Source organism: Staphylococcus agnetis (assembly GCF_002901865.1).
Lineage (GTDB): Bacteria > Bacillota > Bacilli > Staphylococcales > Staphylococcaceae > Staphylococcus > Staphylococcus agnetis.
This window is the reverse complement of the sequence record NZ_PPQF01000009.1, coordinates 57,672-112,672: the sequence shown is the minus strand read 5'-3', so window position 1 is coordinate 112,672 and position 55,001 is coordinate 57,672. Positions and strand designations below refer to the sequence as shown.

At 35.4% G+C, this 55,001-nt stretch carries 47 protein-coding genes, 1 riboswitch and 1 other annotated feature (1 of these 49 only partly in view); of the genes, 44 read left to right on the top strand and 3 right to left on the bottom strand.

The genetic code is table 11. The annotated features are described in order from the left end of the window. The first annotated feature begins 53 nt into the window (after positions 1-53). From ezrA to CD172_RS02010, 9 genes are all read left to right on the top strand, one after another. Positions 54-1,757, top strand: coding sequence for a septation ring formation regulator EzrA (gene ezrA / locus CD172_RS02050; protein ID WP_103345314.1), 1,704 nt, complete (start codon positions 54-56; stop codon positions 1,755-1,757). A 170-nt stretch (positions 1,758-1,927) separates the two neighbouring features. Then, positions 1,928-3,064 carry a cysteine desulfurase family protein gene (locus CD172_RS02045; protein ID WP_103345315.1) on the top strand — a complete coding sequence of 379 codons (1,137 nt, stop codon included), beginning with the start codon at positions 1,928-1,930 and terminating at the stop codon, positions 3,062-3,064. After that, complete coding sequence (gene thiI / locus CD172_RS02040; RefSeq protein ID WP_103345313.1) at positions 3,061-4,281, top strand: tRNA uracil 4-sulfurtransferase ThiI; 1,221 nt, start codon at positions 3,061-3,063, stop codon at positions 4,279-4,281. The genes CD172_RS02045 and thiI overlap by 4 nt, the downstream gene beginning before the upstream one ends. Before the next feature lie 21 nt (positions 4,282-4,302). Next, positions 4,303-5,076: a sulfite exporter TauE/SafE family protein gene (locus CD172_RS02035; RefSeq protein WP_103345312.1), complete on the top strand. Its 774-nt coding sequence runs from the start codon at positions 4,303-4,305 to the stop codon at positions 5,074-5,076. A 175-nt stretch (positions 5,077-5,251) separates the two neighbouring features. Continuing rightward, positions 5,252-6,241 carry a signal peptide peptidase SppA gene (gene sppA / locus CD172_RS02030; protein WP_103345311.1) on the top strand — a complete coding sequence of 330 codons (990 nt, stop codon included), beginning with the start codon at positions 5,252-5,254 and terminating at the stop codon, positions 6,239-6,241. Between the two features lie 9 nt (positions 6,242-6,250). Beyond that, entirely contained in the window at positions 6,251-6,805 is a 555-nt protein-coding gene (locus tag CD172_RS02025; protein WP_060551242.1) for an RDD family protein, read from the top strand. A gap of 68 nt (positions 6,806-6,873) precedes the next feature. Beyond that, complete coding sequence (gene tpx, locus CD172_RS02020; protein ID WP_037565535.1) at positions 6,874-7,371, top strand: thiol peroxidase; 498 nt, start codon at positions 6,874-6,876, stop codon at positions 7,369-7,371. Positions 7,372-7,505: 134 nt separating this feature from the next. After that, positions 7,506-8,453 carry a class I SAM-dependent methyltransferase gene (locus CD172_RS02015; protein WP_060551241.1) on the top strand — a complete coding sequence of 316 codons (948 nt, stop codon included), beginning with the start codon at positions 7,506-7,508 and terminating at the stop codon, positions 8,451-8,453. Positions 8,454-8,536: 83 nt separating this feature from the next. Next, positions 8,537-9,733, top strand: coding sequence for an acetate kinase (locus tag CD172_RS02010; protein WP_037565532.1), 1,197 nt, complete (start codon positions 8,537-8,539; stop codon positions 9,731-9,733). A 90-nt stretch (positions 9,734-9,823) separates the two neighbouring features. Here CD172_RS02010 and CD172_RS02005 read toward each other — a convergent pair whose 3' ends face one another. Then, on the bottom strand, positions 9,824-10,324 hold the full coding sequence (locus CD172_RS02005) for a universal stress protein (RefSeq protein ID WP_037565531.1): 501 nt from the start codon (positions 10,322-10,324) through the stop codon (positions 9,824-9,826). A gap of 147 nt (positions 10,325-10,471) precedes the next feature. On the opposite strand from CD172_RS02005, the gene ald reads away from it, so the two are divergent. Beyond that, positions 10,472-11,587 (top strand): alanine dehydrogenase, encoded by a 1,116-nt coding sequence (ald, locus tag CD172_RS02000; RefSeq protein ID WP_103345310.1) that lies wholly within the window; start codon positions 10,472-10,474, stop codon positions 11,585-11,587. Positions 11,588-11,912: 325 nt separating this feature from the next. Here the strand turns inward: ald and CD172_RS01995 are convergent, their stop codons facing one another. Beyond that, complete coding sequence (locus tag CD172_RS01995) at positions 11,913-12,968, bottom strand: M24 family metallopeptidase (protein ID WP_060551239.1); 1,056 nt, start codon at positions 12,966-12,968, stop codon at positions 11,913-11,915. Between the two features lie 119 nt (positions 12,969-13,087). On the opposite strand from CD172_RS01995, the gene CD172_RS01990 reads away from it, so the two are divergent. Then, positions 13,088-13,780 carry a metal-dependent hydrolase gene (locus tag CD172_RS01990; protein ID WP_103345309.1) on the top strand — a complete coding sequence of 231 codons (693 nt, stop codon included), beginning with the start codon at positions 13,088-13,090 and terminating at the stop codon, positions 13,778-13,780. Positions 13,781-13,904: 124 nt separating this feature from the next. Here CD172_RS01990 and CD172_RS01985 read toward each other — a convergent pair whose 3' ends face one another. Next, a complete protein-coding gene (locus CD172_RS01985; RefSeq protein ID WP_060551237.1) occupies positions 13,905-14,318 on the bottom strand; it encodes a universal stress protein in 414 nt (137 codons plus the stop codon). A gap of 186 nt (positions 14,319-14,504) precedes the next feature. On the opposite strand from CD172_RS01985, the gene CD172_RS01980 reads away from it, so the two are divergent. The 33 genes from CD172_RS01980 to CD172_RS01820 all read left to right on the top strand — a co-directional run. Next, on the top strand, positions 14,505-15,800 hold the full coding sequence (locus tag CD172_RS01980; RefSeq protein ID WP_060551236.1) for a DRTGG domain-containing protein: 1,296 nt from the start codon (positions 14,505-14,507) through the stop codon (positions 15,798-15,800). 12 nt (positions 15,801-15,812) lie between these two features. Continuing rightward, positions 15,813-16,748 (top strand): DHH family phosphoesterase, encoded by a 936-nt coding sequence (locus CD172_RS01975; RefSeq protein WP_060551235.1) that lies wholly within the window; start codon positions 15,813-15,815, stop codon positions 16,746-16,748. Positions 16,749-16,762: 14 nt separating this feature from the next. Then, positions 16,763-19,954, top strand: a complete 3,192-nt coding sequence (locus tag CD172_RS01970) for a DNA polymerase III subunit alpha (RefSeq protein WP_103345308.1) — start codon at positions 16,763-16,765, stop codon at positions 19,952-19,954. A gap of 117 nt (positions 19,955-20,071) precedes the next feature. Further along, positions 20,072-21,301, top strand: a complete 1,230-nt coding sequence (gene ystJ, locus CD172_RS01965; protein ID WP_103345307.1) for an NADP-dependent malic enzyme — start codon at positions 20,072-20,074, stop codon at positions 21,299-21,301. A gap of 32 nt (positions 21,302-21,333) precedes the next feature. Then, entirely contained in the window at positions 21,334-22,194 is an 861-nt protein-coding gene (gene accD / locus CD172_RS01960; protein ID WP_060551232.1) for an acetyl-CoA carboxylase, carboxyltransferase subunit beta, read from the top strand. After that, complete coding sequence (locus CD172_RS01955; protein WP_060551231.1) at positions 22,194-23,141, top strand: acetyl-CoA carboxylase carboxyltransferase subunit alpha; 948 nt, start codon at positions 22,194-22,196, stop codon at positions 23,139-23,141. The genes accD and CD172_RS01955 overlap by 1 nt, the downstream gene beginning before the upstream one ends. A 391-nt stretch (positions 23,142-23,532) precedes the next feature. Beyond that, positions 23,533-24,504 (top strand): 6-phosphofructokinase, encoded by a 972-nt coding sequence (gene pfkA, locus CD172_RS01950; RefSeq protein WP_037565520.1) that lies wholly within the window; start codon positions 23,533-23,535, stop codon positions 24,502-24,504. 16 nt (positions 24,505-24,520) lie between these two features. Then, positions 24,521-26,281, top strand: a complete 1,761-nt coding sequence (gene pyk / locus CD172_RS01945) for a pyruvate kinase (protein WP_103345306.1) — start codon at positions 24,521-24,523, stop codon at positions 26,279-26,281. A 397-nt stretch (positions 26,282-26,678) separates the two neighbouring features. Further along, positions 26,679-27,797, top strand: coding sequence for a citrate synthase (locus CD172_RS01940; protein ID WP_103345305.1), 1,119 nt, complete (start codon positions 26,679-26,681; stop codon positions 27,795-27,797). Between the two features lie 46 nt (positions 27,798-27,843). Further along, on the top strand, positions 27,844-29,109 hold the full coding sequence (gene icd, locus CD172_RS01935; protein ID WP_103345304.1) for an NADP-dependent isocitrate dehydrogenase: 1,266 nt from the start codon (positions 27,844-27,846) through the stop codon (positions 29,107-29,109). Between the two features lie 302 nt (positions 29,110-29,411). Further along, positions 29,412-30,116, top strand: coding sequence for a response regulator transcription factor (locus CD172_RS01930; protein ID WP_037565516.1), 705 nt, complete (start codon positions 29,412-29,414; stop codon positions 30,114-30,116). After that, the gene (pnpS, locus tag CD172_RS01925) at positions 30,117-31,817 is read left to right on the top strand and encodes a two-component system histidine kinase PnpS (RefSeq protein ID WP_103345303.1); all 1,701 of its coding nucleotides are present in this window, start codon (positions 30,117-30,119) and stop codon (positions 31,815-31,817) included. A gap of 120 nt (positions 31,818-31,937) precedes the next feature. Beyond that, positions 31,938-34,565: a DNA polymerase I gene (gene polA / locus CD172_RS01920; protein WP_103345302.1), complete on the top strand. Its 2,628-nt coding sequence runs from the start codon at positions 31,938-31,940 to the stop codon at positions 34,563-34,565. Positions 34,566-34,580: 15 nt separating this feature from the next. After that, positions 34,581-35,453 carry a bifunctional DNA-formamidopyrimidine glycosylase/DNA-(apurinic or apyrimidinic site) lyase gene (gene mutM / locus CD172_RS01915; RefSeq protein WP_103345301.1) on the top strand — a complete coding sequence of 291 codons (873 nt, stop codon included), beginning with the start codon at positions 34,581-34,583 and terminating at the stop codon, positions 35,451-35,453. Positions 35,454-35,469: 16 nt separating this feature from the next. Continuing rightward, the gene (gene coaE / locus CD172_RS01910) at positions 35,470-36,078 is read left to right on the top strand and encodes a dephospho-CoA kinase (RefSeq protein ID WP_060551224.1); all 609 of its coding nucleotides are present in this window, start codon (positions 35,470-35,472) and stop codon (positions 36,076-36,078) included. A gap of 317 nt (positions 36,079-36,395) precedes the next feature. Then, positions 36,396-37,406: a glyceraldehyde-3-phosphate dehydrogenase gene (locus CD172_RS01905; RefSeq protein WP_060551223.1), complete on the top strand. Its 1,011-nt coding sequence runs from the start codon at positions 36,396-36,398 to the stop codon at positions 37,404-37,406. Positions 37,407-37,572: 166 nt separating this feature from the next. Next, positions 37,573-38,040 (top strand): transcriptional regulator NrdR, encoded by a 468-nt coding sequence (nrdR, locus tag CD172_RS01900; protein WP_037565510.1) that lies wholly within the window; start codon positions 37,573-37,575, stop codon positions 38,038-38,040. 1 nt (position 38,041) lies between these two features. Then, entirely contained in the window at positions 38,042-39,409 is a 1,368-nt protein-coding gene (locus tag CD172_RS01895; protein WP_167701410.1) for a replication initiation and membrane attachment family protein, read from the top strand. Then, the gene (gene dnaI, locus CD172_RS01890) at positions 39,406-40,329 is read left to right on the top strand and encodes a primosomal protein DnaI (protein WP_103345299.1); all 924 of its coding nucleotides are present in this window, start codon (positions 39,406-39,408) and stop codon (positions 40,327-40,329) included. The genes CD172_RS01895 and dnaI overlap by 4 nt, the downstream gene beginning before the upstream one ends. A 292-nt stretch (positions 40,330-40,621) precedes the next feature. Then, positions 40,622-42,559, top strand: coding sequence for a threonine--tRNA ligase (gene thrS / locus CD172_RS01885; protein WP_103345298.1), 1,938 nt, complete (start codon positions 40,622-40,624; stop codon positions 42,557-42,559). A 54-nt stretch (positions 42,560-42,613) separates the two neighbouring features. Further along, a riboswitch (Lysine riboswitch) is annotated at positions 42,614-42,788 on the top strand. Positions 42,789-42,908: 120 nt separating this feature from the next. Next, entirely contained in the window at positions 42,909-44,417 is a 1,509-nt protein-coding gene (locus tag CD172_RS01880; protein WP_060551219.1) for an amino acid permease, read from the top strand. Between the two features lie 41 nt (positions 44,418-44,458). Beyond that, positions 44,459-44,592 (top strand) — a sequence feature (ribosomal protein L20 leader region). 26 nt (positions 44,593-44,618) lie between these two features. Further along, positions 44,619-45,146 (top strand): translation initiation factor IF-3, encoded by a 528-nt coding sequence (gene infC, locus CD172_RS01875; protein ID WP_082021572.1) that lies wholly within the window; start codon positions 44,619-44,621, stop codon positions 45,144-45,146. Between the two features lie 27 nt (positions 45,147-45,173). Further along, positions 45,174-45,374: a 50S ribosomal protein L35 gene (gene rpmI, locus CD172_RS01870; protein WP_037565503.1), complete on the top strand. Its 201-nt coding sequence runs from the start codon at positions 45,174-45,176 to the stop codon at positions 45,372-45,374. A gap of 59 nt (positions 45,375-45,433) precedes the next feature. Beyond that, positions 45,434-45,790, top strand: coding sequence for a 50S ribosomal protein L20 (gene rplT / locus CD172_RS01865; protein ID WP_037565502.1), 357 nt, complete (start codon positions 45,434-45,436; stop codon positions 45,788-45,790). 219 nt (positions 45,791-46,009) lie between these two features. Next, entirely contained in the window at positions 46,010-46,621 is a 612-nt protein-coding gene (locus CD172_RS01860; protein ID WP_103345297.1) for an NUDIX domain-containing protein, read from the top strand. Positions 46,622-46,630: 9 nt separating this feature from the next. Further along, positions 46,631-47,554, top strand: a complete 924-nt coding sequence (locus tag CD172_RS01855) for a hypothetical protein (protein ID WP_103345296.1) — start codon at positions 46,631-46,633, stop codon at positions 47,552-47,554. An 84-nt stretch (positions 47,555-47,638) separates the two neighbouring features. Continuing rightward, the gene (gene tig, locus CD172_RS01850) at positions 47,639-48,952 is read left to right on the top strand and encodes a trigger factor (RefSeq protein WP_060551216.1); all 1,314 of its coding nucleotides are present in this window, start codon (positions 47,639-47,641) and stop codon (positions 48,950-48,952) included. Between the two features lie 212 nt (positions 48,953-49,164). Next, positions 49,165-50,427 carry an ATP-dependent Clp protease ATP-binding subunit ClpX gene (gene clpX, locus CD172_RS01845; protein ID WP_060551215.1) on the top strand — a complete coding sequence of 421 codons (1,263 nt, stop codon included), beginning with the start codon at positions 49,165-49,167 and terminating at the stop codon, positions 50,425-50,427. A gap of 69 nt (positions 50,428-50,496) precedes the next feature. Further along, complete coding sequence (gene yihA / locus CD172_RS01840) at positions 50,497-51,084, top strand: ribosome biogenesis GTP-binding protein YihA/YsxC (protein ID WP_060551214.1); 588 nt, start codon at positions 50,497-50,499, stop codon at positions 51,082-51,084. Between the two features lie 122 nt (positions 51,085-51,206). Then, positions 51,207-52,547, top strand: coding sequence for a glutamyl-tRNA reductase (gene hemA / locus CD172_RS01835; protein ID WP_103345295.1), 1,341 nt, complete (start codon positions 51,207-51,209; stop codon positions 52,545-52,547). 14 nt (positions 52,548-52,561) lie between these two features. Continuing rightward, the gene (ccsA, locus tag CD172_RS01830) at positions 52,562-53,398 is read left to right on the top strand and encodes a cytochrome c biogenesis protein CcsA (RefSeq protein WP_103345294.1); all 837 of its coding nucleotides are present in this window, start codon (positions 52,562-52,564) and stop codon (positions 53,396-53,398) included. Positions 53,399-53,418: 20 nt separating this feature from the next. After that, a complete protein-coding gene (hemC, locus tag CD172_RS01825; RefSeq protein ID WP_103345293.1) occupies positions 53,419-54,345 on the top strand; it encodes a hydroxymethylbilane synthase in 927 nt (308 codons plus the stop codon). A gap of 10 nt (positions 54,346-54,355) precedes the next feature. After that, a protein-coding gene (locus CD172_RS01820; protein ID WP_103345292.1) for a uroporphyrinogen-III synthase crosses the window boundary here: on the top strand, positions 54,356-55,001 show its 5' portion. 35 nt of this gene lie beyond the right edge of the window; the window shows 646 of its 681 coding nt (coding positions 1-646); it begins with the start codon at positions 54,356-54,358; its stop codon lies off the right edge, out of view.

Below are 55,001 nucleotides of genomic sequence, written 5' to 3'. Positions count from 1 at the left end.
GTTTAAGAATTACGTTATAATGAACTTATGTTTGTAGGAGGAGACGAAAGGACATGGCATTATATATTATATTAGCTATTATTATCATTATATTGGTCGGCATCGGTATCCTTTTTATGATGCGATCAAATAAAAGAACAATGATTCAAACTGCGGAAGATCGTAAAGTTAAATTGAACGACCTTACATATGATGAAAGCTTGCACAAATTAGAACGCTTAAATATGACAGGTCAAACAAAAGCTGAATACGATGCATTAAATGATTCTTGGAAATCATCTCTTAATGACTATTTAATGCCAGTTGATGAAAAAATCCATGAAGCGGAAGTGAATTTGGATAAATTTAAATTTTCACAGGCCGAAACGGATATCAAAGATGCACACGAAATGATGGATGCATATGAATCTAAACATCTTGAATTAACTGAAAAAGCGGACAAAGTACTTCAAATTCATAATGAAAGCAGTCAATTGTACGACCAAACGAAAGAAGAGCATCGTAAATTAAAACGAGAAGTATTAGCAAACCGCCATCAGTATGGTGAGGCAGCGGCGCCATTAGAAAAAGAAATTGAACAAGTGGAACCTGAACTTGCGCTATACGAAGAATTAAGAGAAGACGGTAATTATCGACAAGCACATCAACATATTAAAAATTTAAATGAAGATTTAACCTATTTAAATGAAGATATGAAAGAAATACCGGAACTTATCCGTGAAGCACAAAAAGAATTACCAGGACAATTCCAAGATCTCAAATACGGTGTGCGTGATTTAAAGGTAGAAGGTTATGACCTCGATCATGTAAAAGTGGATAGTCAACTGCAGTCATTAAAAACGGAATTAAGTTTTGTAGAACCAATGATTAGTCGTCTAGAGTTAGATGAGGCGAATAAAAAGTTGGAAGATATTAATGCGCAATTAGACGAAATGTATGACTTGATTGAACATGAAGTGAAAGCGAAGAACGCTGTAGAAGAATCTAAAGAACGTATTACTGATGATTTATTCCATGCTAAAGATATGAATTACACATTGCAAACTGAAATAGAATATGGTCGCGAAAATTATTATATCAACGAAAGTGATATTCAAAGTGTACGCCAATTTGAAAATGAAATTCAAAATTTAATTTCAGTATACGATGAAATTTTAATGGAAATGGCCAAATCATCAGTACGATATAGTGAAGTTCAAGATAATTTAAAATATATTGAAGATCATGTCGACGTGATTAATGAAAAACAACAAAAACTGCAAAATCATTTAGTCTCGTTACGAGAAGATGAAGCAGAAGCGGAAGAACATATTTTACGTGTACAAAGTAAAAAAGAAGAAATTTATCGTCGCCTTCTCGCGTCAAACCTTACTAGCGTTCCAGAACGTTTTATCATATTAAAGAATGAAATTGATTATGAAGTGCGAGAAGTAAATGAACGCTTTAGTGAACGACCAATTAATGTTCAACATTTAAAAGATAAAGTGAATAAAGTAGTGCTTCAAATGAACAAGTTCGAAGATGAAGCGAATGATGTCTTAATCAATGCAGTGTATGCAGAAAAATTAATTCAATATGGTAACCGTTATCGCAAAGATTATCATGATTTAGATAAGAGTTTAAATGAAGCTGAACGCTTATTTAAAAACAATCGTTACAAACGTTCTAGTGAAATTTCAGCACAAGCTTTGGAACGTGTGGAGCCAGGAATTTCAGATACAATTGAACAAGAAGTTATGAAACAACAAACAACATAACATATGAGGTTAGAGGTGAAGCCCAAGGTTTCACCTCTACTTTATTGTTGAAAAATTTTTATTGACCTTCTAGGGTAATTTTAAGAAAATAGCTCTTGTGTGTATCATGTTAGTTGTAAAAGTGTAGTACAATAAAACTATTCAAATTTCAATCAAGGAGTTCTTGTATGATGTTATATTTTGACAATGCTGCGACAACCGCACCAGAAGCAGACGTGTTAAATAGCTATATGAAAGTTAATCAAAAATTTTTTTATAATCCTAATAGTCCACATGCAAAAGGTATTGAGGCTGCACGCCTTTTAGATGAAGCGCGTGCCCAAATTAAACAATCTTTACAATTGAATGATGAAACCATTTTATTCACTAGTGGAGCAACAGAATCTAATAATATGGCATTAAAAGGGGCAGCATATCAAAAAAGGCCTTTTGGTAAAACAATCATAACATCTGTATTAGAGCACCCTTCAGTTTTAGAGGTGATGCGCCAACTAGAAGTAGAAGGTTTTACGTTGAAATATGTCAATGTGACAAAGCAGGGGCAAATAGATCTTGCTCATCTCAAATCACTTCTAGATAGTGACGTCATTTTAGTAACATGTATGCAAGTCAACAATATAATGGGTCAAACGCAACCCATCCAGGACATTGGACAATTGTTAGCAGACTATCCGAAAGTGCATTTTCATGTAGATGCTGTTCAAGCATTAGGTAAACAACCCATTTCAATGAGTGGAATAGATAGTTTAGCAATTAGTGGCCATAAATTTAATGGATTAAAAGGTCAAGGTTTATTAATTTTAAAAAACGCACATGCACTTCAACCTACTATACATGGTGGTGGGCAAGAATTAGGGTTACGTAGTGGAACGGTTAATCTTCCCAACAATGTCGCGCTAGCAAAAGCAGTGCGTTTAGCGATAAACAACCAAGAACAATTAGTGGCACATTTAAATCATATTAATCACAGTATTCGAACACGCCTTGAAAACTATCCTGGCATTGTGGTCAACTCACCTAAGAATGCGTCACCTCATATATTAAATATTAGTTTTCCGGGTGTACGTGGTGAGGTACTTGTTAATGCATTCTCAAAACGTGATGTTATGATTTCAACGACAAGTGCATGTTCTTCTAAACATGCAAAAATAAATGAAGTTTTAAATGCAATGCAGATAGACAAAACGAATATTTTAGGGAGTATTCGATTGTCATTTGATCATCACACGACTAATGAAGATGTGACATTGTTTTTTGAAAAGTTAAAAGAAGTATATCAAGAAGTAGAGGAGTTGCTAAGAAAATGATTTATGATCATCTTCTAGTTAGATATGGAGAATTAACATTAAAAGGGGCAAATCGTAAAACATTTGTCAGTCAATTACGTTCCAATGTAAAACGTGCGTTAATGCCTTTAAAAGGATATGAGGTTAAAGCAAATCGAGATCGTATGTATATAGAGCTTGATGAACAAGCAGATATCGATGAAATGATTTCACGTATCTCAAAAGTATACGGTGTCCATTCAATTAGTCCGGTTCTTAAAATTGAAAAAACAATGGATGCGATGTATGAACATGCACGTATATTTGCAAATGAATATCAACCAGGTGAAAGTTTTAAAATTGAAGTGAAACGTTCTGATAAACAATTCGAATATGAAACATTTGCGATTCAGCGAATGGTAGGTGGTGCGATTTTAAAACATAACGACGCGATACATGTAAATGTACGTCAGCCAGATCATGAAATTAAAATTGAAGTACGTTTAGATGCTGTTTATATGTATGATAAAGTGATTCCTGCCATAGGAGGCTTACCTGTAGGAACAGGGGGTAAAACGTTACTGATGTTGTCCGGAGGTATTGATTCTCCTGTGGCTGGCATGGAAGTTATGCGTCGTGGTGTGACAATTGAAGCAATTCATTTTCATAGCCCACCTTTTACAAGTGAAAAAGCTAAAGAAAAAGTCATTGAATTAACACGTATTATGGCCGAACGTGTAGGGACGATTAAATTGCATATCGTACCGTTTACAGAAGTACAAAAGCAAGTTCATAAAGTAGTTCATGAACGCTATACGATGACGTCAACACGTCGAATGATGATGCGTATAGCCGATAAAGTTGTACATCAAATTGGTGCCGATGCGATTGTGAATGGTGAAAATTTAGGACAAGTCGCAAGCCAAACGTTAAAGAGTATGTATGCAATTAATGCTGTCACTTCTACGCCAGTATTACGTCCCTTATTATCATTAGATAAAGAGGAAATCATTAACAAGGCAAAAGCGTTAGGCACTTTTGAAACATCTATACAACCATTTGAAGATTGTTGTACAATATTTACACCTAAAAATCCAGTAACGGAACCTCAGTTTGATAAAGTTATTAAATATGAATCAGGTTTTGATTTTGAACCGATGATTGATGAAGCTGTAAAAAATATTGAAACATTAATTATCGATAAAAATTATCGCCTTCATGATGATAAACAAAATGAATGGGATGATGATTTATTTTAGTTTGAATAAGGGGTGAAGGGGATGGAGTTAGATTTAACATTAATTTTGATTGCAATCGGTTTAGCATTTCTAGCCGCTTTTATAGATGCTGTTGTTGGCGGTGGTGGTTTAATCTTAATTCCCGGTCTACTTGCATTAGGCCTTAATCCAGCGACAGCGCTCGGAACGAATAAAATGGCAAGTACATTTGGTTCATTAACTAGTGCTTTTCGTTTTGTGCGTGCGAAGAAAGTAGATTTACCACTCGTTGGAAAACTATTTCCATTATCTTTTTTAGCAGCAGTCGGTGGTACGTCTTTAGCTGTTTTCTTACCCTCACATGTGCTCAAACCGCTTGTCATTATCATACTTACTGGCGTTTTAATATATACGTTGCTGAAAAAAGAGTGGGGGTCTGAACGTACGGTTTTAACGTTCACGCTCTTGAAATCAATCATCTTTATCCTATTAATTATGATAATAGGGTTTTATGATGGTTTTCTAGGAGGCGGCACGGGGTCATTTTTAATGTTTGCCCTACTTATCATGGGCTTTGACTTTTTAAGTGCAGCAGGAAATGCAAAAGTATTAAACTTCGCCTCAAACATAGGTTCGCTCTTCATGTTCATGTTTTTAGGACACGTCGATTACGTGCTCGGTTTAATTCTAGCGATAAGTTCGATACTAGGTTCTTATGCAGGAGCGCAATTTGCCATTCGTAAGGGCGTAAGTTATGTAAAGCTATTATTTGTCGTAGTTACATTAGTGCTCATCCTAAAAAATGCTTATGATTATGTGAACTTGTGGCTTTTCTAAATCTAGCAACTACCTTATGACAAGGTCTAAAGAATTGAGTGGTTTAGTCTACTCAATTCTTTTTGTTATATAAAATGTGCGACAACAAGGTTTTTTAATAATGTTTTTCAAAACTATGAAATAAATGATAAAATAATTGGAAAGCATTATTGATTAAAATGAAAGGGAGTTTAGTATGTCTAAAAGAATTGTAGCAATCATATTAGCTGCGGTGATTGTATTTGGTGGTATTGTCATGAGTGTAGTGACAACATTGGTTTCAAATGTTTTTAATGGCAGTTTGAATGATCTCGATCAAGCACCTACATCCGTAGTTAAAAACGGAGATCCATCTCATCAAATTGCTGAGATTGTGGTTAAAGGTGAAATCTCGGGTGAATCATCAGGTGGTTTATTTGGTGGAGGTGAAGGTTATAATCATAAATCGGCGTTGAAACAACTTGAAACAATTAAAAAAGATGATTCTATTAAAGGGGTCTTATTAGTAGTCAATTCTCCGGGTGGAAGTACATATGAAAGTGATGAATTTTATCAAAAATTAAAAGAAGTTAAAGATAAGGGTAAAAAAATCTATGTTCAAATGGAAACACTTGCCGCTTCAGGGGGGTATTATATTTCCATGCCAGCGGATAAAATTTACGCAGGTCCACAAACATTAACAGGTTCTATCGGTGTCATTATGAAAGCAAAGGATTATTCAGAGTTATTAAATAACCTTGGTATTAAAACCAATACGATTAAATCTGGCAATCATAAAGATATTTTGAGTCCAGAACGTGAAATGACCAATGAAGAACGTGAAATACTACAGTCTATAAATAAAGATAGTTTTGATCAATTTGTGAAAGTAATCAAAGAAGGACGTCATATGTCTGAAGAAAAAGTACGTAAACTTGCTGATGGCCGTATTTATAGCGCGCAACAAGCGAAAGCGAATCATTTAATTGATGAAATTGGATATAAAGAAGATGCGATAAAAGCGATGGGAAAAGAAATGAAAGTTAAAAACCCTCAAGTGATTACGTTTGATGAATCTCAACAAGGACTTGGCTCTATATTCGGAATGAAAGCGACATTAGAAAATATTCAAGCGAATTTCACTGAAATCAAACAAATTTTAAATAATAACTCGGACACGCGTCCAATGTATTTATATGAGGGGTAGGTGGTAAGCATGACAATCAATGAATACCATCATAATACATCAAATAATGTATATCATGCACACCCGCCGGCATCTACATTTTTGACGAAACATCAATATGAGTTAAATGCATTTTTCTATGCAGGATTTGGCCGTCGTTTTTTGAGTTATATCATAGACTTACTTATTTTGTGGTCAGTGTTTAATATCATTTTGAACCCTATTTTAGTGTTTACAGGGGCAGATGAATTTAAATTGTGGATATCTTATTTTAGCCTTACACATATACTGAATGCATTATTATATTTCTTATATTTCGTCTTAATGACGAAATACTTCCAACAAACACTTGGAAAAATGATTTTAGGCATCAAGGTTTATCGTAAGGACTTAAAAAAGCCACTATGGTCTGACGTTATATTTAGAGAATGGATTGGTCGCATTATATCTAACATTCTACTCGGATTACCATATTTAGCAGTGTTTTTCACACCTAAACACATTGGTGTACATGATTATTTTGCAGATACAGTTGTGATTAAGAATAAATATTTAAAATATATTCAAGAAAACGAAGGTCTATGACGTGCGAAGTCATTACATAACTCGTATAATAAAATTGACTCGGATTTATTTAAGGAGGCAATACAGTTATGGCACAAATTACATTTAAACAAAATCCTGTTACATTGTTAGGTAACGAGGTGAATGTAGGGGATCAAGCTCCAGATTTCAAAGTCGTTGATCAAGCGCTACAACAAGTTACGTTATCTCAATTTGATGGGAAGAAAAAATTATTAAATGTGGTACCATCTCTTGACACAGGTGTTTGTGATCAACAAACACGTCAATTTAATGAACAAGCGAATGATGAAGATGGCTATGTTTTAACATTATCTCTAGATTTACCATTTGCTCAAAAAAGATGGTGTGCATCAAACGGTTTAGATAATGTCATCACGTTAAGTGACTACCAATCACATTCTTTTGGTAAGGCTTATGGCGTTTTAATGGATGAACTTCAATTACTTGCACGCTCAGTTTTTGTTTTAGATGAAAACAATAAAGTAGTATATAAAGAAATTGTATCTGAAGGTACAGATTTTCCAAATTTTGAAGCAGCATTAGACGCATATCGAAAATTATCATAGTCATTAAAAACGGGTATATTTGAAGTATCTGTTTTTGAAATATTAACAACTATTAATGTAATGCATTAAGGTTGATGTATTCGGGGCGAGGACGTTCAAGTCCCACCCCTTTATTTTTTGAAAGGAAGTAAACAATGACACAACCAACTTCAATTATGGAACAACTTTTTAAAAAGTTGGATGAGACTACGAAGCAACTGAACGATGAAAATGGTCAAAGTTTTATAGAGAATTTAGGTCTTTCGATGGAACAGTTGTATACTAAAGAACGTGATGTCTTAGAACAATCTACATTACAAGATCGACGCAAAGCATTTCAATTTGCTTATTTGAGCCAATTACAAAAAGAAGAGGTGCAAGCGAACCATCAAATTACACCAGATTCAATTGGTTTGATTTTAGGATATTTAATTTCTCAATTTGAAACTGATAGTGAGGCACTTCACATCGCAGACTTAGGTAGTGGAGCAGGGCACTTAAGTGCTACTGTAAACGAAGTCATGTCTGAGAAAACATTAATGCATCATTTGGTTGAAGTGGATCCAGTTTTATCGCGCTTAAGTATACATTTAGCTAATTTTCTTGAAATTCCTTTCGATGTCTATCCTCAAGATGCACTTATGCCATTACCTTTTGAGGAGGCAGATGTAGTGATTGGAGACCTACCAATCGGGTATTACCCAGTTGATGAACGTAGTCATGAAATGAAATTAGGTTTTAAAGAAGGTCACAGCTACGCGCATCATTTGTTTATTGAACAAGCGATAACAGCACTTAAACCATCAGGTTTTGCATTTTTAGTCGTACCACGTGCACTATTTGAAGATGCCAAAGTGAAACAGTTGCAAAATTTCATTGCAACAGAAACTGAAATGCAAGCTTTCCTTCATTTACCTAAAAATTTATTTAAAAATGAACGTGCACAAAAATCATTGCTCGTTTTACAAAAGAAAGCACAGGGTATTACCCATCCTGTCGAAGTTTTACTTGCAAATATTCCAGATTTAAAACAGCCACAAAACTTTCAAAATTTCTTAAGTGAATTAAATGAATGGATGCAAAAAAATCATCCAAAAAAATAATCTGTGTCACTCTTGAAATCAAACTGTGATAATGTTTAAATAGATTTTGGATATAAAACTTATAAATATTGGAGGACGTTTACATGTCTAAGTTAATTTTAGCGATTAACGCTGGTAGCTCATCATTAAAGTTTCAATTAATTGAAATGCCTGAAGAAAAAATGATTACAAAAGGTTTAATCGAGCGCATAGGATTAAAAGATTCTATTTTCACTATCGAAGTGAACGGAGAGAAAGTAAAAGAAGTTAAAGACATTAAAGACCATGAAGAAGCTGTAAATATGATGTTAGATAGTTTACAAGCACATGGTATTATTAACGATATCAATGATATTGATGGTACAGGTCATCGTGTTGTACATGGTGGTGAACGTTTCCCTGAATCAGAGCTTGTAACAGATGATGTAGTTGCTGATATCAAAAAATTAACAGACTTAGCACCACTTCATAACCCAGCGAATTTAATGGGTATCGAAGCGTTTAGAAAACTATTACCAAACATCCCTCACGTAGCAGTTTTCGATACGTCATTCCACCAAACTATGCCTGAATCTGCATTTCTTTATAGCTTACCTTACAATTACTATAAAGATTATGGTATTCGTAAATATGGTTTCCATGGTACAAGTCATAAATATGTTTCACAACGTGCAGCAGAAATGTTAGGTAAACCTGTTGAGGAATTACGTATTATTTCTTGCCATATTGGTAATGGTGCGTCAATTGCAGCTATTGATGGTGGCGAATCTGTGGATACATCTATGGGCTTCACGCCTTTAGCAGGTGTAACAATGGGTACACGTTCAGGTAATATTGACCCTGCCCTTATTCCATTCATTATGGAAAAAACAGGTAAAACTGCAGACGAAGTATTAAATACATTGAATAAAGAGTCTGGTTTGTTAGGTATTACAGGTACATCAAGTGATTTACGTGATATTGAGGACGATGCTAGCAATGGTAATGCACGTGCGGAATTAGCACTTGAAGTCTTCGCATCTCGTATTCACAAGTATATGGGTTCATATGCGACACGTATGCATGGGGTAGATGTCATCGTCTTCACAGCAGGTGTAGGTGAGAACTCAGATGTGATTCGTGCGCGTGTATTAGAAGGATTAGAATTTATGGGCGTTTATTGGGATCCTCGTAAAAACGATGGGTTACGTGGTAAAGAAGCTGAATTGAATTACCCACATTCACCTGTAAAAGTTTTAGTAATTCCAACTAATGAAGAAGTGATGATTGCACGTGACGTTATGACTTTCGGTAATCTTTAATATATAAGTAGTGCTGCCTACCTTTAAGTAGGCAGTTTTACTATTAAAAAAGGGTGGGCATAAGCCCAACCCTTTTTTTAACATTTTGTATTAAATATTATGATCTTGTAGGAGTTCTTTTGTAGCAACTCGAGGCTCGAATGTTTCTGGAATTTGTTCTGTACGGACAACTAATACATCACATTCAGCATGACGAACAATTGCTTCTGATACAGAACCTACAATAAAGCGCTCTACAGCATTTAATCCAGAAGTACCACACATGATTAAATCAATACTGCCTTCTTCACTCGCTTTTTTAGGAATAATTGATTTAGGTGAACCGAATTCGAGTTTCGTTTCAACATGTGCCACGCCTTCTTCTTCAGCAATCTTACGATACCCATCTAATAGTTTCTCCGCAAATGATTTTGATTTCTCTGTGAAATTAGAATCATAAACTTCAAAAGAAGTATACGTACGAGAATCAATGACATTCATGATAGTAAGTTTGGCATCGTTACGTTTAGCCACTGCTACTGCTTTGTTGAAAGCCCATTCTGCTTCGTGTGAACCATCTACAGCGATTAGAATATTTTTGTACATTAACATGGCAAAAACTCCTTTCTTATTTCACTTTAATTATATCATATTTTTTGTAAATTCTGCCAATTATCATATGTTACAAAAAGAAACCAATCTTATGATTGCGCTTACATTCTACATGCGTTATCATTAGTCTTGGGAGGTGCAGGGAGAATGAAAATTGGTATTCCTAAGGAAATAAAAAATAATGAAAATCGAGTGGGGTTATCACCAAGTGGTGTCCACGCATTAGTTGAGGCTGGTCATACAGTTCTCGTCGAAAAATCAGCTGGTATGGGGTCTTTTTTTGAAGATGCTGATTATATCGAAGCTGGTGCAGAAATCATTGAAAGTCAAGCGCAAGTATGGGACGTAGATATGGTGATTAAAGTGAAGGAGCCTTTAAAAGAAGAATACGGCTTCTTTAAAGAGGGGCTTATTTTATTCACTTATTTACATTTAGCAAATGAGCCAGAATTAACTGAAGCGCTTATCGAAAAGAAAGTGGTAGCAATTGCTTATGAAACAGTTCAACTCGCTGATCGTTCATTACCACTTTTAACACCAATGAGTGAAGTTGCTGGACGTATGTCAGCTCAAATTGGTGCGCAGTTCTTACAAAAATTTAACGGTGGCATGGGCATTCTATTAGGTGGTATACCTGGTGTTCAAAAAGGTAAAGTTACAATTATTGGTGGTGGACAAGCAGGTACTAATGCAGCACGCATTGCTTTAGGATTAGGTGCAGATGTAACGATTTTAGATGTAAATCCTAAACGTTTACAACAACTTGAAGAGTTATTTGATGGCCGTGTACATACGATTATGTCTAACCCACTTAATATTGAAGAACATGTCAAAGCAAGTGATTTAGTGATTGGTGCTGTGCTGATTCCTGGCGCTAAAGCACCTAAACTTGTTACTGAAGATATGATTAAACAAATGAAAGCGGGTTCTGTTGTAGTTGATATTGCAATCGACCAAGGTGGCATTTTTGAAACTACTGACCGTATTACTACACACGATGACCCAACTTATATTAAACATGGGGTTGTGCATTATGCGGTTGCCAATATGCCAGGAGCTGTACCACGTACATCAACGATTGGTTTAAACAATGCAACACTACCATATGCTTTACAATTAGCAAATAAAGGATACAAACAAGCACTTACGGACAACGTACCTTTATCACAAGGATTAAACACGTTTAATGGCTTAGTGACGAACAAAGCTATTGCAGAGGCGTTTAATAAATCATTTACGCCAGTTGCAGAAGTGCTAAAATAATAAATAAAATCTTACGAACACTTAATAGGGTGGGGAACTGATGTCAGTGCCCACCCTATTCATCGTTACGGTAGTTTTCACCAATAATAGTGAGAATGCATAAAAATTAGATAAGCTCCACATCGTACATCAATGTGTTCACACAATAAATGCCTTCAACACGTATTTAAAGATGACGAGTGAAGGCATAATCTATGTTCCGTTTGAGCTCAAAGTGTAAGTATTGACGAGTAAATCTAAAAGTAAATGCTATTCAATGAGAATCACATCGATATGAAAGCCATCTGTACTTCACATGAACAACGCAATGTGTCTGACGGAGGTGTTATTTCTGATATGAAGATAAAGATTGATAGCCATTTTTGGTCACAAGTATATCGTCTTCAATACGGACACCAACGATACCCGGAACGTATATACCAGGTTCTATAGTAATGACCATACCTTCTTCTAAAACATTATCATTAGTTTCAGATATATCTTGATATTCATGCGCTTCTAGTCCTAGGCCATGTCCTAGGCGATGTGGGAAATATTCACCATACCCAGCGTCTGAAATGATTTGACGCGCAGTTTTATCGATGTCACTAATTTTAACACCAGGCTTTATTTTATTAATAGCTTCTTGTTCTGCTTTTTTAACGATGTCATATACTTTTTGTGCTTCATCGCTAGGGTGGCCAAAAGCGATTGTTCGTGTGATGTCACTGCAATAATTCTGATAAATAACACCTAGATCAAACAGTACAAATTCATTGTTTTTTAATTGACGTTCACCAGGTGTACCATGAGGCGCTGCAGCGTGATCTCCAAATAGTACCATCGTATCAAAGCTCATCTCGTTGACACCGAATGCTTTAATTTCATTTTCAATATGATTAACAACTTCTCTTTCAGTGACACCTTCTTTTAAGAAAGCTTCTCCGATTCTCATACATTCGTCTGCTAGTTGTGCGGCTTTAGATAAGATGTTGATTTCGTGTTCCGTTTTTATATTTCTCATTTCTTGTATGATAGGATCAACAGGATATACTGCGTTAATATGAAATGCTTTAGTAAGTTCTTGATAACGACGATATGTAAGATGATTTTCTTCAATAAACATTGTCTTAATGGATGCATCATACTTTTGATAAGGGTTTTCGGTATCTAAATACCCTATGATAGTTCCTTCAAATGGAGATGCTTTTACTTCTTCGACTTCTAATTGTGGGCAAAATAAAACGCATTCACCTGTCGCTTTGACTAACAATGCGAACAAGCGCTCATGGGGCTCACTTTTATATCCAGTGAAATAAAAAATATTAATTGGATGACTTATCCAAGCTGCATCCACTTGTGCTTCATTTAATTTAGAAACCAATTGTTCAATTTGATTCATTTATAACGCCTCCTTAATACTTTTATTCTAAATAAGAATGAACAACAATTCAATTTGTAAGAATGTGTGTTGGGGGTAAAGACGTGGTATAGTGAAAGTAACAAAAAGGAGGATGCATAATGAAACTATCTTTTCACGGACAATCAACAGTGTATTTTGAGGCAAATGGCAAATCAGGCATCATTGATCCATTTATAACAGGTAATGAATTATCAGACTTAGATGCCTCAAACCTTGATGTGGATTATATCATATTAACGCACGGTCACGAGGATCATTTTGGAGATACGATTGACATTGCCAAACGTACGAATGCCACAGTCATTGGTACGGCAGAAGTAGCGAATTATCTAAGTTCAGCACATGGGATTGAAAATGTGCATGGCATGAATATTGGCGGACAATGGACTTTTGATTTTGGTACATTAAAATTTGTCCAAGCGTTTCATAGTTCAAGCTTAATGGATGATGATGGCAAACCAATTTATTTGGGTATGCCTATGGGTGTTCTTCTAAAACTTGAAGGTAAAATGATTTATCATACAGGAGATACAGGTTTATTCAGCGATATGAAGTTAATCGCCGAACGTCACCCAGTAGATGTGTGTTTTGTTCCAATTGGTGATAATTTTACGATGGGTATAGAAGATGCAAGCTATGCGGTGAATCACTTCATTAAGCCTAAAATTAGTGTGCCGATTCACTTTGATACATTCCCAGTTATTAAACAAGATCCTGAAGCATTTAAAAATGCTGTGACACATGGAGAGGTGCAAATATTAAAACCAGGTGAAGCAGTTCAATTGGTGTAAATAATTACTACTGTTATTGCAAGTAAGACGTTATTCAAACTTAAAAACCTTCAAAGTTGATTCGTATCACTTTGAAGGTTTTCACGTTCTAAAGTATTAAATTGTGTTTTGTTTAGTCCTTCTTTTACTTAACAATAAGGACTGGTATTTTCGCACGTTTTGCGACTTTGTGACTTACACTACCTAAAACAAATTTTTTATTTTCTTCAGCTTTACGGTTACTTAAAACGACAATATCATAGCGACCGCTATTCGCGTAAGCAACGATTTTCTCTTTAGGGTTTCCGCGTTCAATAATTTCTTCATATTGAATATTGGCAGCGTCAAGTCGTTGTTTGGTTTCCGACATTTTTTCACTTCGTAAATGTTTCAGTTCATTTACATGTGTTCCTAGTCGTACAGAGGCTTGAACATCTTGTTCGCCGATGACGTGTAATAAAGTTACAATCGTGGAGGGACCTGACAGTTTTTGAACTTCTTCGATTGCTTTGACATTTTCTAAATCAGGATCAACGGCGAGTAAAATATGTGTATGCATCATACATTCCTCCTTTTTATTTTATTTTAAACAAATAATTTACAAAAATCCATTAAACTTCTGCTTGTAATATAATATTTCTCTTTCACATTAAGGTATAAAAAAATGTATAATAATGAAGACAATGACATCAAGGAAGCGGGTCTACTTAAAATTTTATCCCTATAATTGTTGAGGTAGTATAAGATGACAAAACATGAACAAATTATTAAACATATTGAAAAGCTATCAATCGGTCAAAAGATTTCGGTTCGAAAAATAGCAAAAGATTTAGATGTTTCAGAAGGGACAGCATATCGAGCTATAAAAGACGCTGGACAACGTGGTCTAGTGGCTACAATTGATCGAGTGGGTACAGTGCGCATAGAAAAGAAGACACGTGAACAGTTAGATGTGCTTACATTTGGTGAAATCGCCAAAATTGTGGATGGCCAGTTAATTGCTGGTCGAGGTGGTCAATTCAATTCGCTTACTAAATTTGCCATTGGTGCGATGGAAAAAGACAACGTTGTCAATTATGTTTCAAAAAATACATTGTTGATAGTTGGGAATAGAGAAGATGTTCAAAAAGCAGCATTAAATAAAGGAAGCGCCGTCTTAATTACAGGCGGCTTTGAAACATCTCAAGAAATTAAACAATATGCTGATGAACATGATCTGCCAATTATTTCATCTAATTATGATACATTTATGGTTGCAAATATCATTAATCGTGCCATGTACAATCAAATGATTAAGAAAGAGATATTATTAGTAGAAGATATTGTCATTCCAATAGAAGAAACGTCTTATTTATTTGATACGATGCCCGTCAAAGAAGTACGTAAAAAAGCGCAAGAAACAGGACATTCTAGGTTTCCTATCGTTGACGAAGAAATGAAATTAACGGGTATCATTACTAGTAAAGATATTTTAAGTCAATCACCTAAAGCTCCTTTAAGCCGTGTGATGACAAAACCACCAATGAGTGCGCAATTAAGTACGACAGTAGCGAGTTGTGCCCATTCAATGATATGGGAAGGCATAGAATTACTCCCCGTAACCGCAGCGGATAAAAAACTCATTGGTGTTATATCTCGTGAAGATGTTTTAAAGGCGATGCAGATTGCAGGACGACAACCTCAAGTTGGCGAAACCATTAATGATCAAGTGGCGAAGCATATTGATATTCGTAATAATCAAATTCATGTTCAAATTACACCACAGCTAACGAATCAATTCGGAACATTAAGTAAATCAGTTTCGGTCGCAATTATTGAAGAAACAATCAAATATGTCATGCGTAAACAAAAGAAACTAGAAGTTATGATAGAAAGCTTGAATATTTTTTACATTAAAACAGTACAAATAGAAAATGAAATCGAAGTACTATACAATATATTGGATATGGGAAGAAATTTCGCAAAACTAGAAGTGACGATGCAAAGTGGTCAACAACCTGTAGCGACTGCTTTACTCATGTGTCAATTATTGGACAATTAAGGAAGTGTTAACATGAATCAGTTTGAAGAAATTCAATTAAAAATAAAAGAATATGAAACGATAATTATTCATCGACATGTCAGACCTGACCCTGATGCATTAGGGTCTCAAACAGGTTTACAAAAATATATTCAAGCAAAGTATCCGGAAAAACAAGTGTATTGTGTAGGGGCTAATGAACCAACATTAACTTTATTTGGAGAAATGGATACAATCGCAGATGAAGTGTATGCACATGCCTTAGTGATTGTTTGTGATACGGCTAATGCCCCTAGAATCGATGATGACCGATATCATTTTGGAGATTATCTTATTAAAATAGACCATCATCCACCTGTTGACCAATATGGTATGGTAAATTATGTTGATACAAACGCTTCGTCTACAAGTGAAATTATCTATTCATTGATAGAAGAATCGGGTGATTTACACTATATCAATAGTGCAATCGCAAGTGCATTATATTTAGGTATTGTAGGAGATACTGGACGATTTTTATTCAATAATACGAAGCCTAAAACGATGCAGGCGGCAGCTTCATTGTTGGAACATAACATTGATCACCATGCGCTATTAAATGCAATGGCTGAGAAAGAGCCATATTTATTAGCATTTCAAGGATACGTGTTACAGCATTTTGAATTAGATAACGATGGTTTTTGTAAAGTTAAAATAACGAAAGATGTTCTAGAATCACATCAAATTGCACCGAATGAAGCATCGTTATTCGTGAATAGCATAGCTGAGATCAAAGGTTTAAAAATTTGGGTGTTTGCTGTGGATGAAGGTAATGAAATTCGTTGTCGTATTCGTTCTAAACAAATAGTAATTAATGATATAGCCGAGAAGTTTGGCGGTGGCGGACATCCAAATGCTTCGGGCGTTTCGGTTAGTGATTGGGAGACTTTTGAATCTCTAACACAAGCTTTAAAAATGAAATTAAACTAAAAGGAGGTATTGCAATGGTTGCGCATTTAAATATACATTCCTCATATGATTTGCTCAATTCAAGTATTCGGATTGAGCGTATTGTAGTTAAAGCCAAACAAGAAGGTTACACAGCCATTGCACTTACTGACCTTAATGTCATGTATGGTATTCCCCAGTTTTACGATATGTGTGTAAAAGTTGGTATTCATCCTATTTTAGGGCTTACGATACATGTGACTGATGGATTAATAGAAAAAGAGGTTGTCTTGCTCGCTAAAAATAATGAAGGATTAAAAGGATTATATCGCTTATCTTCAGAAATAAACTTACATGAAACTTTACAAGTTAATATCCATGATTTACCTCAATATAGCGCGCATACAGTGGCAATATTTAAAGATGTTAATCAAGAGGTGGCTTCTTGGTTTGATGCTCTACCTCAAACGACTTCTGTTTACACGGATCACCGTTCGACCCTTGATAACGTCTCAAAAACTTGGATAGAAGCGACATATTATGAAACACCGGACGATAAAGACACTGTAGCAGTACTAGGTGCCATTCGAGACAACACTAAATTGAACCTCATGGATATGGAACAAGCATCTGAATGCCACTTTAAAACGATAGAATCATTACAAGCTATGAATTTACCTCCTGAATGGTTGACGACAACTGATGAAATTGCGAATCTTTGTAAGGCCGAACTTGTCTATCATCAACCTTTATTACCAGAATTTAAAACACCGCAAGGGATGGATGCAGATACTTTCTTATGGGAGCAATTACAAAATGCATTAACACGCCGACATTTAACTTCTCGAATGTATCAAGAGCGCCTAGCTCACGAATTTCAAACGATAAAAACCATGGGGTATAGTGATTATTTCTTAATTGTGAGTGATCTTATTAATTATGCCAAAAATAATGGAGTTATGGTCGGGCCTGGTCGGGGTTCTTCTGCAGGCTCCTTAGTCAGTTATTTATTAAATATCACAACGATTGACCCCTTAAAATATGATTTACTATTTGAACGTTTTTTAAATCCTGAACGTGTAACAATGCCAGATATTGATATTGATTTTGAAGATACGCAACGTGAAAAAGTCATTCATTATGTTCAAGAAAAGTATGGTGCATTCAAAGTGGCAGGAATCGTTACATTTGGTCATCTTTTAGCAAAAGCAGTAGCGCGAGATGTAGGTCGTGTCATGGGATTTGATGAAGCAACGTTAAGTGAAGCTTCTAAACTTATCCCAAGTAAACTTGGTATCACTTTGGATGAAGCTTATACCTCAGAAGCATTTCAACAATTTGTGCACCGTAATCATCGTCACGAACAATGGTTTGAGTTATGTAAAAAATTAGAAGGTTTACCGCGAAACACCTCCACACATGCCGCAGGGGTTATCGTTAATGACCAACCATTATATGAAACGATTCCTTTAGTGCAAGGGGAAACAGGTCTACTTACCCAATGGACAATGACAGAAGCTGAACGTCTAGGTCTTTTGAAAATTGATTTTTTAGGCTTAAGAAACTTAACCATTATTCATCAAGTAGTCAAACAAGTGCATCAAAATTTGGGTGTTCACATTGATATTGAAGCCATTCCTTTCAATGATAAAGCAGTTTTTCAGTTGCTTTCTAAGGGAGAGAGTACGGGAATATTTCAACTCGAATCTGAAGGCGTACGTCGGGTACTTCAAAAATTAAAGCCACAACATTTTGAAGATATCGTTGCCGTAACCTCTTTATATAGACCTGGTCCAATGGAAGAAATCCCAACATATATTAAACGTCGTCATGAACCTACTACAGTTACGTACTTGCATCCTGATTTAGAACCTATTTTAAAAAAGACCTATGGCGTTATTATTTATCAAGAACAAATCATGCAAATCGCGAGCCAATTTGCTGGGTTTAGTTACGGAGAAGCAGATATTTTAAGACGTGCAATGAGTAAGAAAAATAGAGCAGTTCTAGAAAATGAACGGCAACATTTTATCGAAGGCGCATCAAAAAAAGGTTATCAGAAAGCCCTAAGTGAAGAAATTTTTGACCTGATTTTAAAGTTTGCAGATTACGGGTTCCCAAGAGCACATGCTGTAAGTTACTCTAAAATTGCCTACATTATGACTTATTTAAAAGTACACTATGCACCATTTTTCTATGCAAATATTTTAAGCAATGTGATTGGTAATGAAGTTAAAACTTCACAAATGATTTATGAAGCAAAACATCAAAATATAGAAATTAATGGGCCGCATATTAATTATAGCCATTGGCGGTATCGCACTTATAAAAATCAAATCTATATTTCATTAGGATCCATTAAAGGCGTGGGTTATCAAAGTGTGCAAACGATTGTGAAAGAGCGTCAAGAGAATGGGCCGTACAAAGACCTGTTTGATTTTTGTCAGAGAATACCTGGAAGAGTGCGTTCAAGACGCTTATTAGAAGCTTTGATATTATCAGGGGCGATGGATTGTTTTAATAAAAATCGGGCAACACTTTTACAATCTATTGATAAAGTCAGTGATATTCAGTCTGACTTAGATCAAACATTTTTAGAAGCATTTTCTACTACAAAACAAGAATATGATGAAACTGAGGAAATGCCTGATCAACAAAAATCGAATTACGAAAAACATTATTTAGGGTTTTACGTGTCAAAACACCCCGCAGAAAAAGCTTTTGAACGCAAACAATATCTTGGAGTCTTTCCATTGACCATGAAAGCGCATAACGAACCTATACTCGTTATGCTTGAAGATTTAAAAGTTATCCGCACTAAAAAAGGACAGCAAATGGCCTTTGTAGTTTTAAATGACGGTGTACGACAATTGGATGGTGTTATATTCCCGAATTTGTATCAAACGATAGTTTCTCGTATTGATAAACATCAATTTTATGTTGTGGAGGGAAAGTTTGAACGTCGCAACAATAAGGTTCAAATTGTTATCAATAGTTTTAAAGGTTTAGAACAATTTGAAAAAGACAAGCTGGCTGCTACACGAAAAATTGTTATTAGAGAAAAATTAAGCGATGACTTAAAACAATACATCTATCAAAGTGATGTACCATCGGGCCTAAAGGATGGCGTACATGTTGTGTTTTTTGATAATGATGCTAAACAAACATTTAATCTAGGGATTATAGAGAAACGTCACATACAAACGCTCATTCAATCTATGAGCCCGAAAAATATAAGATTATTATAAGAGTGTTGAAAATGTAATTTGTATATCAATTTTTTATGACGTATAGTATAATGACGTTTAAGTTCGACTGTTCGGCAGTCTAGAAGATGTGACAGTAAATACGGGAGTTGATAATGAATGTCTTTAAGAGACGATGCTTTACATATGCATAAAGAAAACCAAGGGAAATTAGGTGTGGCACCAAAAGTAAAAGTAACTAACAAAGAAGAACTAAGTTTAGCTTATTCTCCTGGTGTTGCTGAACCATGTAAGGATATCCATGAACGCCCTGAAAGTGTTTATGATTATACAATGAAAAGTAACACAGTTGCGGTGATTTCTGATGGTACTGCTGTGTTAGGCTTAGGAAATATAGGTGCTGAAGCAAGTATTCCTGTAATGGAAGGAAAAGCTGTTTTATTTAAAAGTTTTTCTGGTGTAGATGGCATTCCGTTATCACTTTCAACTACAGATACTGAAGAAATCATTCGTACGGTTAAGCTTTTAGAGCCTAACTTTGGTGGCATTAATTTAGAGGATATCTCAGCCCCACGTTGTTTCGAAATTGAAGAAAGATTAAAGAAAGAAACGAAAATTCCAGTCTTTCACGATGATCAACACGGAACCGCAATTGTAACAATGGCAGGTTTAATGAATGCATTACGTATCGTTAACAAGGATATTGCAGATATTCGCGTTGTCTTAAATGGTGCGGGTGCAGCAGGTATCGCTATAGTCAAACTCCTTTATTCATATGGAGTTAGAAATATGGTGATGTGTGATTCACAAGGTGCGATTTATGAGGGGCGTCCACATGGAATGAACCCTACAAAAGACTTTGTTGCGAAATGGACAAATAAAGACAAAATAGATGGGAAATTAGTAGATGTGATTCAAGATGCAGATGTCTTTATTGGTGTATCAGTAGCGAATATTTTAACTGAAGATATGGTTAAAACGATGGCAGATGATCCAATAATCTTTGCGATGGCAAATCCAAACCCAGAAATTACACCAAGCCTTGCTAAAGCAGCTGGCGCAAAAGTGATTGGAACAGGGCGTTCAGACTTTCCAAATCAAATTAATAATGTATTAGCGTTTCCTGGCATCTTTAGAGGTGCTTTAGATGTACGTGCAACACATATCAATGAAAAAATGAAACAAGCGGCTGTGAAAGCCATTGCGAGTTTAGTATCAGATGAGGAACTTAATGCAGATTACGTGATTCCAGGTCCTTTTGATAAACGTGTAGCACCTTCTGTAGCAAGAGAGGTTGCTAAAGCTGCGATGGAATCTGGTGTCGCACGCATTGATGTAGATCCTGAAGATATCTATCAAAAAACGTTAACATTAACTGACCTTAAATAACACAGAGATAAAGGTAGTGTGGAGGTAAAAGTATGTTTAAAGATTTTTTCAATCGAAATTCAAAAAAGAAAAAATACGTCACTGTTCAAGACTCTAAACAAAATGATGTTCCTGAAGGGATTATGACCAAGTGTCCTAATTGTAAAAAAATTATGTATACGAAGGAACTCACTGAAAACTTGAACGTGTGCTTCAATTGTGACCACCATATCCCTTTATCCGCACACAGTCGTATTGAGGCGATTTCAGATGAAGGGTCGTTTAAAGAGTTTGATAAAGGCATGACTTCTGCTAATCCTCTAAACTTTCCGAGTTATGAGGAGAAAGTTGAAAAAGATCAAGCTAAAACGGGATTGAATGAAGCGGTTGTCACAGGTACAGCTAAAATTAATGGTATTGAATTTGGTGTAGGTGTGATGGATTCACGTTTTAGAATGGGAAGTATGGGTTCAGTCGTAGGTGAAAAGATTTGTAGAATTGTTGATCATTGTACTGAGCACCAATTACCATTTGTATTATTTACTGCTTCAGGCGGTGCACGTATGCAAGAAGGTATTATTTCTTTAATGCAAATGGCTAAAACGAGTGTATCTTTAGAAAAACATTCTGAAGCTGGACTTTTATTTATTTCATATATGACGCATCCAACAACAGGTGGGGTTTCGGCAAGTTTTGCTTCTGTAGGAGACATCAATTTAGCTGAACCTAAAGCATTAATTGGGTTTGCAGGTCGTCGTGTTATAGAACAAACGATTAATGAAAAATTGCCTGATGATTTCCAAACTGCAGAATTTTTACTTGAACATGGCCAACTTGATAAAGTGGTACATCGCAGTGAAATGAAGCAAACGTTAGCACAACTGTTAGCAATGCATAGTGAGGTGAAATCGTAATGCTAGAATTTGAAAAATCAATTCAAGAAATTAAAAATAAAATCGACTCACTAAAAGAAGCACAATCTAAAAATGACGTAGATTTATCTGATGAAATTGAAATGTTAGAAGCAGCATTACTGACAGAGAAAGAAAAAGTATACACAACTTTAAAACCGTGGGATCGTGTACAGATTGCTCGTTTACAAGAGCGACCAACGTTACTTGATTATATTCCGCATATTTTTGATGATTTTATTGAATTTCATGGAGATCGTAACTTTCGTGACGATCCGGCCATTATAGGTGGTATTGCTTATTTTAATGGGCTACCTGTAACAGTAATTGGTCAACAACGTGGTAAAGACACGAAAGATAATATTTATCGTAACTTTGGAATGGCACATCCCGAAGGATATCGAAAAGCATTGCGTTTGATGAAGCAAGCTGAGAAATTCCAACGTCCCATCTTTACATTTATTGATACCAAAGGTGCATACCCAGGTAAAGCAGCAGAAGAACGAGGTCAAAGTGAATCGATTGCGCGTAACTTAATTGAAATGGCCGGCTTAACAGTTCCGGTCATCGCAATTGTTATTGGAGAAGGCGGAAGTGGTGGTGCGCTTGGCCTTGGTGTGAGTAACCGCATACTGATGCTTGAAAATAGTACATATTCTGTTATTTCTCCAGAAGGGGCAGCTGGTATTTTATGGAAAGATAGTTCATTAGCTAAAATCGCAGCAGAGACTATGAAAATAACGGCTTATGATCTAAAAGAACTCAATATTATTGATGAAGTGGTAAATGAACCACTTGGTGGTGCGCATCAGGATATTGAATTACAAGCAAAGCATATTAAAGAGAAATTTGCGACGCATTTAAAAGATTTTGAAACTATGAGTCCAGATGCGATTAAAGAAGATCGCTTTAATAAATTTAGAAAAATGGGTACGTATGTAGAAGCGTGATTTTACGTATTAGATTTTTTCGACAACACAACATAAAGCCTTCCAAAGTCATACAATATGAATTTGGGGGCTTTTAAATTTAGCAAGAGGTTCTACACTACTAAGTCACATAGATTGAAACTTGGTGAACCAACTACGTGTGCGCTATATTTAAAGAGAGGGTCCTTTCAGAGAAACCGTTAGAATATGACATCATTTATAAGTTAAAATGCACAATTAGGATGTCATAATACAAATAATGAAAACACATATGAAAACGTGTAATATGAACGATTCATGACATTTTTGTAATAAACCGTTTTCATCGAAAGTTGATTCTATTTTTAATGGATTGCCTTTTAGATTTATGGTATTTTTAAAGTAACAACAAAGCGAGAAAGGGAATGTCTACATGAAAAAAATAGCAGTTTTAACAAGTGGCGGAGATGCACCGGGAATGAATGCGGCTGTACGAGCAGTAGTTCGTAAAGCGATTTATCACAACATTGAAGTATATGGCGTATATCAAGGGTATCAAGGATTAATTAATGATGATATTCATAAACTTGAACTTGGTTCTGTAGGTGATACGATTCAACGAGGAGGAACGTTCTTATATTCTGCACGTTGCCCTGAGTTTAAAGACAAAAGTGTCAGAGCTAAAGGAATTGAGAATTTACGTAAACGAGGTATTGAAGGGCTTGTCGTCATTGGTGGAGATGGAAGTTACCGTGGTGCACAACGCATCACTGAAGAGTGCCAAGACATTCAAACTATTGGTATCCCTGGAACTATTGATAATGATATAAAAGGGACAGACTTTACAATTGGTTTTGATACTGCATTGAATACGATTATTGAATCAGTCGATAAGATTAGAGATACTGCATCAAGTCATGCGCGTACATTTATTATTGAAGTTATGGGACGTGATTGTGGTGATTTAGCGCTATGGTCAGGTCTTGCAGTAGGTGCAGAATCAATCATTTTACCTGAAGCAGATTATAACATCCAAGATATTGCTGAAAAAATTCAACACGGTATTGATCGAGGTAAAAAACATTCTATCATTATCGTTGCTGAAGGATGTATGTCAGGTAATCAATGTGCTGAAGAGTTGACAAAATACATTAATGTCGATGCACGTGTCTCTGTTTTAGGTCATATTCAACGTGGTGGCAGCCCAACAGGTGTCGATCGCGTTCTAGCGTCTAGACTTGGAGGCTATGCATTGGAATTATTAATGAATGGTGAAACTGCTAAAGGGGTAGGTATTAAAGATAACCATTTAACTGCAACTGAATTTGATTTAATATTTAACAATGATGATACGAATAAAATAAATAAACGTATGCTTGAATTAACTAAGGAATTATCGATTTAACATAGGAGGCATAGCCATGAAAAAAACGAAAATTGTTTGTACGATTGGTCCAGCATCAGAATCAGAGGAAATGTTAGAAAAACTTATGAGAGCAGGTATGAACGTTGCACGTTTAAACTTCTCTCATGGATCACATGAAGAACATCGTGCACGTATTGAATCCATCCGCAAAGTTGCCAATAAATTAAACTTAAATATCGGTATCTTATTAGATACGAAAGGGCCAGAAATTCGTACACATAATATGAAAGACGGCTTAATTACACTTGAAAAAGGTTCTAATGTAACTGTAAGCATGTCTGAAGTAGAAGGTACACCAGAAATGTTTTCAGTCACATATGAAAACTTAATTAATGATGTACACGTTGGCTCATTTATCTTATTAGATGACGGTTTAATTGAGCTTCTTGTTGAAAAGATTGATGTCAATGCAGGTCATGTACATTGTAAAGTCCTAAATACTGGTGAACTTAAAAACAAAAAAGGTGTAAACTTACCGGGCGTGAGTGTAAACCTACCTGGTATTACTGAAAAAGATGCTGATGATATTCGTTTTGGTATTGAACAAAATGTTGATTTCATCGCTGCAAGCTTTGTAAGACGTTCAAGTGACGTATTAGAAATTCGTAAAATTTTAGAAGAAGCAAATCACCACACAATTAGTATTATCCCTAAAATTGAAAACCAAGAGGGTATTGATAATATTGATGATATTCTTGAAGTTTCTGATGGTCTAATGGTTGCACGTGGGGATATGGGTGTTGAAATCCCACCTGAAACAGTACCAATCGTTCAAAAAGATTTAATTCGTAAATGTAATAAATTAGGTAAACCTGTCATTACTGCGACTCAAATGCTAGATTCAATGCAACGTAATCCACGTGCGACACGTGCTGAAGCATCGGATGTTGCCAATGCCATTTATGATGGCACTGATGCTGTAATGTTATCAGGTGAAACTGCTGCAGGATCTTACCCTGAAGAAGCAGTTAAAGCGATGCATAATATCGCCGTTGCTGCTGAGCAAGCGCAAGACTATAAAAAATTATTGTCAGACCGTACGAAACTTGTTGAAACATCTCTTGTGAACGCGATTGGTGTTTCTGCTGCGCACACAGCCCTTAACTTAAACGTTAAAGCGATTGTTGCAGCAACTGAAAGTGGTAACACTGCAAAAACGATTTCAAAATATCGTCCAAAATCAGATATTTTAGCTGTCACACCAAATGATACAACAGCGCGTCAATGTACATTAATCTGGGGCGTCTATCCTGTGATTAAGAAAGGAAACTTTACTACAGATGAGTTGTTAAATAATGCTGTTGCCACTGCAATTGAGTCAGAGCGTGTTGAAAATGGTGATTTAATCATTATTACAGCGGGTGTACCTACTGGTGAATCAGGTACAACAAACTTAATGAAGCTTCACTTAATTGGTGATGAAATTGCTTCAGGTCAAGGTATTGGACGCACATCAGCGGTTGGTCGTACTGTTGTTGTAAACGATGCTACTCAATTAGAAGGTAAAGATTTATCTCAATCCGTTATTGTCACACCTTCCATTGATGAAAGCTTTGTCCCTTATTTAGATCATGCGATAGGATTAATTACCGAAGAAGGTGGCTTAACTTCACCAAGTGCTATCGTTGGTTTAGAAAAAGGTATTCCAACAGTGGTAGGCGTAAATGGCGTACTTGATACAATTAAAGATAATATTTTAGTAACTGTTGATGCTTCACAAGGTAAAGTATTTGAAGGTTATGCAAACGTTTTATAAAAAAGTTTTAAATCAAAAGCATAAATAAAGACAAAACCACTATATATCGGGTATAAATGATATATAGTGGTTTTTTTATATGTTCACTTCAAACAACATCTAGTGATGTTGTTTTTAAGATATTAAATGACGCTTCATGCTTATCAATTCTTATTATTAAATATGATAAAGAAAGCAAATGATTAAAAATCACTTATTTTACATAGCTCTTAAAATAGCTAGAAACATGATAATATCAATACATTGAAGTTAAATGAGGTCCATTTAACATTTGTTTATATTAGATTATTCTGATATTTCAACGTTCATTAAATATTCACAAATAGCGTGATATTAGCTATAATGACTAATGAAAGCCATTACAAAAGAGCGAATATACAGTAAAGGGGAAATTCATATGGCACAACTACAGAAAGGTTTAGAAGGTGTAATTGCAGCAGAAACAAAGATTAGTTCAATTATCGATAGCCAGTTAACATATGCAGGTTATGATATTGATGATTTGGCTGAAAATGCTTTGTTCGAAGAGGTAATGTTTCTTCTTTGGAATTACCGATTACCAAACGAAAAAGAACTTCAAGAATTAAAAGATAAATTACACCATTATATGACGCTTAATCCGCGTATGTATAGTCATTTTGAAGAATATGCTACAGATGAAGTTCATCCAATGACAGCATTACGTACGTCAGTGTCTTACTTAGCACACTTTGACAATAATGCAGATGATAATGATGAGAAAGCATTATATGAACGTGGCATCCGTATTCAAGCGAAAATTGCGTCATTAGTAACATCTTTTGCACGTGTACGTGAAGGGAAAAAACCAGTTAAACCAGATACATCCTTATCTTATGCGGCAAACTTTTTATATATGCTTAGAGGGGAAAAGCCAACTGATGTTGAAGTTGAAGGATTTAACAAAGCTTTAATTTTACATGCTGACCATGAGTTGAATGCTTCTGCGTTTACAGCTAGATGTGCTGTTTCATCAATGTCAGACATGTATTCTGGAATTACAGCTGCTGTAGGCTCTTTGAAAGGTCCACTTCATGGTGGCGCAAATGAACGCGTTATGAGAATGTTAACTGAAATTGGCTCAATTGATAACGTTGAAGCATACTTGAAAAAAGCGTTCGACAACAAAGAAAAAATTATGGGATTCGGTCATCGTGTTTATAAAGATGGCGATCCACGTGCAAAATATTTAAAAGAAATGAGTCATAAAATTACGGAAGAAACAGGTCAAAGTGAATTGTTTGAAATTTCACTTAAAATTGCCGACATTGTAAAACAGGAAAAAGGATTATTACCAAATGTTGATTTTTACAGTGCAACTGTATATCACAGCATGGGTATTGATCATGATTTATTTACACCAATTTTTGCTGTCAGCCGTACATCAGGTTGGGTTGCACATATTTTAGAACAATTACGTAATAATAGAATTATGCGTCCACGTGCAACATATATTGGTGAAACTGATCGTAAATACGAACCAATCGAAAAACGTTAAATAAGTCTAAAGTTAGACGAGATTTTAAATTCATGGAGGGTACTTTATAATGAGTGAAAAAATTGTCAAAACAGCAGAAGGTTTAAATGTACCAAATCAACCTATTGTACCATTTATTATTGGTGATGGTATTGGACCAGATATTTGGAAAGCAGCAAGTCGTGTCATCGATGAAGCTGTTAAAAAAGCATACAATGGCGAAAAAGAAATCTCATGGAAAGAAGTATTAGCAGGTCAAAAAGCATTTGACCAAACAGGTGAATGGTTACCTCAAGAAACATTAGATACGATAAAAGAATATCTTATCGCAATTAAAGGTCCGCTCACAACGCCTATTGGTGGTGGTATTCGTTCGCTCAATGTGGCTTTACGTCAAGAGTTAGATCTTTTTACGTGCTTACGTCCAGTTCGTTGGTTCCAAGGTGTACCATCGCCTGTAAAAAATCCTCAAGATACGGATATGGTCATCTTCCGTGAAAATACCGAAGACATCTATGCAGGTATTGAGTTTAAAGAAGGTTCCGATGAAGTTAAGAAAATCATTGATTTCTTACAAAATGAAATGGGTGCGAAAAATATTCGTTTCCCTGAAACAAGTGGTATTGGTATCAAACCTGTATCCAAAGAAGGGACAGAACGCTTAGTCCGCGCGGCGATTCAATATGCTTTAGATAATCAACGTAAATCAGTCACACTCGTTCATAAAGGTAATATTATGAAGTTCACTGAAGGGGCCTTCAAACAATGGGGTTACGACTTAGCTGAACGCGAATTTGGTGACAAAGTATTTACTTGGCAACAATACGACAAAATTGTTGATGAACAAGGTAAAGACGCTGCAAATGACGCTCAAGCGCAAGCTGAAAATGATGGTAAAATTATTATTAAAGATTCCATTGCTGATATTTTCTTACAACAAATTTTAACACGCCCATCTGACCACGATGTTGTTGCGACAATGAATTTAAATGGAGATTATATCTCAGATGCACTAGCTGCTCAAGTTGGAGGTATAGGTATTGCCCCAGGCGCAAACATTAACTATGAAACGGGTCACGCTATTTTTGAAGCGACGCACGGTACAGCGCCTAAATATGCAAATCTAGATAAAGTAAATCCATCATCAGTATTATTATCCGGTGTGTTGTTACTTGAACATTTAGGTTGGCAAGAAGCTGCTGATTTAATTACAGCGTCTGTTGAGAAAACGATTGCATCTAAAGTAGTGACTTATGACTTTGCACGTTTAATGGATGGTGCGACTGAAGTTAAAACATCTGAATTTGCGGATGAATTGATTAAGAACTTGTAAAAATAATAAATCTCATTCCTTATCATTTAACAAGCGGAGCACCATGGTGCTCTGCTTATTTTTATGTAAATCACGGTATATTTTTATTTAATATGACATTTACACATTTACTTCATGTGCTAAAAATTCACTTAAAAACGATACACTTTTGAACTTTAAGGGTATAAGCTAATGGAATACAGATGAACATTTTGATTTTTGTTAAGGTATTATGAAGATATTGTAAAGTTACTTAATAACATATTATTTTTAAGTACATTTTAAGTTATAATGAACTTAATCATTCATAGGAGGTACGTTTAATGGTGCAAAGAGTGCTCGTAGTAGATGATGAACAATCGATTGTCACACTACTTAAATACAATCTTGAACAAGCAGGGTATATTGTAGAAATCGCTCAAGACGGCGAGGAAGCAATTGAAAAAGAAAAAGAAACAAAACCTGACTTAATCGTATTAGATGTGATGTTACCTAAAAAAGATGGTATCGAAGTATGTAAAACGATTCGTTCTGATAAAAATCAAGTCCCAATATTAATGTTAACGGCTAAAGATGATGAGTTTGATCGCGTTTTAGGTTTGGAATTGGGTGCTGATGACTACATGACAAAACCTTTCTCACCTAGAGAAGTTGTGGCGAGAGTTAAAGCGATTTTACGCCGTTCTTCTCAATTTGAAACAACCCGCGCTGATGAAGAAGATGAAGATATCGTGATTGGTCCTATTCGTATTAGACCAGATTATTTTGAAGTTTATCGTAATGATGAACTCTTAGAATTAACCCCAAAAGAGTTTGAACTATTATTGTATCTTGTAGAACGTCAAGGGCGTGTGATTACAAGAGAACATATGTTAAATTCGGTATGGAATTATGAGTTTGCAGGTGACTCACGTATTGTTGATGTTCATATCAGTCATTTACGTGATAAATTAGAAGAAAACCCAAAACAACCGCAGTTCATTAAAACTGTAAGAGGTTTAGGTTACAAATTGGAGCGTCCAAAATAGATGATAAAGTTTTATCACAAGTTATTAATTATACTTACAACAATCACTGTTGTAAGTTTTCTTATATTAGGCTTTATTGTTCATAATTCTATATACACGATTTCTGTGGATCATCAAAAACGTGAATTACTCAAACAATCTAAACATATCATTCAACGCTATCAAGTGCACCAATCATCGCGTATTCAAGATATAGCTGAAACATATCAAGCTAATATTCACATTATCACTAATGGTAAAACTGAAACACTTCATACTGAAAAAGATTTTACTATCGAAAATAGAAAAGATGAGCTTTTGAGGCAATTGCATTCTGAAAATCCTGTTTATATCCTTGATGGAAAATCCGGTGAATATTTGTATGGTGTCAAACATAAACAAACAATACTGTTAATGAGTGGGAAATATGATGCGGTCTATGATTTACAAATGCAATTCTGGAAGTACTTAATATTGATTGGTATTGTGATTATGGCATTGATTTTCTTTACAGTTCGCTATATTAACCGCACTTATATACAACCGATTAATGAGGTTTCTTATGCCGCTTCTTTATTAACGCAAGGGAATTATAAAGTACGTGTTCCTGAAAGCAGTGTCAAAGAAACACGTGAACTCTATGTAACAATTAATGTACTTGCAAGACGTTTAGAGCGTTTAAATAGTGAGCAAAAAATTCAGCGTAATCGCCTAGTGACTACATTAGAAAATATACCGAGTGCTGTACTTATGATTGATAAGCATGGAAATATCGTAGTTGCCAATAAAACATTTTATGAGATTTTTAACGAGACGAAAAATGTTGAACATCAAAACTATGAAAAGTTTTTACATCCGACTTTAAAAAAACTCGTTGTAGAAGGTTTTCGTACTGAAAAACCCGTGTATGATCAAGTGGAGCTACAATTAAGTTTAATACATCAAAAGTTTTTTGATACGTCATGCGTACCTATTTTGACTAGAACAAAGAAACGATTACAAGGGATGGTTATTGTTTTACATGATATTACACAATTGAAAAAACTCGAAAATTTAAGACGTGACTTTGTTGCAAATGTTTCGCATGAATTAAAAACACCGATCACGTCGATGAAAGGGTTCACTGAAACACTTTTAGATGGTGCTAAAAATGATGAGGCATCATTAGATATGTTTTTAAATATCATGTTAAAAGAATCTAATCGCATTCAATCGCTCGTTAATGATTTGCTGGATTTATCGAAAATTGAACAAAATACGGCATTAGATAAACATCCTATTAACCTATCTCAAGTTGCGAACAATGCTTTAGACTTAATTCAACCTTTAGCGAGCGAAAAAAACATTGATTTAATTGATGAAATCGATGAGCATATCACTGCACTAGCGGATGAAACAAAGATGTCTCAGGTTATCGTAAACTTATTATCAAATGCAGTGAATTATTCTCCGCCAGACAAAACGATTACTTTACGTGTGTATCAAAATGATAAACATAAAGTGATTGAAGTTATAGATGAAGGTATAGGTATAGCAGAAGAGGAAACTGTGCGTATTTTCGAACGATTTTATCGAGTTGATAAAGCGCGCAGTCGTGAATCAGGTGGCACGGGTCTTGGGCTTTCTATCACGAAACATATTGTGGAAGGGTATCAAGGTAAAATTGAGGTTGAAAGTGAAATAGGTAAAGGGTCCACTTTTAGAGTGCAATTACCTGAATAAAGTGATATTGCGATACAGGTTTGGTTTTAACCAAGTCTGTATCGTTTTCTTTTAGTGCCGCAATGGGTATTTAGTATGTGATGTGATAAAATAAATGCAAAGTAGCTAGGAGGGACCCATGTGGAAAAGTTAGTGTTAATTGATGGTAACAGTTTAAGCTTTAGAGCATTTTATGCGTTACCCTTATTACAAAATAAAGCTGGTATTCACACGAATGCAATTTATGGCTTTGCACGTTTATTAGAAAAAATTATCAAAGAAGAATCACCCACACATTTTCTAGTTGCATTTGATGCTGGGAAAACAACATTTCGACACGAGACTTATCAAGATTATAAAGGTGGCAGACAAAAAACACCTCCAGAATTAAGTGAACAGTTCCCTTATATTCGCCAACTGTTGGACGCTTATCAAATCAAGCGGTATGAATTAGAACAATATGAAGCCGATGATATTATTGGGACACTTAGTCGTGAAGCGGATCAAAAAGGGTTAGAAACCATCATCATTACAGGAGACCGTGATTTAACACAATTGGCCACTGATAACGTGACAATTTATTATACAAAAAAAGGTGTCACAGATGTAGATCATTATACACCGGCATTTATCGCAGAACAGTATGGCGGTCTTGTTCCTGATCAAATACGTGATTTGAAAGGTTTAATGGGTGATACATCAGATAATATTCCAGGTGTTGCTGGTGTTGGTGAAAAAACAGCACTAAAATTGTTACATCAATTTAAAACTGTTGAAGGTGTGTATGACAATATAGAACAAGTCAGTGGGAAAAAGTTGAAAGAAAAATTAGCTAATAGCCAAGCGGATGCATTAATGAGTAAACAATTAGCTACTATAAATTGCGACAGTCCCATCTCTGTTACGATAGAAGATACAAAACGTCCGACAACAATAGATGAGACAGAAAAAATTGAGCTTTTTAAAACATTGGAATTTCGCCAATTATTAAAAGATATTGATATTAAAGCAGATACATCATCAGTTCAAAAATCATATCAAATCTCCTCAGATTTTAAAGGAATTCAATTTGATGCTTTAGATGCAGCGATAGTTCATATTGAAATTGATGGAGACAATTATATCAAAAATAATATTTTAAAATTTGGTTTGAAAACAGACAATGACTATATTGTTGTGGACGCACATCAGATTAAGGAGATTGAACCTTTAGTTGCGTGGCTTGAAGATGAAAAAACGTGTAAATATGTGTTTGATGCTAAGAAAACATATGTCGCGTGTAAGCGTTTAGGCATACGCATTCAAAACATAGTTTTTGATACGATGCTTGCAAGCTATTTAATTGATCCATCGCAAACAATTGAGGATGTAGCTTCCGTTTCATCTCTATATGAAGGGACATTTGTTCAGGATCGTGCTACTATTTATGGAAAAGGAAAATCTTATCTTATCCCCGATGACCAACCGTTAGCCGAACATATTGCATCAATTTTAGATGCAATTGAAATCATGTATCCAATGATGCAACAAAAATTGGATGCGCATGAACAAATGACTTTATTAACGGATATTGAACTTCCTTTAGCTTTAATTTTGGGTGAAATGGAGTTTACTGGTATTTACACAGATGTGACGACGCTACAAACTATGGAAGCTGATATTCAATCGAAATTGGATACACTGATTAAAGATATTCATAAAGTAGCGGGTGAAACATTTAATATTAACTCTCCGAAACAACTTGGTGTTATCTTATTTGAAAAGTTACAATTGCCTGTTATTAAAAAAACTAAAACAGGGTATTCCACAGCAGTTGATGTATTAGAAAAATTGCAAGGTGAGCACGACATTATTGATTTAATTCTTCAGTACCGTACGCTTTCTAAGCTACAATCGACTTATGTAGAAGGCTTACAAAAAGTGATTTCTGAAGATGGCCGTATTCATACGCGCTTTAATCAAACGTTAGCTCAAACGGGTCGTTTATCTTCTGTGGATCCTAACTTGCAAAATATACCAATTCGTATTGAAGAAGGGCGCAAAATTCGTAAAGCATTCAAATCAACAGATGAAAATAGTGTAATTTTAGCAGCAGACTATTCACAAATCGAGTTACGTGTACTTGCACATATTACTAAAGATCGTACCCTTCAAGATGCTTTTATTAATAATGAAGATATCCATACGACGACTGCTATGAAAGTGTTTAATGTTGATGCTTCCGAAGTAACTGCTCTAATGCGTCGTCAAGCGAAAGCAGTTAACTTTGGTATCGTGTATGGAATTAGCGATTATGGTTTAAGCCAAAGTCTAGGTATTACACGTAAAGCAGCTAAACAGTTTATAGATGACTATTTAAATCACTTTCCTGGTGTAAAGACTTATATGGAAGAAATTGTTCAAGATGCGAAACAAGATGGTTATGTAGAAACATTGTTAAAACGTCGTCGATATATTCCTGATATAACGAGTCGTAACTTTAATAAACGTGGTTTTGCTGAACGCACAGCTATGAATTCCCCAATTCAAGGTAGCGCGGCTGACATTATCAAATGTGCGATGGTTAAGTTAGATGAAGCGATGAAACATTCTGATTTTAAAGCTAAGATGTTATTACAAGTACACGATGAGTTGATTTTTGAATTACCTAAAGATGAAGTTGAAACATTTAGTAAGTTTGTAGAAGACATTATGATTCATGCATTAGAATTAGATGTACCGCTTCAAGTAGATTCAGATTATGGGAAAACGTGGTACGATGCAAAATAGAAAGTAGGGAACACATTGCCAGAATTACCAGAAGTTGAACATGTAAAACGTGGCATTCAACCGCTCATTGAAGGTGCAAGCATTGAAAAGATTACCTTTTCCGATAGTGTCATTTTAGGTAAACAACAAGGTAAAGACACCATTATAAAGGGCATAAGTTTAGAGGCGTTTCAACAGTTTAGTGTTAGTTATACTATTCAACATGTATATCGCCGAAGCAAATATATTCTTTTTGATTTGGTAAACGATTCTGATCAACGTACATTAGTATCTCACTTAGGCATGGCTGGTGGCTTTTTTGTAGTCAAACATATTGAGGATATTAACATTGCAAACTATCGAAAGCATTGGCACGTTATATTTCATTTAGATAACGATTGGTTACTTGTTTATTCAGATATTAGACGGTTTGGTGAAATTAGAAATGTTAAATGTTTAGAGGAATACCCTTCTCTATTAGAAATTGCACCTGAACCATTTGATATCGATGCGTTATCGCATTATTTAGCTCAATATGAAGTTAATCGTTATAAAAAAATGCCGATAAAACGTATGATTTTAGAACATCGCGTCATTGCTGGGTGTGGGAATATATATGCGTGTGAAGCGTTATTTGATGCTAAAATCAATCCACATCGTTTAGCACAAGATTTATCACATGATGAGCGCATAAACGTTTTTAAAAGTGTTGTAAAAGTTCTAGAAATGGGTATTTTACATGGAGGAACAAGTATCTCTGATTACGTTCACGCAGATGGTCAACGTGGAACGATGCAAAATAATTTAAAAGTATATAAACAGAAAATGTGTGAAGAATGTAAAAGTGCGATTGATACAGCGATTATTGGCGGTCGTAATACACACTATTGTAAAAATTGTCAAAAATAAGGGAAGAAGGTATGTTATGTCAAAAGTCATTGGTTTAACGGGTGGAATTGCCACTGGTAAATCCACTGTGGCAGAACTTTTGAAAGCGCACGGCTTTAAAATAGTAGATGCTGATGTCGCGTCTCGAAAAGCAGTTGAAAAAGGGTCTGAAGGCTTGTCACAAGTCCGAGCAGAATTTGGTGAGGAAGCCATTGATGACAATGGAGAAATGAATCGCCATTATATCGGACAACAAGTGTTCTATGATGATGTAAAACGTGAAAAATTAAATGCTATTATTCATCCTATTGTGAGAACGTTAATGGAAAAGGAAAGAGATCAATATCTTGCTGAAGGTTATGATGTTGTCATGGATATTCCTTTACTATATGAAAATGGTCTTGAAAATACAGTGGATGAAGTATGGTTAGTTTATACATCTCCTAGCATTCAAATAGACCGTTTAATGGAACGTAACCAATTATCAATTGAAGATGCCAAAGCACGCATTTATAGTCAAATTTCAATTGATAAAAAGAGTCGTATGGCTGATGTAGTAATTGATAATTTTGGCACAAAACTTGAACTTAAACAAAATTTAGAGGAAGTTTTAGCTGAAAAGGGTTATCTTAAAAGTGTTGAATAAAGTGAAATAAAATGGGGTGGACCAATTTTAAGGTTCACCCCATTTTTTATAAATTCAGGTGGATGCGAATGAAAGATGTAGGATTGAGTTTACAGGTAGCTAATGCGCCATGTAACCTCTAAATTTATGATTCATCGTATAACACTACATAGGTTAATGTGACACATTAATATCCCAAAGGCACTATACACGGATTGTAAAAATATACAAATGGCATTTTATAAGTAAAATTTATCAACGCAAACGGTTTCATTTTTGATTAATTATGATATACTCTTAAATATAAGTATAACACATTAACAAGGAGTGCTTTTTTCATGACGACAAAGATTGCGATAAACGGTTTAGGTCGTATCGGCCGTATGGTTTTAAGAATTGCATTAAACAGAGAGGATATTGAGGTGGTTGCGATTAACGCAAGTTATCCACCAGAGACCATTGCACATCTTATTAAATATGATACAACGCACGGACGTTTCAACAAAGAAGTACAACCTATAGAAAATGGTATTAGTGTGGATGGTAAAGAAATTAAATTAGTTTCTGATCGTAACCCAGAAAATTTACCTTGGAAAGCTTTAGGTATTGATGTAGTTATTGAAGCGACAGGTAAATTTAACCACGGTGATAAGGCGGATGCTCATATTAGAGCAGGTGCAAAAAAAGTATTGTTAACAGGTCCATCAAAAGGTGGACACGTGCAAACGATTGTTAAAGGTGTAAATGACAGTGATTTAGATGTTGATACATATGACATCTTTAGTAATGCGTCATGTACGACAAATTGTTTAGCACCTGTTGCAAAATTGTTAAATGATACGTTCGGTATTGAAAACGGCCTAATGACTACAGTACATGCCGTAACAAATGATCAAAACAATTTAGATAATCCACATAAAGATTTACGTCGTGCACGTGCAGCATTTGAAAGTATTATTCCAACATCTACTGGCGCAGCAAAAGCACTCGCACTAGTGTTGCCAGAACTTGAAGGGAAACTACACGGAATGGCATTACGCGTGCCAACTAAAAATGTGTCGCTCGTTGATTTAGTTGTAGATTTAAAACAACCTGTTACTAAAGAAGAAGTGAACCAATTATTTAGAGATCATCAACTTGGTGGTGTAATTGATATTGTGGATGAACCCCTTGTATCAGATGACTTTAAAACAGATAGCCACTCTGCAATTATCGATGCGCAATCAACTATCGTGATGGGTGAAAATAAAGTAAAAGTACTTGCTTGGTATGATAACGAATGGGGTTACTCTACACGTGTTGTAGATGTCTTACAACAAATTGCGAAAGCGATTAAAGTGACAGCATAAGTTGTAAATTGCTAATATATAGATTGGTTTAACAAAAAATAGTATATTTTTCTCGATTAGGGTCAAGGTAAAATGTTTACCTTGGCTCTTTTTAATCACTGTACTTTTGCTATTAAATCAGTTTGTAGTATAATGAAACAAAATTATTGAAGAAGGTGAAAAAGTCGTGAAATGCCCTAAATGTCAACACACGCACGCTCGTGTTGTGGATTCGAGACATGTAGATGACCTAAATGCAATTAGAAGAAGACGTGAATGTGAACATTGTGGAACACGTTTCACTACTTTTGAACACATTGAGATGAGTCCGCTCATTGTTGTTAAAAAAGATGGAACAAGAGAGCAATTCAATCGTGAAAAAATTTTAAACGGTTTGGTTCGATCATGCGAAAAACGACCAGTACGTTTTCAAAAACTAGAGGAAATTACAAATCAAGTGGAATGGAAATTGAGAGATTCAGGTATGGCAGAAATTTCATCGAGAGATATTGGAGAACATGTGATGGATTTATTAATAGATGTAGACCAGGTTTCTTATGTGCGTTTTGCATCCGTGTACCGTGAATTTAAAGATGTAGATCAATTGCTTAAATCCATGCAAGGTATTATTAAAGATAACAGGCGGAGTGAATAATATGGTATCGATGTATCCGAATCAATTACAAGCACATGATGGTTTTGCCGTCGTGCGCGCATATTTTTATCACCAACGTCACCAAGAAGTACTTCATCGACTTTTTATACCACTGATTGGTGCTGATGCTGTTAGTTATTATCAATATTTAGAACAATTTGCCTCAAGTACTTTTGATGACGGTTACACACATTATACGATTATGTCTGAGTTGAAAATTAACTTATTAAAATTCCGAGAAAAATTAGATTTATTAGAGGGAATTGGTTTGTTAAAGACCTATGTACGTCACACAAAACAAACTACACAATTCGTTTATGAACTCGTTGCACCACCATCGCCTTATAAATTTTTTAATGACCCGATGTTGTCTGTTTATTTTTATCAAGTTGTTGGCCAATCACGTTTTCATGAAATTAAACGGTATTTTATTCCAAATGAGATGGATTTAAAGGCTTTTACCGAAGTAACTAAAAAATTTACAGATGTTTTTAAAGTACCACAACAGTCACATCGACCGAATGCAGGTGCATTAAATGAACAAAGTTATAATGGTGTCGATTTATCTGATGTTTATTTTGATTTTGACTTATTAAAAGATATGCTTCAAACGCATTATGTAAGTAGTGAAGTGATTAGTGAACCGAATAAAACAACGATTATTCAGTTGGCTACATTATATCGATTATCCCCTGACATGATGAAAACAGCGATATTAAAATCGTTAAATAGCGATCAAACATTATCTTTATCAACTTTACGTAAAACAGCGCAAGATTATTATTTGATTGAAAACCAACAAGAATTACCTGCACTTACACCTTCAAATTCAGGTGAAACGACGAACGCTATCCAAAATCCTTTAAAAGCTGACGTTTCCAATTGGGATGAGTGGTATGAAATGATGGACAATACAAGTCCTATTGTGATGCTCACATCGTGGGGTGACGCAGAACCGACCCCGCAACAAAAAGCAATGATAGAAGATTTAATCACGCGCGAGAAGTTAAGCTTCGGTGCGATTAATGTTTTATTGCAATATGTCTTACTAACGAAAGATCAAAATTTACCTAAAAATTACGTGCTTTCAGTAGCGTCAAGTTGGAAAAAACAACAGGTGACAGACGCGAGATCCGCACATGAACTCGCACAAAAGATAAAAGAGAAACAATCACAACATTATTCAAAACCACGTGCTTCACAATACCGTAATAAACAACATTTACAATCACTCGAAAAAACACCAAGGTGGCTTACACATCCTGAAGAATTTGAGTTGAAAAAAGAAGACGAAGCGCATCTTGAAAAGGAAAAACAAGCCTTTTTAAATAAATTAAAAAACAAAAAACGGGCAGGTGAAAAAGAATGAAATCATTTAGTCACATTATAGGGTCGAATGATGCCTTCGAAAAACGTATTGCTAAAATTAAACGCGATGTTTTACAAGATCCAGATGTCAAGCAGTTTATAGACGCGCACCAACATGAAATCACAAATCACATGATAGATGTAGACTTAAATATACTTCAAGAATATAAAGATCAACAAAAGCAATGTGATGATGATCATTCCTTCGAAAACTGTCCAAACTTTGTGAAAGGGCATATTCCACAATTATATATCGAAAATAATCGCATCAAAATCAAATATACGCCATGCCCATGTAAAATTAAGCATGATGAGGCGAAGTATTATAGTAGCATGATTACTTCATTTCATATGCACCCTGAAACATTAAATGCGAAAATTAAAGATATTTATATGAATCGAAGAAATCGTTTAGAACTGGCGATGCGCTTAGACGATATGATTGATCAAATTATTGCGAAAACACCCACTAAAGGTTTATATCTTTATGGTGAATTTGGGACAGGGAAGTCATTTATATTAGGTGCCATTGCTAATGAATTGAAAAGTAATCGAGTGCCTTCTACAATCATCTATGTGCCTGAATTTATTCGTACACTCAAAAATGGTTTTAAAGATGGCTCGACGGACCGACGTGTTAAAGAAGTGAGAGAAGCCCGTGTTCTGTTTTTAGATGATATTGGCGCAGAAGAAATTTCACCATGGGTTCGAGATGAAGTGTTAGGACCTATTTTACATTACCGTATGATTCAAGAATTACCAACGTTTTTCAGCTCGAATTTAAATTTAGACGAACTCGAACACCATCTATCTGTAACGCGTGGTGGCACTGAAGTAACGAAGGCCGCTCGGATTATGGAACGTGTTAAAACTTTAGCAGATCCTTATCGATTAGAAGGGGAAAATTATAGAAAACGTTGAAAATTTATAAAAAAGCGCTATAATGGAAATAACTAAATGACGACAAAAAATAGAGGATACGATGTTGTACAGCCTATTATACAGAGAGCTACCGTTTGATGAGAGTGTAGTTAATAGTGTATCGCATTACTCCCTCAGTATGACATTTGTAATGAATGTCCGGCTCAAGACCGTTATCTTAAGTAGAGTTTGCATATTTTTATGCAGTACTAGGGTGGTACCACGATGACCTCGTCCCTATTTAGGGATGGGGTCTTTTTATTTTAGTCGTTAAAATTTAAGGAGGATGCATATGTCACAAATAATGATTCGCTTTCCAGATGGAAATGAAAAAAGTTTTGAAAAAGGGATTACAACAGAAGAAATTGCTCAATCGATCAGTCCTGGGCTACGTAAAAAAGCAGTTGCAGGTAAATTTAATCATCAATTAGTCGATCTTACACGTCCTTTAGAAGAAGATGGTGATATTGAAATTATTACACCGGGAAGTGATGAGGCATTAGAAGTATTACGACACTCTACTGCTCATCTTATGGCACAAGCATTGAAACGTTTATATGGCGATGTAAAGTTTGGTGTGGGCCCTGTGATTGATGGCGGCTTCTATTATGATTTTGATATGGATGACAAAGTTTCAAGTGATGATTTTGAAAAAATTGAAAAAACAATGAAACAAATCGTTAATGAAAATCATCCGGTGACACATCGTGTAGTTAGTCGAAACGAAGCGAAAGCATTCTTTAATGATGACCCTTACAAATTAGAATTAATCGAGGCGATTCCAGAAGATGAAAATGTAACGCTCTATACTCAAGGTGAGTTTACAGATTTATGTCGCGGTGTACATGTCCCATCTACAGCTAAAATTAAAGAATTTAAATTGTTATCTACTGCTGGCGCATATTGGCGCGGAGATAATAATAATAAAATGTTGCAACGTATTTATGGAACAGCGTTCTTTGATAAGAAAGATTTAAAAGCACACTTGAAAATGCTTGAAGAACGTAAAGAGCGTGATCACAGACGTATCGGTAAAGATTTAGAGCTCTTCACTAACAATCAATTAGTAGGAGCAGGGTTACCATTATGGTTACCAAATGGTGCAACAATTCGCCGTGAGATTGAACGCTACATCGTAGATAAAGAAGTGAGTTTAGGTTATGACCATGTCTATACACCTGTCATGGCGAATGTAAATTTATACAAAACATCTGGACATTGGGATCATTATCAAGAAGACATGTTTCCAGTGATGCAACTTGATGAGGATGAAGCAATGGTACTTCGTCCGATGAACTGTCCACATCATATGATGATTTATGCAAATAAACCACATTCATACCGCGAATTGCCGATTCGTATTGCTGAATTAGGTACAATGCATCGTTATGAAGCGAGTGGCGCGGTATCAGGACTACAGCGTGTACGCGGCATGACGTTAAATGATGCTCATATCTTTGTGCGACCTAATCAAATTAAAGATGAATTCAAGCGCACAGTGAACATGATTATTGATGTATATAAAGACTTCGGTTTTGAAGATTATCGCTTTAGATTAAGCTATCGCGATCCTGAAGATAAAGAAAAATACTTTGATGATGATGTCATGTGGAATAAAGCGGAATCGATGTTAAAAGAAGCGGTGGATGAACTGGGTCTTTCCTATGAAGAAGCTATAGGTGAAGCGGCATTCTATGGTCCTAAATTAGACGTTCAAGTGAAAACGGCAATGGGTAAAGAGGAAACGTTGTCTACAGTACAACTTGATTTCTTATTACCTGAGCGTTTTGATTTAAATTACATCGGTAAAGATGGTGAACAACATCGTCCAGTTGTTATTCATCGCGGAGTCGTTTCTACAATGGAACGTTTTGTTGCATTTTTAACAGAAGAAACAAAAGGGGTTTTCCCAACTTGGTTAGCACCGCAACAAGTTGAAATCATTCCAGTCAATGTTGAGTTGCATTATGATTATGCGAGACAACTTCAAGATGAACTCAAATCACAAGGTGTCCGCGTTCATATTGATGACCGTAATGAAAAGATGGGCTATAAAATCCGTGAAGCACAAATGAAAAAAATTCCTTATCAGCTTGTAGTAGGTGATAAAGAAGTTGAAAATCATGAAGTTAACGTACGTAAATATGGCTCTAAAGATCAAGAAACAGTTGAAAAAGACACGTTTATTTGGAATTTAGTGGACGAAATCCGTTTAAAAAAGAAAAGATAACTTGTCTTTCAGTAAACTTTAAGCTATAGTAGATACAAATCAAAAATTTAATAAAATTTAGTTAGAGGTTGCGTCTTTAATGAGTCGTTTGTCAGAAGTCGAATGGAACATATGTTGCACAAATTAAAGGTAAAGACGCCGAAATAAAAGTTCATCCATCAACAACTTTTATTGGGCTGGTATTCGAATAGGAACCAGACTGTCACAATAGTGGTGTGCTATCTATGTTGAAATATATAACAAAGGTTGCATCCTCGATGTAACCTTTGTTTCTTTTTACACAAATAAACACAATGATCATCATGTAACATTTGCACCTACCTCTAAGTAAAGGGAAAGGATAGGTTTTATGAGTCAAAGTAATTTGGGAAATGAAAACACGGTTCAAAGACACCTTAAAGATCGTCATATTTCGATGATCGCGATCGGTGGTGCGATTGGAACAGGACTATTTATGACATCTGGTGGCGCGATTGCAGATGCGGGTCCATTAGGGGCATTACTAGGATATGCGATTATCGGCGTGATGGTATTTTTCTTGATGACATCTTTAGGAGAGATGGCTACGTACTTGCCTGTATCTGGATCATTTAGTACGTATGCGACACGGTTTGTAGATCCTTCATTAGGATTTGCCCTTGGATGGAACTACTGGTTTAACTGGGTTATTACAGTTGCTGCAGACGTCACAATCGCTGCGCAAGTCATTCAATATTGGCAACCGCTACAGTTTCTACCAGCATGGGCGTGGAGTTGCTTGTTCATGTGTATCATCTTTAGCTTGAATGCTTTATCTGTTAAAGTGTATGGCGAAAGTGAATATTGGTTTGCATTTATTAAAGTGGCAACGGTCATTATTTTCATTATTGTAGGTCTTCTTACGATTGTGGGTATTATGGGTGGCCAAGCTGTTGGATTTGATACATTCACTAAAGGTGATGGTCCAATTTTAGGTGGTAGCTTTGGTGGCAGTCTATTAGCTGTTTTTGGTGTATTCTTAATTGCTGGTTTCTCTTTCCAAGGTACAGAACTTGTAGGGATTACAGCTGGAGAATCTGAAAATCCTCAACGTGCTGTGCCGAAAGCCATTAAACAAGTTTTTTGGCGTATTTTACTTTTCTACATTTTTGCTATTTTTATCATCGGTATGTTGATTCCATACGATAACCCTGCATTAATGGGCGGTGGTAATGATATCGCTACATCACCATTTACATTAGTTTTTAAAAATGCTGGTTTAGCCTTTGCGGCATCGTTTATGAATGCGGTGATTTTAACCTCTGTATTGTCAGCAGGTAACTCAGGTATGTATGCAAGTACGCGTATGTTGTACTCTATGAGTAAAGATGGACTCGCAGCACGCATTTTCGGTCATACAAATAAGAATGGGACACCAATTATCTCAATGCTTGCAACCGCTGCAATCGTTATTTTAATATTTATCGTGCAACAAGTTAGTGGTAACGCGTATGAGTATATTGTTGCGGCAAGTGGTTTAACTGGATTTATCGCATGGGTTGGTATCGCCGTCAGTCATTATCGTTTTAGAAAAGCATTTGATGCACAAAATTATGATAAAGACAAATTGGTTTACAAAGCGAAATTGTTCCCATTCGGTCCAATACTTGCAGGTGTTTTATGTATCGTTGTCATCATTGGTCAAGACGTTGATTTTATTCAAAGTGGTAACTTTGATTTCAATCGTTTCCTTATCACATATATGGGTATTCCGGTATTTTTAGGGTTTTTCTTATATCACAAATTTAGATATAAAACGAAATTAATACCTTTAAATGATGTGAACTTAGATCCTTCTATTTCAACGAAAGAAAAAAACTTTCAGAAACATGTTGACTAATTCGTAACAACTTGGTATAGTTAATTCTGTTGATTACGAAACGGACCAAGTAGAAGCACCCGCTTCTCACCTGTAGCGACGCATCAAGCAGTTGGCAGGTAAACGATAAACATGTAGAAAACGTTCATGTTATTGAAGAAGCGGGGACATTTTATGTCCTCGCTTCTTTTTGTACTTGGACCATTCGTAAAACTATTGGAGGTGTCAACCATAGCTAAGGATCAAACGCAAGTTAATGAAAAGATTCGCGCAAAAGAATTACGTGTTATCGGTCAAAATGGTGACCAAATTGGTTTAAAAACCAAACATGAAGCATTAGAAATGGCAGACCGTCTAGGATTAGATGTCGTTGTTGTTGCACCTAATGCGAAACCGCCTGTTGCTCGTATTATGGACTATGGTAAGTACAAATTTGAGCAACAAAAGAAAGAAAAAGAAATGAAAAAGAAACAAAAAATTATCAACGTGAAAGAAATACGTTTAAGTCCAACAATTGAAGAACATGACTTCAATACAAAGCTTAAAAACGGACGTAAATTCTTATCTAAAGGTGATAAAGTTAAAGTTTCGATTCGTTTCAGAGGGCGTGCCATTACACATAAAGAAATTGGTCAACGTGTTTTAGAAAAGTTTGCTGATGAATGTAAAGATATTGCATCTGTAGAGCAAAAGCCTAAAATGGAAGGCCGTCAAATGTTTCTTATGTTAGCGCCAACTAACGAAAAATAAACAACGATTAAATAGGAGGAACTCACTATGCCTAAAATGAAAACTCATCGCGGAGCAGCGAAACGTGTTAAAAGAACTGGATCTGGTCAATTAAAACGTTCTAGAGCGTACACTTCTCACTTATTCGCTAACAAATCTACAAAGCAAAAACGTCAATTACGTAAAGCATCATTAGTATCTAAGAGCGATGCAAAACGTGTAAGACAGTTATTAACATACGTTAAATAATTTTAGTTTTCGATATGGTATGTAAGGCATACCGCAAGAGATAAAAGGAGGAATTTATTATGCCACGTGTTAAAGGTGGAACAGTAACAAGAGCGCGTCGTAAAAAGACGATTAAATTAGCAAAAGGTTACTTTGGTTCAAAAAGTACATTATATAAAGTAGCAAAACAACAAGTAATGAAATCAGGTCAATATTCATTCCGTGACCGCCGTCAAAGAAAACGTGACTTCCGTAAATTATGGATTACACGTATCAATGCAGCTGCACGTCAACACGACATCAGCTACTCACGTTTAATGAACGGTTTAAAAACTGCTGGTATCGATATTAACCGTAAAATGCTTTCTGAAATCGCGATTTCAGACGATAAAGCTTTCGGTGAATTAGTAAGTAAAGCGAAAGAAGCTTTAAAATAAACCTAATTAAAAATGCTTTTCACGTCTAAAGATTTAATCTTTTGAGTGAAAAGCATTTTTATCTTTGTGTGCATGTAGCTTCTTCAATTTAATTTAGACGAAAAATAATGGAGTAAAACGAGAAAACACCATGTGTAAGTTGTCATTGATACGGTATATCACTTTTCGTTATACCCATTCTCTGATACGATTAAGAAAATGAATATAAAGGAGAACATTATGTCGAAATTTGATGAACAAATCGCTGTCGTACAACGTCATTCGTTGTTCAACCAAGAAAAGAATGCTTTTAATGGTTTTATTTCTAAAAGCGATGCGAAGAGTATTGAAATTTTTAACACATTAGACCAGTATGAAGTAAAAAGACGTGGGGATATGGAAGAGGATCCTTCTTACAAACAACTTATATCCTACTGCATACTTGAAAATGAAAATGGCGACCTTTTAGTCTATGAACGTTTATCAGGTGGTGGTGAAGCACGTCTACACGGACAAGGCTCTATTGGTGTAGGTGGGCATATGAATGATGTTCCAGATGCACAAACCATCAATGACTTAATTATTGTCAATGCAAGTCGTGAGCTTGAAGAAGAGGTGGGGCTTCATGTTACAAGTGCATCACAACTTGAACATGTTGGATTCATCAATGACGACTCTAACGAAGTGGGTAAAGTTCATATTGGTATTGTTTTTAAAGTTAAAGTCAAAGCCAATAACATTGAAGTTAAAGAAACAGATACATTGAAAATAGAATGGAAGTCTCTTGAAGACATCAATGATTTAAATCAATTCGAATCATGGAGTGCACTTATTTTACAAGATTTGAAATAGGTGATAAAGATGAGTGAAATAATTCCATTTCCAAAGCGTAAAGATAAAATTGAAAAAGATATGATCACATTTTTTAATCAAGGCGACTATGAACGTGTGTATGATTTATTCATTACGTACGAAGCATCGTTTGAGTTAACGTCACAATTAGCGCTAATGAAATGCGAAACATTATGGGAGTTAAAGTCATATCTTGAATTAAAAGAAGAAGCAAATATTTTAATGTCACAAGGGTTCCAACCATACGATACTTTGATGATTTATTATGTGAAAAGTTTGTTTGAATTAAAACAATATCATGCTGTGATTGATGTCATTGATCAAGTGATTGATGAAGTTAACGAACATCAAACACGCTTAGTATTTTTACCTATTAAAGATCAAGCGACGGCAGAACTTAATAAGCGTAAAGATTATTTTCATTACCAATTACAATCTTTCTTTAGTCTTTCTAATGGTGAACAGACGAAATTGTTATTAGATTTAATTGATGACCATGCTTATCAATATGCAGACACATTTGCATTTTATATCAAACATGAATCCCTCAATCATCGGTTAATGACGCTTATTCTTGAATATTTAAAATTTGCACACTATGAACAACCGATTCACATTGAAAAATTCGGCTTACACACAGAGGTTAAACCTCATCGTTTAAAAGGCGTTTCACACACAAGCTTCAACAATCAACTGATGCCTAGAATCATCGAATGGTTAGAGAAAGCAATGCCATCATTAGTAAGTGAGGCGTATGTGCACCTCAATACACACAATATCGCGTTGTATCCTTTTGAAATTACTTCAATTGATACTATTGACCATTGGTTGAAAGCGTATCAAATGTACTTTAAATCCTTAACAGGCGAGGAAAACAAAATGGATGACGACTTACATGCATTGGTTGAACTTATAAATTTATTAAATACATAGGCGCTTGGGTTTATCACCACGCCAACCTATGCTATAATGAAGAAGTTGAAAAATTTTAATAGTATATCATGGAGGTTTATACACATGACAGCAACTTGGGAAAAGAAAGAAGGCAACGAAGGGTTATTACAAGTAACTGTTCCTGCTGAAGAAGTAGATAAAGCATTAGATCAAGCTTTTAAAAAAGTAGTTAAACAAATTAACGTACCTGGCTTCCGTAAAGGTAAAGTGCCACGTCCAATTTTCGAACAACGTTTTGGTGTTGAAGCGTTATATCAAGACGCTGTAGACATTTTATTACCAAAAGCATACAGCAATGCAGTTGAAGAAGCTGGTATTAATCCAGTAGATCAACCTGAAATTGAAGTAACTCAAATTGAAAAAGGTAAAGAATTCAAATTTGATGCGACAGTTACTGTAGAACCTGAAGTTGAATTAGGTGACTACAAAGGGTTAGAAATTGAAAAACAAAATACTGAATTAACAGATGAAGAAGTGGAAGAAACTATTCAACAACGTTTAGAAGCAATGGCTGATATGGTGGTTAAAGAAGACGGTAAAGTTGAAGAAGGCGATACTGTAAATCTTGACTTCGATGGTTATGTTGATGGTGAACAATTTGAAGGTGGACAAGCTGACGGTTATGACTTAGAAATCGGATCTGGTATGTTTATCCCAGGTTTCGAAGAACAACTTGTTGGTTTAGCTGTTGGTGAAGAAAAGGATGTTGAAGTAACATTCCCTGAAGAATACCACGCTGAAGAATTAGCAGGTAAACCAGCAACTTTCAAAACAAAAATCAATGAAATTAAATCAAAAGAAGTGCCAGAATTAGACGACGAGCTTGCGAATGAACTTGATTCTGAAGCAAATACTGTAGATGAATATAAAGAAAACTTACGTAAGCAATTAGCAGAAAATAAAGCGACTGAAGCTGAAAATACACAAAAAGAAGAAGCAATTACAAAAGCTACAGATAATGCTAAAGTTGATATTCCAAATGCGATGATTAAAACAGAAGAAGATCGCATGGTACAAGAATTCGCACAACGTTTACAACAACAAGGATTAAACCTTGAAACGTATTTCCAAATTTCAGGTCAATCTGAAGAGGATTTACGTGGTCAAATGAAAGAAGATGCTGAACAACGCGTGAAAACAAACTTAACATTAGCTGCGATTGCAGATGCTGAAAATATCGAAGCAACAGACGAAGATGTTGAAAAAGAACTTGAAACAATGAGTGCTCAATTCGGTATTTCTGTAGACGATATTAAATCAACTTTAGGTAACACAGACATCGTTAAAAATGACGTACGTGTGAAAAAAGTTATTGATTTATTAGTTAAAGAAGCTAAGCTTGTTGAAGCGACTAAAGAAGAAGAAAGCGACAAATAAGCTTTGAGATAACGAAACATGCTAATATGGTTTCATTTCTCAATTTAAATAGTAAATGAATAGTTGCGGGGGTGAGTGTTTGAAGCCAAGTGATGCATATCGGTTTCACATTCACTCCCATCTTATTTTATGCAAATAACTTGATAGGCTATCCATTTGCGTAATAGAATGCTTTTTAGTATAGTCATAGAAGAACAGGGGTGTAATCAATTATGTTTAAATTCAATGAAGATGAAGAAAACTTAAAATGTTCTTTCTGTGGTAAAGATCAAGACCAAGTCAAGAAGCTTGTAGCAGGAAGTGGTGTATACATTTGTAATGAATGTATCGAACTTTGCTCTGAGATTGTTGAAGAAGAATTGAATCAAAACGAAACAGAAGAACTTACAGAATTACCCACACCAAAAGAAATTATGGAACAATTAGACAGCTACGTTATCGGTCAAGATAAAGCTAAAAAATCGTTAGCAGTAGCTGTATATAACCATTATAAACGTGTTAAACAATTAGGACCTAAAGATGACGATGTAGAATTGCAAAAAAGTAATGTTGCACTTATAGGGCCGACTGGTAGTGGTAAAACATTATTAGCGCAAACATTAGCTCGAACATTAAATGTGCCGTTTGCTATTGCGGATGCAACGAGTTTAACGGAAGCGGGTTATGTGGGTGAAGATGTTGAAAATATCCTTTTACGTTTAATCCAAGCAGCTGATTTTGATATCGATAAAGCTGAAAAAGGGATTATTTATGTTGATGAGATAGATAAAATTGCACGTAAATCTGAAAATACATCGATTACACGCGATGTATCAGGTGAAGGTGTGCAACAAGCATTATTAAAAATATTAGAGGGTACGACTGCGAGTGTACCGCCACAAGGTGGACGTAAGCATCCAAATCAAGAATTTATTCAAATCGATACTACGAATATTTTATTTATTCTTGGTGGTGCGTTTGATGGCATTGAAGACGTGATTAAACGCCGTTTAGGAGAAAAAGTCATTGGTTTTGCGAGTAGCGAAGCATCAAATTATGATGACGCATCATTATTAGAACATATTCGTCCTGAAGATTTACAAACGTATGGCTTAATCCCTGAATTTATCGGTCGTGTACCGATCGTTGCTAATCTTGAAACATTAGATGTTGAAGCATTAAAAAACATTTTAACACAACCTAAAAATGCACTCGTTAAACAATATACGAAAATGTTAGAGTTGGATAATGTTGCATTAGAATTTACAGAAGAAGCACTTAATGCGATTAGTGAAAAAGCCATTGAACGTAAAACTGGCGCGCGTGGTTTACGCTCGATTATCGAAGAAGCGCTCATCGATATTATGTTTGATGTCCCTTCAACTGAAAATGTTGCAAAAGTAGTCATTACGAAAGAAACGATTATTAACGAAACTGAGCCTGATTTATATGATTCAGAAGGAAATCTTTTAAACGATAAGAAAACTTCTGCATAACAATAGGCATCATTATTGGCCTAAGCTGAATGTAACGATTCAACTTAGGCTTTTTTATGAGGTGAATACATGAATATTAATCCAAATAATGTAGATATTTTAATAAGTGCGGTCAAACCTGAACAGTATCCTGAAATTGGATTGCCTGAGGTGGCGCTGAGTGGGCGTTCTAATGTTGGAAAATCATCGTTTATAAACAGTATGATTGGTCGGAAAAACATGGCAAGAACGTCCCAACAACCCGGTAAAACACAAACATTAAACTTTTTTGATATTGATCATCAGTTAATCTTTGTCGATGTTCCAGGATATGGGTACGCAAAGGTAAGTAAAAAACAAAGAGAAGCGTTTGGAAAAATGATTGAAACATATATTACACAACGAGAGGCTTTAAAACTTGTTATTCAATTAGTAGATCTTAGGCACCCTCCTACAGAAGATGATGTCCTCATGTATGACTTCTTAAAATATCATGAGATTCCAACATTAATTATCGCGACTAAAGAGGATAAAATTCCTAAAGGTAAGGTTCAAAAACATATCAAAGTGATAAAAGAAGCATTAGAACTCGAAAAAGGTGATCAAATCATCAGTTATTCTTCTGTTGATAAAAAAAATCAACAAATGATTTGGGATGCGATTACGACGCACTTTTAAATGTGAGTTTGACAAATTCATGACAACATCATTTAGCAACTTATAAATACGGGCAATAATAATTAGAATGACTTTAATGTATGTTATAATTTGGGTATTGTAGATATAACGGGGGCGTTATAATGTATATGATTTCTGTAAGTGTGAATCATCACACTGCGAATGTATCATTGAGAGAAAAATTAAATTTTAATAACGTGGATATGTATCGTGTACATGAAACGTTGTATGAAACGAAATCAATATTAGAAAATGTTATCGTATCCACATGTAATCGAACTGAAGTCTATGCTATTGTAGACCAAATTCATACTGGGCGATATTATATTCAACGCTTTTTAGCGCGTGAGTTTAATTTTGAAGTTGATGAAATCAAGCAATTTACAGATGTGAAAGTGGAAGATGATGCTGTGACACATTTGTTTAGAGTTACATCTGGATTAGATTCTATTGTATTAGGTGAAACGCAAATTTTGGGTCAAATCCGAGATGCATTTTTAATTGCGCAAAAAGCAGGAACTACGGGTATTATTTTTAATGAATTATTCAAGCGAGCGATTACATTTAGTAAAAAAGCGCATCATGAAACGGATATAGCCGATCATGCTACAAGCGTTTCTTATGCAGCGGTGGAGCTAGCGAAGAAAATTTACGGTAAATTAACGCGTCGTAATGCTTTAGTGATTGGTGCAGGTGAAATGGCAGAACTTGCCATTATGAATTTAAAAGGTGCAGGCGTGACAGATATAACAGTTATCAACAGAACGCTTGAACGTGCTGAAGATTTAGCACTAAAACATCATATTTCTGTCGGTGCGTTTTCTGAAATAACGCATTATTTGGCTACTGCTGACATTGTAATTAGTTCAACGAGTGCAGAAGGGTTTGTCATTACAAAAGACATGATTGCACTGAGTCACGATTTAAATAAAAATCGTCAACAGGTTTTAATCGATATCGCGGTACCGCGAGATATTGAACCACTAGACACCGTTGATTCTAATATTTTTATATACGATGTCGATGATTTAAAAGGGCTTGTTGATGCGAATATGAGAGAGCGTCAAAAAGCTGCAGCACTTATCGCTGAACGCATTCCAAATGAAATTGATAAGCATAATGAGTGGGTCAAAATGTTAGGCGTCGTCCCTGTCATTCGAGCGTTGCGCGAAAAAGCAATGACCATTCAGGAAGAAACAATGATTAGTATCGATCGTAAGTTGCCACATTTATCTGATAGAGAACGTAAAGTGATATCTAAGCATACTAAAAGTATTATTAACCAAATGTTAAAAGATCCTATTAAGCAAGCTAAAGAAATTAGCGATGATAAATATTCAGAAGAAAAGTTAGCACTCTTTAAAGAGATTTTTGATTTAGAGGTGACGTCTGACTATAAGACAGAAGCCACTGAAAAAAAGAGACACTTACTTAAGCAGAGGTTTTTCTTACTAGATAATTAAAGAATGGTGATGCTATGGAAGAAGCATTTTTTATAAGATTTCATGAATGTATCTTTATCATTTATTTAATCAGTGTGCTCACTTTAACGATCGATGTATTGCATAAAAATAGTCGATTTCAAAATATTGGATTTTATACATTAGGCATCGCATGGGTACTTCAGACCAGTTCATTGGTTTTGTATATTTTTTGGATGGGGCAATTACCTTTAACCTCAATTATTGAAAGTTTTTATATACTAACATGGCTGATATTAACGATTACTTTTATCTTTGCGGTCTTTAGAAGTTCCGCATATTTAATTGCATTGCTGAATCTGATAGGTTTAATGTTTATGGCAATTCATACGTTTCATCCGAATCAATTACAGTTAAATGGTTCACGTTTAAATGTGATTAATGAGTTATTAATCTTCCATATCTCATTCGCACTTGTCAGTTATCTTTTTTTCGCAATTGCGTGTGTGAATGCGATACTGTATTTAATACAATATCGTAATTTAAAAGAAAAGCGTTTTAATCAAGATTACTTTCGTATTGGTAGTGTGGCAACTTTAGAAAAAGGCGTTTTTTATAGTTCGTTTTTAGGAGTAATGTTACTGTTTATCAGTATTCTCTTAGGTATTCAATGGGGGATATTGACGTTAGGGCATCATATATTTTTAGATTTAAAAGTCATATCATCAATCTTTATCTTAATATGTTACGGGTTTTACATTACATTAAGGTTGTTGCGCAAGTTCTCATCACTTGCGTTAATTTATGTCAATATCGGACTGTTCATATGTTGTATGATTAATCTTATATTTATTACGCAACTGTCAGAATTCCATCAATGGACAGGTGTATAAAATCGTTTGGAGGACATATTATGCGTAAATTGGTAGTAGGTTCAAGACGCAGTCAATTAGCTTTGACACAAAGTAAACAATTCATCGAAAAACTGAAAGCGATTGATCCAACTTTAGATATCGAAATCAAAGAAATTGTGACGAAAGGGGATCAGATCGTTGATCGCCAACTGTCTAAAGTGGGCGGTAAGGGATTGTTTGTAAAAGAAATACAGAACGAATTATTTAATAAGAATATTGATTTTGCTATTCATTCTTTGAAAGATGTGCCGAGTGTACTTCCAGAAGGCTTGGTCATAGGATGTATTCCAGATAGGGAAATTCCTTTAGATGCATATATCGCAAAAAATCATACGCCATTAGAAGATTTAGCAAGTGGCAGTATTATAGGTACGAGTTCTTTACGTAGAGGTGCCCAAATTCTTGCGCAATACCCGCATTTAAAAATCAAATGGATACGGGGAAACATCGATACACGATTACGCAAACTTAAAGAAGAAGACTATGATGCCATCATTCTAGCAGCAGCTGGATTAAAAAGAATGGGTTGGTCTGATGATGGCGTTACGGCTTATCTTGATGACCGTCTTGTCTTACCAGCTATAGGTCAAGGTGCGCTCGGTATTGAATGTCGTGCAGATGATGACGCTTTACTTGCATTACTTAAAAAAGTACATAACCCGGATGTTGCGGCATGTGTTACGGCAGAACGTACCTTTTTAAAAGAAATGGACGGTAGTTGTCAAGTACCTATTGCTGGACATGCGCGTATCACATCTAATGATTCCATTCTATTTAAGGGACTCATTATGTCAACAGATGGAAAGCAACGTTTTGAATATGAAGCGGAAGGTAAAGATCCAGTCGCATTAGGATTAAAAGTGAGTGAACAACTCAAGGCACAAGGTGCTGAAACAATTATCCAAGCTTTAAGCGAATCACATTGAGGTGTATAGTATGAAGCCAAACGTATTGATGACACAAACACATACATTTGAAGACGCACGCGTAAATATAAAACATTTACCATTTTTAAAACCTGTTGCGTTAGCATTTGATACCCGTGTGTTAGCGTCTCATTATGATTGGCTTATTTTTACATCTAAAAATGCCGTAAAATTTTTCCGTCCATATTTACAAGATGTGTCATATGAAAATGTGGCAGTTATCGGTGAGAAAACAAAGCAGTATTGTGATAGTATTGGACTAGATGTCGCTTTTTATCCAAAAGATTATTCTCAAGAAGGTTTCATAGAAATGCATCCATTACATCAAAAGGAGCGTGTCCTGATACCTTCAAGTGTCAAGGCACGTCCGAAGTTAATGGAGACACTTAATTCACAAGGCATCATAGCAATTAAAGTCGATTTATATGACGTACATATTGAACAACAGTCTATTCAACAAGCAATGGAAGTCATTGCAAACAGTGAGGTTGATGCGATAACAATTGCAAGTTCATCGGCAGCGCATGCTTTTTTTAGTATATCTCCGCCACAACGTCCGAATTTATACTATGCAATTGGATTACAAACGGCAAAGACGATTCATCAATATGGCTATACGTGTAAAGTTGCACACAAGCAGACATTGGAAAGTCTCA

Coding starts and splice junctions, on each gene's coding strand:
- ezrA (WP_103345314.1), top strand. CDS start 54: ATGGCATTATATATTATATTAGCTATTATTATCATTATATTGGTCGGC.
- CD172_RS02045 (WP_103345315.1), top strand. CDS start 1,928: ATGTTATATTTTGACAATGCTGCGACAACCGCACCAGAAGCAGACGTG.
- thiI (WP_103345313.1), top strand. CDS start 3,061: ATGATTTATGATCATCTTCTAGTTAGATATGGAGAATTAACATTAAAA.
- CD172_RS02035 (WP_103345312.1), top strand. CDS start 4,303: ATGGAGTTAGATTTAACATTAATTTTGATTGCAATCGGTTTAGCATTT.
- sppA (WP_103345311.1), top strand. CDS start 5,252: ATGTCTAAAAGAATTGTAGCAATCATATTAGCTGCGGTGATTGTATTT.
- CD172_RS02025 (WP_060551242.1), top strand. CDS start 6,251: ATGACAATCAATGAATACCATCATAATACATCAAATAATGTATATCAT.
- tpx (WP_037565535.1), top strand. CDS start 6,874: ATGGCACAAATTACATTTAAACAAAATCCTGTTACATTGTTAGGTAAC.
- CD172_RS02015 (WP_060551241.1), top strand. CDS start 7,506: ATGACACAACCAACTTCAATTATGGAACAACTTTTTAAAAAGTTGGAT.
- CD172_RS02010 (WP_037565532.1), top strand. CDS start 8,537: ATGTCTAAGTTAATTTTAGCGATTAACGCTGGTAGCTCATCATTAAAG.
- CD172_RS02005 (WP_037565531.1), bottom strand. CDS start 10,324: ATGTTAATGTACAAAAATATTCTAATCGCTGTAGATGGTTCACACGAA.
- ald (WP_103345310.1), top strand. CDS start 10,472: ATGAAAATTGGTATTCCTAAGGAAATAAAAAATAATGAAAATCGAGTG.
- CD172_RS01995 (WP_060551239.1), bottom strand. CDS start 12,968: ATGAATCAAATTGAACAATTGGTTTCTAAATTAAATGAAGCACAAGTG.
- CD172_RS01990 (WP_103345309.1), top strand. CDS start 13,088: ATGAAACTATCTTTTCACGGACAATCAACAGTGTATTTTGAGGCAAAT.
- CD172_RS01985 (WP_060551237.1), bottom strand. CDS start 14,318: ATGCATACACATATTTTACTCGCCGTTGATCCTGATTTAGAAAATGTC.
- CD172_RS01980 (WP_060551236.1), top strand. CDS start 14,505: ATGACAAAACATGAACAAATTATTAAACATATTGAAAAGCTATCAATC.
- CD172_RS01975 (WP_060551235.1), top strand. CDS start 15,813: ATGAATCAGTTTGAAGAAATTCAATTAAAAATAAAAGAATATGAAACG.
- CD172_RS01970 (WP_103345308.1), top strand. CDS start 16,763: ATGGTTGCGCATTTAAATATACATTCCTCATATGATTTGCTCAATTCA.
- ystJ (WP_103345307.1), top strand. CDS start 20,072: ATGTCTTTAAGAGACGATGCTTTACATATGCATAAAGAAAACCAAGGG.
- accD (WP_060551232.1), top strand. CDS start 21,334: ATGTTTAAAGATTTTTTCAATCGAAATTCAAAAAAGAAAAAATACGTC.
- CD172_RS01955 (WP_060551231.1), top strand. CDS start 22,194: ATGCTAGAATTTGAAAAATCAATTCAAGAAATTAAAAATAAAATCGAC.
- pfkA (WP_037565520.1), top strand. CDS start 23,533: ATGAAAAAAATAGCAGTTTTAACAAGTGGCGGAGATGCACCGGGAATG.
- pyk (WP_103345306.1), top strand. CDS start 24,521: ATGAAAAAAACGAAAATTGTTTGTACGATTGGTCCAGCATCAGAATCA.
- CD172_RS01940 (WP_103345305.1), top strand. CDS start 26,679: ATGGCACAACTACAGAAAGGTTTAGAAGGTGTAATTGCAGCAGAAACA.
- CD172_RS01930 (WP_037565516.1), top strand. CDS start 29,412: ATGGTGCAAAGAGTGCTCGTAGTAGATGATGAACAATCGATTGTCACA.
- pnpS (WP_103345303.1), top strand. CDS start 30,117: ATGATAAAGTTTTATCACAAGTTATTAATTATACTTACAACAATCACT.
- coaE (WP_060551224.1), top strand. CDS start 35,470: ATGTCAAAAGTCATTGGTTTAACGGGTGGAATTGCCACTGGTAAATCC.
- CD172_RS01905 (WP_060551223.1), top strand. CDS start 36,396: ATGACGACAAAGATTGCGATAAACGGTTTAGGTCGTATCGGCCGTATG.
- CD172_RS01895 (WP_167701410.1), top strand. CDS start 38,042: ATGGTATCGATGTATCCGAATCAATTACAAGCACATGATGGTTTTGCC.
- dnaI (WP_103345299.1), top strand. CDS start 39,406: ATGAAATCATTTAGTCACATTATAGGGTCGAATGATGCCTTCGAAAAA.
- thrS (WP_103345298.1), top strand. CDS start 40,622: ATGTCACAAATAATGATTCGCTTTCCAGATGGAAATGAAAAAAGTTTT.
- CD172_RS01880 (WP_060551219.1), top strand. CDS start 42,909: ATGAGTCAAAGTAATTTGGGAAATGAAAACACGGTTCAAAGACACCTT.
- rpmI (WP_037565503.1), top strand. CDS start 45,174: ATGCCTAAAATGAAAACTCATCGCGGAGCAGCGAAACGTGTTAAAAGA.
- rplT (WP_037565502.1), top strand. CDS start 45,434: ATGCCACGTGTTAAAGGTGGAACAGTAACAAGAGCGCGTCGTAAAAAG.
- CD172_RS01860 (WP_103345297.1), top strand. CDS start 46,010: ATGTCGAAATTTGATGAACAAATCGCTGTCGTACAACGTCATTCGTTG.
- CD172_RS01855 (WP_103345296.1), top strand. CDS start 46,631: ATGAGTGAAATAATTCCATTTCCAAAGCGTAAAGATAAAATTGAAAAA.
- tig (WP_060551216.1), top strand. CDS start 47,639: ATGACAGCAACTTGGGAAAAGAAAGAAGGCAACGAAGGGTTATTACAA.
- clpX (WP_060551215.1), top strand. CDS start 49,165: ATGTTTAAATTCAATGAAGATGAAGAAAACTTAAAATGTTCTTTCTGT.
- yihA (WP_060551214.1), top strand. CDS start 50,497: ATGAATATTAATCCAAATAATGTAGATATTTTAATAAGTGCGGTCAAA.
- hemA (WP_103345295.1), top strand. CDS start 51,207: ATGTATATGATTTCTGTAAGTGTGAATCATCACACTGCGAATGTATCA.
- ccsA (WP_103345294.1), top strand. CDS start 52,562: ATGGAAGAAGCATTTTTTATAAGATTTCATGAATGTATCTTTATCATT.
- hemC (WP_103345293.1), top strand. CDS start 53,419: ATGCGTAAATTGGTAGTAGGTTCAAGACGCAGTCAATTAGCTTTGACA.